Source organism: Burkholderia sp. GW821-FHT14F03, assembly GCF_058803765.1.
The window spans coordinates 1-55,978 of sequence record NZ_JBXAPG010000003.1 but is presented as its reverse complement, the minus strand read 5'-3'; the positions used below and the strand labels follow the sequence as shown (position 1 = coordinate 55,978).

Sequence of the window (55,978 nt, the reverse complement as noted above, 5' to 3'; positions counted from 1 at the left end):
GTCTCGTCGATGAAGCGGGCGATCGACGAGATCGGTACCGCGATGTCGTGCTTGATGTTGAGCCCCTCGTCGGCCTGCGCGAGCGGGATGTGCTCGCGCAGGTCCCAGAACGCGCGCGATTGCGCGAGGTTCTCGGCGACCACCGCGTCGACCACCTGGCCGGCCTCGAAGGCCTCTTCCATCAACGTCTCGAACAGCGCGCGCGCATGCGCCTCGCTTTCGTTGTCGGACAGTTCGAGCAGCACGGTCTGCGGATGCGCGTGCTCGAACGGATAGCGCAGCTGCGGATAGTGCTTGCCGACCAGCTTCATGCAGAAATCGGACATCAGCTCGAAGCCCGTCAGCAGCGGGCCTGCCGCGCGTTGCGCGAGCGCGAGGAAATCGAGGGCCGCATGCGGCGAGTCGAGCGCGGCGAGCGCCGTCACCTGGGCGGCGGGGCGCGGGTGCAGCTTCATCACGGCCGCGGTGATGATGCCGAGCGTGCCTTCCGCGCCGATGAACAGATCGCGCAGGTCGTAGCCGGTGTTGTCCTTGCGCAAGCCGCGCAGGCCGTCCCAGATCTCGCCCTGCGGCGTCACCACCTCGAGCCCGAGGCACAGCTCGCGCGCGTTGCCGTAGCGCAGCACCGCGGTGCCGCCGGCGTTGGTCGCGAGATTGCCGCCGATCGTGCAGCTGCCTTCCGCCGCGAGGCTCAGCGCGAACAGGCGTTCCGCCTCGCGGGCGCGCGCCTGGACCTCGGCGAGGATCACGCCCGCCTCGACGGTGATCGTGTTGTTGTGCGGATCGAGCGCGCGCACGCGGTTCAGCCGCGCGACGCTCAGCACCGCCTGCGCGCCGCTCGCATCGGGCGTGGCGCCGCCCGCGAGCCCGGTGTTGCCGCCTTGCGGCACGAGCGCGACGCGGTGCGCGACGGCGAGCTTCACGAGCGCCGCCACTTCCTCGGTCGTGGCGGGCCGCAGCACCGCGCACGCCGCGCCCTGGTAGCGGCGGCGCCAATCGGTGAGGAACGGCGCGGTGTCGTGCGGGTCGGTCAGCACGTGGTCGGCGCCGATGGCCTGGCGGCAGGCGTCGAGGAAGGCGGAGGCGGTCATGACGGTCAGGAGCGGGAGGGTCGGGAACGATCGCGCGCGCGTTGCTTGGCCGCGCGCTTGAACGGCGCGACGTAGGCGAGCGCGGCGGCGAAAAAGCCGAGGGCGAGCGCGGTTTCGAGCCAGCCGAGCGTCGCGGACAGGCCCGTATCGGTCATGCCGCGCACGATCCCTTCGGCAAGATAGACCAGAATCAGCATCGACGCCCACTGCAGGGTATACACGCTGCGGCGCCAGACGCCGGGCAGCGCGAGCGCGAGCGGCACCGCCTTCAGCATCAGCGCGGAGCCGCCCGGGCGCAGCGGCGCGAGCCAGATCTCCCAGGCGACTGACAGCGCGATCAGCGCGGCGAGCAGGGCCGCCGCGGCGAGGGCGAGACCGGGACGCGCGGCGGCGGGTGGGGGCGCGGCGCTCACGACGCGGCGCTCAACTGCAGCGCGGCGCGCGCGAGTCGCGCGCCGAGCGCGGCGGCGAGGGTCTTTTCGTCGGCCGAGATGCCCGACTGATGCGCGCGCGAAAAGTGCGACGCGCCATACGGGGTGCCGCCCGTCTGGGTCGTGGCGAGCGTGCTTTCGGTGTACGGGATGCCGACGATCAGCATGCCGTGATGGAGCAGGGGCAGCATCATCGACAGCAGGGTCGATTCCTGGCCGCCATGCAGGCTGCCGGTCGAGGTGAACACGCAGCCGGGCTTGCCGGCGAGCGCGCCGGACAGCCACTGCGGCGTGGTGCCGTCGAGGAAGTACTTGAGGGACGCGGCCATGTTGCCGAAGCGCGTCGGCGAGCCGAGCGCGAGGCCCGCGCATTCCTCGAGGTCGCGCAGCTCCGCGTAGGGCGGGCCGTCGGACGGGATGTCGGGCTGCGTCGCCTCGCACACGGCGGAGACGGCCGGAACGGTGCGAATGCGCGCCTGGGCGCCGGGCACGCTGTCGATGCCGCCCGCGATCGCAAGCGCCAGCTCGCGGGTCGCGCCGTGGCGGCTGTAGTAGAGCACGAGGATGTCTTTCATAGGCCACTGGAGTGAGCGGCTATTATAGGGGCTGAAGCCGCCGCCGCGCGCGGCGGCCCGTGCCGCATCAAGCAGAAGGAGAAAGCCGTTGCCGAAGTTGAGCGTGGACCTCGACACCATCCGGCGCCTCGCGCGCTTCGCCGCGCGGCGCAGCGCCGAGGATCGCATCCCGCAGGTCGCGGGCAGCCTGACATTCACGACGATGCTCGCGCTCGTGCCGCTCGTCACGGTGGCGTTCGCGCTGTTCACCGCATTCCCGATCTTCGCGTCGTTCCAGAATTCGCTGCAGGGTTTCCTCGCCGATCACCTGATGCCCGCGCAGTTCAACAACCAGATCTTCAAGTATCTGAACCAGTTCGCCTCGAAGGCGAAAGGGCTGACGACGGCGGGGATCATCGTGCTCGTGGTGACCGCGGTGATGACGATGATGACGGTCGAGTCGGCGTTCAACGTGATCTGGCGCGTGCGCAAGCCGCGCCCGTTCGCGCAGCGGGTGCTCGCCTACTGGGCGCTGATCACGCTCGGGCCGCTGCTGTTCGGCGTGAGCCTGTCGATCTCGTCCTATCTGTTCACGAAATCGCTCGCGTTCGCGGGCACCTCGACCACGCCGCCCGTCTTCGAATGGATGCTGACGGCCGCGTCGCTGCCCTTGACGGTGCTCGCGTTCACGCTGCTCTACGTGTACCTGCCGAACTGCGCGGTCGCGTGGCGCGACGCGGTGGTGGGCGGGATCTGCGCGGCGCTGGCGTTCGAACTGGCGAAGCGCGGCTTCGGCTACTACGTGCGGCGCATCCCGACCTATACCGCCGTGTACGGCGCGTTCGCGGCGGTGCCGATGTTCCTGCTGTGGATGTACCTGAGCTGGTTCATCGCGCTGGGCGGCGCGATGATCGCGTCGGCGCTGCCGGCGATCCGGATCGGGCAGTTCCACCGGATCCGCTATCCGGGCAGCGACCTGCTCGACTCGCTCGAACTGCTGGCGCGCCTGTCCGATGCGCGCGACGCGGGGCGCGCCGGCCACACGGCCGCGCGGCTCGCGCTGATGGTGCGCTGCGACATGGAAACCGCGCAACGGCTGCTGGCGACGATGGAGGAGCGGGAATGGGTCGCGCGCCTGCAGAACGAGCGGGACGCCGCGCCGCGCTACGTGTTGCTGGTGAACCCGGCGGAATTGAGCGTGGCGGACCTGTTCGACGTGATGGTGGTCGATCGGGGCGAGCTGGTGTATCAGTTGCAGCGCAGCAAAACACCGTTTGACCAGGCGCTGCTGCTGGATGCGCTCGCGAGCGACCGGCTGGCGGTGCCGCTCGCGACCTTGCTGGCGAGCCGTCGGGCGGCCGCGGCGACGGACGCCGAGGGCGCGGCCGGGGCGGATCCCGCCGTGCGGCCGGATCCGGCGGCCTGAGGCGGTGGGCGAGGGGGCTAGATCGCGATCTTGCCGGTGCAGATGTCCTTGAACATCACCCAGTCGCCCATCAGGCTGTAGAAAGGATGGCGGAAGGTGGCGGGGCGGTTCTTCTCGAAGAAGAAGTGACCGATCCACGCGAACCCGTAGCCGCAGACGACCGCGGCGGGCAGCCACAGCCAGTTGTCCATCGCGAGCGCCATCGCGACGCAGCCGATCACGCCGAGCGAGCCGATGAAATGCAGCCGGCGGCAGGTGACGTTGCGATGCTCGCCCAGGTAGAACGGGTAGAACTCCGAGAAACTCGCGAACCGCTCGGTGGGGGCGGGGTGGGCCATGGCGATCTCCTTGGGCGCGATGCGTCGCAAATGGTACGCGCGTGCTTTCCCATTGTGCGGCGGCGAGGCGGCATCCGCAACCGGCCGTCCGCAACCGGCCGTCCGCAACCGGCCGTCCGACACCGGCCCCCCGCAACCGGCCCTCCGCAACCGGCCATCTTCCGCACGGCCATGCGCTTTCCTTTTAACAGGCTTTCCGCTAGGATCGGAAGCCAGTTATGCATGAATGCACTAGGGGACAACGATGCGCGTCAGCGACATTCTCAAAGTCAAGGGCAATACGCTGTTTACCGTGACGCCCGATACGCCGTTGCGCGATGCGGTCGACACGATGGCGGAGCACGATATCGGCTCGCTCGTGGTGATGGAGTACGGCGATCTCGTCGGCATGCTCACGTTTCGCGAGATCATCCTGCGCCTGAAGGACAACGGCGGCGCGATCGGCGACGCCCAGGTCCGCAAGCTCATGGACGAGCCGCTCACCTGTACGCCGGAAACCGACGTCAACGAAGTGCGGCGGATGATGCTGGAGCGCCACGCGCGCTACATGCCGGTGCTCGACAAGCGGGTGCTGATGGGCGTGATCTCGTTCTACGACGTCGCGAAGACGGTGGTGGAGGCGCAGAGCTTCGAGAACCGCATGTTGAAGGCGTATATCCGCGATTGGCCGGAGCCCGAGGACGAGGTCCACAAGCCGCTTCCCACCTGAAGCCCGCGGGCCCGCCCGCCCATCCCTGAAACAGACCAACGTGCGCGATCGCATGGCAGCGGGCCGCGGCGTTCTTGCGCATGAGTGATCACACTTCCGTTTCCGCCGCGCGTCGCGATGCGCGGCGGCCGCACGCGTCGCAGTTCGATCTGCTGCGCGAGCGTCGCTTCGCGCCGTTTTTCCTGACGCAGTTCTTCGGCGCGCTCAACGACAATGTCTTCAAGATCGGCTTCACGTCGCTCGTCACCTACCATACGGCCCGCTTCAGCGGCGTCGATGCGAAGACCGCCGCGTTCCTGATCTCCGCGATCTTCATCCTGCCGTTCGTGCTGTTCTCGGCGACCTCCGGCCAGATCGCCGACAAATACGACAAGGCGCGCCTCACGCGCTTCGTCAAGAGCTTCGAGATCGCGTTGATGCTGGTCGGCGCGGCGGGGTTCGTCACGCATGCCGCGCCGCTGCTCTATCTGTGCACGTTCATGATGGGCATGCATTCGACGCTGTTCGGGCCGGTCAAGTACTCGTACCTGCCGCAGCACCTCGACGACCGCGAGCTGGTGGGCGGCAACGGCCTCGTCGAGATGGGCACCTTCGTCGCGATCCTGATCGGCACGCTCATCGGCGGCGCGGCGGCCGGGATCGACGGGCGCGGCGAGGTGCTGCTCGCCGCGAGCTGCGTCGTGATTGCGGTCATCGGCCGGCTGGTCGCGTCGCGCGTACCGCCGACGCCGGCGCCGCAGCCCGACCTCGTGATCAACTGGAATCCCGTGTCCGAGACCTGGCGCAACCTGCGGCTCGCGGCCGGCAACCGCACGGTGTTCCTGAGCCTGCTCGGCATCTCGTGGCTGTGGTTCGTCGGCGCGACCTTCCTGACCTCGTTCTTCAATTTCGCGAAGGACGTGCTGTCCGCGAATCCGGACGTCGTCACGGTGCTGCTCGCCACCTTTTCGCTCGGCATCGGCATCGGTTCGCTGCTGTGCGAGAAGCTGTCGCGCCGGCGCGTCGAGATCGGGCTCGTGCCGCTCGGCTCGCTCGGCATCAGCGCGTTCGCGATCGAGCTGTACTTCGCGAGCCACGCGCTGCCCGTGCGCGATCACCTGCTGGGCGTCGGCGAATTCCTCGCGGATCTCGCCCACTGGCGGATCCTCGTCGACCTGTTCCTGCTCGCGATGTTCGGCGGCTTCTACAGCGTGCCGCTCTACGCGTTGATCCAGAGCCGCAGTGCCCCGACCCATCGCGCGCGGATCATCGCCGCGAACAACATCCTCAACGCGCTGTTCATGATCGTCTCGGCGTTGCTCGCGATGCTGCTCACCAAGGCGGGCGTCGGCATTCCGGGGCTGTTCCTCGTGACCGGGCTGCTCAACGTCGTGGTCGCGTCGTACATCTATCTGCTCGTGCCGGAATTCCTGCTGCGCTTCCTCGCGTGGGTGCTCGTGCACACGTTCTACCGGGTGCGCACCGTCCACGCGGAGCGGATTCCGGAAACCGGCGCGGCGCTGCTCGTGTGCAACCACGTCAGCTACGTCGACGCGCTCGTGATCGCGGCGGCGAGCCCGCGGCCGATCCGCTTCGTGATGGATCACCGGATCTTCTCGACGCCGTTCGCGAGCTGGGTGTTCCGCCATGCGAAGGCGATCCCGATCGCGCCGCGCCACGAGGATCCGGCGTTGCTCGAGCGCGCCTATGATGCGTGCGCGGCGGCGCTGGCCGAGGGCGAGCTCGTCTGCATCTTCCCGGAAGGCAAGCTGACCCGCACGGGCGACATCAACCCGTTCCACCGCGGCGTGACCGAGATCCTGCGGCGCGCGAGCGTGCCCGTCGTGCCGATGGCGCTGCGCGGGCTGTGGGGCAGCGTGTTCTCGCGCGATCAGGGCGCGGAGCTGCCGCGCCCGATCGCGCGCGGCGTGATGAGCCGGCTGACGCTGGCCGTCGGCGAGCCGTTGAGCGCCGCTGCGGCGACGCCGGAGGCGTTGCAGGCGGCGGTGACCGAGCTGCGCGGCGTGCGCAAGTAGCGCGGGCCGCCCGCCCAGCCCCGCCCACCGCGGTTTCCCGCACCGGGCGGGGCCGCTGGCATAATGGCGGTTTCCCCGTATTTCTTTTTTGGACGGCTCCCATGTCCGGCAATACCCTCGGTACGCTTTTCACTGTCACGACCTTCGGCGAATCGCACGGTCCCGCGATCGGCTGCGTGATCGACGGCTGTCCGCCGGGACTCGCGCTGACCGAGGCGGACGTGCAGTTCGAACTCGATCGCCGCAAGCCGGGCACCTCGCGCCATGTCACGCAGCGCCAGGAACCCGACCACGTCGAGATCCTGTCCGGCGTGTTCGAGGGCGTGACGACCGGCGCGCCGATCGCGCTGCTGATCCGCAACACCGACCAGCGCAGCAAGGACTACGGCAACATCGCCGAGTCGTTCCGCCCCGGTCACGCCGACTACACGTACTGGCAGAAATACGGTATCCGCGATTACCGCGGCGGCGGCCGTTCGTCGGCGCGCCTGACGGCGCCCGTCGTCGGCGCAGGCGCGATCGCGAAGAAGTGGCTGCGCGAGCGCTTCGGCGTCGAGGTGCGCGGCTACATGAGCGCGCTGGGCGAGATCGACGTGCCATTCGTAGACTGGGCACACGTGCGCGAGAACCCGTTCTTCGCGCCGAACGCCGAGATCGTGCCGGCGCTCGAGGACTACATGGACGCCCTGCGCAAGGACGGCGACTCGATCGGCGCGCGGATCAACGTGGTCGCGTCGGGCGTGCCCGTCGGCTGGGGCGAGCCGCTGTTCGACCGGCTCGACGCCGACATCGCGCATGCGATGATGGGCATCAACGCCGTGAAGGGCGTCGAGATCGGCGCGGGCTTCGCGAGCGTCGCGCAGCGCGGCTCCGAGCATGGCGACGAACTCACCCCGGACGGCTTCGTCACCAATCACGCGGGCGGGGTGCTGGGCGGGATTTCGAGCGGCCAGGACGTCACAGTGTCGATCGCGATCAAGCCGACGTCGAGCATCCGCACGCCGCGCCGCTCGATCACGAAGGCGGGCGAGCCTGCCGTCGTCGAGACCTTCGGGCGGCATGATCCGTGCGTCGGGATCCGCGCGACGCCGATCGCGGAGGCGATGCTCGCGCTGGTGCTGATCGACCATGCGCTGCGCCACCGCGGGCAATGCGGCGACGTGTCGACCACGACGCCGAAGATCGCCGCCCGCGCGGGCTGACGGCCGGCGAGGCGCGGGATGCCGGGCGCGCCGGACGATCCGCTTGCCGCGCTGCGCGCGCGCACGGCGTGCGCCGATGCCGGCGCGCAGGACTGGCTCGCGCTCGGTCGCGCACTGCTGAGCACGCCGGGCGACCGCTGGCAGGCGGCGCTCGATGCGTTGCTGGCCGCGTACCGCCTTGATCCGGCGCTGGATTCTCCCCATCTGCTGACGGCGATCGCGCAGCTTGGCTTCAAGCTGCGCGCGTGGCCGCTCGTCGACGACGCGACGTCGCGCCTGCTGGCCGACGATCCGCGCGACGGGAATGCGCTCGTGTGGCGCGCGGCGTCATGCGAGGCGCGTGGTGACCTCGACGCGGCCGAACGCTTGCTGCGAGAGGCGGCGGCGAACGTGCCCGACAACACCGTGGTGATGCACAAGCTGGCGCTGTGCGTGAAGGAACAGGCGCGTTTCGACGAGGCGCATGCCTGGTTCGCGCGCGCCCGCGCGCTGGACGGCGCGAATCCCTACCTGCGTTTCGACCATGCCGAACTGGCGCTGCGCGCCGGCGACTTCGCGCGCGGCTGGTGCGATTACGAGGCGCGCTTGGCGTTGCCGGGCGAGGCGCCGCCCGCCCGCGCGGCGCTGGCCGCCGTCAGCGCATACTGGCGCGGCGAGCCGCTCGCGGGCCGGACGCTCGTGGTGTTCGCCGAGCAGGGGCATGGCGATTGCCTGTGGGCCGCGCGTTTCCTGCCGCGGCTGGCGGAACGCGTGCGCGGCGAGGGCGGCCGGCTGATCGTCGGCTATGACGGGCCGTTGCGCGGTCTGCTGTCGCGCGCGCTGCCGGTGGAGGTCGTGCTGGAAACCGCCATGCTCACCCGGCCCGATTTCCACTGCGGCTTGATGAGCCTGCCGCTGCGGCTCGGCATCGATGATCCGTCGGCATGGGGCCGCCCTTATCTGCGCGCGGAGGCCGGCGCGGTTGCCGGCTGGCGCGCCTGGGTCGACGCGCGAGCGGCGGGCCGGCGGCGGGTCGGCATCGTGTGGAACGGCGACCCGCGCCATGTCCGCGATGCGCGTCGCTCGATCCCCGCCGAGCAATTCGCCACGCTGCTGACGGTGCCGGGCATCGCGTATTTCGCGCTGTCGCCGGGACGGGGCGACACGCTGGCCGCCTGGCGCGCGCACGGTATCGCGATCGAGGATCCGATGCAAGGATTCGCGGCGGATTTCGATGCTGTCGCGGCGTTGGCGATGAATCTCGACCTGGTGGTGACGGTCGACAGTGGTCCTGCGCATCTGGCGGGCGCGCTCGGCGTGCCGACCTGCCTGATGATCGATCGCGTATCCGCGTGGTTCTGGCAGGACGCGCGCGAGGCCGCGCCGTGGTATGACGCGATCCGGCTGTATCGGCAGGAGCGGGTGGGTGCGTGGGCGCCGGTACTCGCGCAGGTGCGCGAACGGCTCGTGAATTTGACGGGCGGCTGAAGGCGGGCCGCCGCGAAGGGGGATGGCCCGCTCGGGAGCGGACCAGCGGCTGCATTACATGTTCGGATAATTCGGTCCGCCGCCGCCCTCGGGGGTGACCCAGACGATGTTCTGGGTCGGGTCCTTGATGTCGCAGGTCTTGCAGTGCACGCAGTTCTGCGCGTTGATCACGAGGCGCTCCGCGCCGTCGTCGGCCTTCACGAACTCGTACACCGCCGCCGGGCAGAAACGCGCCTCCGGGCCCGCGTACACGTGCAGGTTCACGTCCACCGGCACCTTCGGATCCTTGAGCGTCAGGTGCGCCGGCTGGTTCTCCTCGTGGTTCGTGTTCGAGATGAACACCGACGACAGCCGGTCGAACGTCAGCTTGCCGTCCGGCTTCGGATACTGGATCGGCTCGCATTGCGACGCCGGCTTCAGCATCTCGTGATCCGCGTGCTGGTGATGCAGCGTCCACGGCACGTTGCCGCCCAGCACCTTCTGTTCGAGTCCGACCATCGCCGTGCCCAGGTACAACCCCTTGCTCATCCACTGCTTGAAGTTGCGCGCGCGGTGCAGCTCCGTGTGCAGCCACGACTGCTTGAAGGCATCCGGATACGCATTCAGCTCGTCGCCCTGGCGGCCCGCCTGCGCCGCGTCGAACGCCGCGTCGGCCGCCAGCATCCCGGTCTTGATCGCCGCATGGCTGCCCTTGATCCGCGCCGCGTTCAGGAAGCCCGCGTCGTCGCCCACCAGCGCGCCGCCCGGGAACACCGTCTTCGGCAGCGACAGCAGCCCGCCCGCCGTGATCGCGCGCGCGCCGTACGACACCCGCTTGCCGCCTTCGAGGAACTGGCGGATCGCCGGATGGGTCTTGTAGCGCTGGAATTCCTCGAACGGCGACAGGTACGGGTTCGTGTAGCCGAGCCCGACGATGAAGCCGACCACCACCTGATTGTTGTCCATGTGGTACAGGAACGAGCCGCCGTAGGTGTCGCGCTTGAGCGGCCAGCCCGCCGTGTGCATCACGAGGCCCGGCTTGTGCTTCGCGGGATCGATTTCCCACAGTTCCTTGATGCCGATCCCGTACGACTGCGGCTCGCTGTTCGCATTGAGCTTGAAGCGCTCCATCAGCTGACGGCCCAGGTGCCCGCGCGCGCCTTCGCAAAACAGCGTGTACTTCGCGTGCAGCTCCATGCCGAGCTGGAAGTTCTCGGTCGGTTCGCCGTCCTTGCCGACGCCGAGGTTGCCGGTCGCGACGCCCTTGACCGAACCGTCCTCGTTGTAGAGGATTTCCGCGGCCGGGAAGCCCGGGAAGATCTCCACGCCCAACGCTTCCGCCTGCTGGCCGAGCCAGCGCGTGACGTTGCCGAGGCTGATCACGTAGTTGCCTTCGTTCTTGAAGTTGTCCGGCAGCGCCCAGTGCGGCACCGACTTCACGCCGGTTTCGGTCAGGAACAGGAAGCGGTCTTCCGTGACCGGCACGTTGAGCGGCGCGCCCTGCGCCTGCCAGTCGGGGAACAGTTCGGTCAGCGCGCGCGGATCCATCACCGCGCCCGACAGGATGTGCGCGCCGATCTCCGACCCCTTCTCCAGCACGCACACCCCGATCTCCGCGCCTTTCTCGGCGGCGCGCTGCTTGAGCCGGATCGCCGCCGACAGCCCGGCGGGGCCGCCGCCAACGATCACGACGTCATATTCCATCGATTCGCGCGGACCATATTGCTCGATGAGGCTTGCGGGGGTCATGGAGATTCCTCTAACCGTTAGAATGCTTTTATTCGGGAGCGTATTGTCCGCGAAATAAAACGCTTGCCGCAACCGGACGCGGCTAGATTAGCACGATCGTTCTATTTGTGTGATAAGGTGGCCGCGCGCGGGCGCTCGGCCTGGCGTCGTCAAGGAAAGGAACTGGCTATGGGTCGTTCGATCAATCTGGAAGGCAAGGTGGCGATGGTGACGGGCGCGTCGAGCGGGCTCGGCCAGCGCTTCGCGCAGGTGCTGTCGCAGGCGGGCGCGAAGGTCGTGCTGGCGAGCCGGCGCGTCGAGCGGCTCAAGGAATTGCGCGCGCAGATCGAGGCCGAGGGCGGCGCCGCGCACGTGGTGTCGCTCGACGTGACCGATTGCCAGAGCATCAAGGCGGCCGTCGCGCATGCGGAAACCGAGGCCGGCATGATCGATATCCTGGTCAACAATTCCGGCGTCTCGAAGCGGCAGAAGCTGGTCGACGTGACCCCCGCCGATTTCGAATCCGTGTTCGACACCAACACCCGCGGCGCTTTCTTCGTCGCGCAGGAAGTGGCGAAGCGCATGATGATGCGCGGCAAGGGCAACGGCAAGCCGGGCTGCCGGATCATCAACATCGCGTCGGTGGCGGGGCTGCGCCCGTTGTCGCAGATCGGCCTGTACGCGATGAGCAAGGCCGCGGTCGTGCACATGACCCGCGTGATGGCGCTCGAATGGGGACGCCACGGGATCAACGTCAATGCGATCTGTCCCGGCTATATCGATACCGAACTCAATCACGACCTGTGGGAAACCGAGCAGGGCCAGAAGCTGCAGTCGATGCTGCCGCGCAAGCGCCTCGGCAAGCCACAGGATCTCGACGGCCTGCTGTTGCTGCTGGCGGCCGACGAGTCCCAGTTCATCAACGGCTCGATCATCTCGGCCGACGATGGCTTCGGGCTCGCGTAAGGCAGCGTGACACCCGCAAGAAGATTCCAATGAGCGATTACACCCACGTTTTTGAAATGTCGATGCCGATCCGCTGGGGCGACATGGACGCCTTCGGCCATGTGAACAACACGGTCTATTTCCGTTACATGGAGCAGGTCCGGATCTCGTGGTTCGAGCAGCTCGGCGTGGCGGGCGGCAACGGCGAAGGGCAGGGGCCCGTGATCGTCAATGCGTCGATGGAGTTCCTGAAGCAATTGCACTATCCGGGCGACATCATCGCGAAGATGTCGGTCGCGAAGCCCGGCCGCAGCAGTTTCGATACCGGCTTCGAGCTGACCCGCGCGGACGATCCCGAGCACCTGTACGCGCGCGGCAACGCGCGCTGCGTCTGGGTCGACTACGCGCTCGGCAAGTCGGTGCCGATTCCGGACCTGTTGCGCGCGACGATCGAGTCCGCGCTGCAGGTGAAGACCGCCTGAGTCCCCGCCCTGCATGTCTGCGCGTCGGCGTTCGCCGGCGCGTTTTCTTTTCTTGTGGCGCCGCGGTCGGGCGGCTGTTCCGCCAGCGTGCCCGGCGCGCGCGGCTCAGTGCCCGAGCAGGCGCTGCAGCAGCTCGGCGGTGTTGTTCGTGCCGTACTTGCGGATCAGGCGCGCGCGATAGATGTCGACGGTTCGCGAGCTGATGTCGAGCACCCGGCCGATCTGCTTGCTGGTCTTGCCGGTCGCGAGCTGCGCGGCGATCTCGCGTTCGCGCGGCGTCAGTTCCACCGCGACCCGGCGCGTCGCGCTCAGATCCTCGAAGGTCCATACGCCCGCCGCGAGCGGCGCAGTGCGGTCGAGCGCGCGGCCCGTCACGTGGCACCAGAACAGCTCGCCGCTCGCGCGCTTCATGATCCGGTCGTCGGCGTAGCTGCCCTGCGCGATCATCACGGGCGGGATCCGTTCGCCGATCCGCGCGAACTCGTCGGGCGACGGGTACAACACCTGGAACGACTGGCCGATCAGGTCGGCGCGCGCGCAGCGGAAGATCGCGGCCAGTTCTTCGTTGCAGTCTTCGATGACCCGATCGCGCGACAGGACGAGGCCGATCGGCGCGAGGTGGAAGGCGGTCTGGTAATCGAGGGCGGGCATGGGATCGACGGATGCGGACGGATGGGCGCCGCCCGTGGCGGCAAACGCTTATGTACTTTTGCGTATTGTGCCGCATCCGGTCGGCATCGTACCCTTTCAGGCGGATCATGACGTCGCGGCGGGTTTCGCCGGGCGTGCTTAGAATGATGCGGCGGGTTCGTCCGGCACGCATCGCGCGAACCGGTTTGGCTGGTTTCCATAGAGGAAGGGACATACTGATGAACAAAGTCTATCCAAGCGCGGCCGTCGCGCTCGAAGGCGTGGTCCGTGACGGGCAGACCTTCGCGGTCGGCGGTTTCGGCCTGTGCGGCATTCCCGAGGCGTTGATCGCCGCGCTGCGCGACACCGGCGTGAAGGGCATCACCTGCATCAGCAACAATGCGGGCGTCGACGGGTTCGGCCTCGGGCTGCTGCTCGAAACGCGCCAGGTCAAGAAGATGATTTCGTCGTACGTGGGCGAAAACAAGGAATTCGAACGTCAATATCTGGCGGGCGAGCTCGAACTCGAGTTCACGCCGCAAGGCACGCTCGCGGAGAAGCTGCGCGCGGGCGGCGCGGGGATCCCGGCCTTCTTCACGGGCACGGGCTACGGCACGGTGATCGCGGAGGGCAAGGAAACCCGCCAGTTCGGCGATCGCCACTACGTGCTGGAGCCGTCGCTCACGGCCGACGTCGCGCTCGTGAAGGCCTGGAAGGCGGACAAGGCGGGCAACCTGATCTACCGCCGCACGGCGCGCAACTTCAACCCGGTATGCGCGATGGCGGGCAGGATCACGGTCGCGGAGGTCGAGGAGATCGTCGAGACCGGCACCTTCGATCCGGACGAGGTCCATACGCCCGGCATCTTCGTGCAACGGGTGGTGCTCAACACCACGCCGGAAAAACGTATCGAACAACGCACCGTCCGCGCGAAAGGAGAATGACATGGCTTGGAATCGTGACCAGATGGCCGCGCGCGCGGCGCGGGAGCTGCAGGACGGCTTTTATGTGAACCTCGGCATCGGCCTGCCGACGCTCGTGGCCAACCACGTCCCGTCGGACGTCGAGGTGTGGCTGCAGTCGGAGAACGGGCTGCTCGGCATCGGGCCGTTCCCGGCCGACGACGAGGTCGACGCCGACCTGATCAATGCCGGCAAGCAGACGATCACGACGCTGCCGGGTTCGTCGACGTTCTCGTCGGCGGATTCGTTCGCGATGATCCGCGGCGGTCACATCAATCTTGCGATCCTCGGCGCGATGCAGGTCAGCAGGACGGGCGATCTCGCGAACTGGATGATCCCGGGCAAGATGATCAAGGGCATGGGCGGCGCGATGGACCTGGTGGCGGGCGTGAAGCGCGTGATCGTGCTGATGGAGCACGTCGCGAAGGGCGACCAGCACAAGATCCTCGACGCATGCACGCTGCCGCTGACGGGCGTGGGCGTCGTGGACCTGATCATCACCGACCTCGGCGTGATCGAGGTGACGCCGGCGGGGCTGAAGGTGGTCGAGTTGGCCGACGGCGTGAGCGTCGACGAAATCAAGACCAAGACGGGCGCGCCGCTCGACGTGAGCGCCGTGTCTTAACCGCGTCTCGGGCCGCGCCCGGCGCGGCCGCCGAGAAGCGGCGCAACGCCCCGCATGCCTGGAATGCGGGGCGTTTTCATTGATGCGCGGCGTCGGTTGGAGGCTGGCGCATCTCACCTCCCGCCTGTCGATGCTGCGCGCCGACGATCTGCAGCGTGCGCAGCAGCAGGCCGAGGCCGCGGCGGGTATCGGCGTCGCGAACCAGCGACCAGAGCGCCCGCGCCGACGGCGCGTCGGTCCGCCGGCCGGCTTCGGCGCTGGCGATGCGCAGCGCGCCGCCCGCCGTCGAGCCGGCCGCGACGAGTTCCTCGAAGGTTCCCGCGAGCCGGCCGACGAGCGCGGGATCGGCGAAGTCGAGCAGGTCGGCGACGAGCGCGAACAGATCGACGAGCGTATCGAGACGCGGCCCGTCGACGAGCGGCTGCAGCCGGGCGAGGAGCGCATCGGCCGGCGCGTCGGCGTGGGCCGGATCGGCGGTGGCAAGGGACATGGTGACGTTCTCCGGAAACGTTGCGCGCCGGCGGTTCGCCGAGCGAGGGCGGGATTCAGGCGAGGCCGCGCGCGACCGCCCAGTAAAGGCCGCGGTTGAAGCCGTGGCGGAGCAGGCCGCCGAGGCGGGTCGGCGGCGTTGGCTGCACATCGCGGCGATAGTCGTACCAGAGCGGCATGCCCGCATCGAGACCCATTTGCGCCACCGCCTGCACCTTGCCGTCGTAGCGCGTGACCGGCGCATCGCCGAGCCGGATCTGCGCGGCGAGGTTCTCGGCGATCACGGGCGCCTGGTTGTGGCAGGCGCCGCCTGCCTTGCTGACAGGCAGGTCCACCGTATCGCCGAGCACATGCACGTTGTCGAGCCCGTGCACCTGCATCGTTTCGTGATCGGTGGGCAGCCAGCCTTCGTCGTCGGCCGCCTCCGAAATGCCGCTCGCGCGCACGACGTCGACCGCGCGAATCGGCGGCGTCGCCATCAGGATGTCGAACGGCTGCTCGGCGCCTTCCTCCGAATACGCGACACGGCGCGCGGGATCGACGCGCGCGAGGGTGAAGCCGCGCTGGTAGCGGATGCCGCGCCGTTCGAACAGCGCGGGCAAGATGTCGCAGGTGGGGCGCTGCAGGAACAGGCAATTGCGCAGCAACTGCGCGACGGTCGGATAGGTGTAGATGATCTCCACCTGATCGCGCACGCCGCGCCGGCGCAGGTAGTCGTCGAGCATCAGCGTCGTCTCGATCGGCGCGATCCCGCACTGATGCGGCACGTTGTGCGATTTCGGAAAGCTCACGGTCACGAATATCCGGCCGCGCTCGATCGCCGCGAGTCGCCGCGCGAGCTGTCGCGCGGGCGCGTACTGGTAGAAATGATCGCCGGCTTCCGCGAGCCCCTCGATGCGCTCGGGCGCGGGGACGCAGCCCGTCGCGATCACGAGATGGTCGTATGCGTGGCGTGCGCCGCCGCGCGTATGCACGCGCCGGGCGGCAAAGTCGAAATGCACGGCCGCATCGATGACGAAGTCGATTTCGGGGCGCAGCAGCGCGCGTTCGGGGCGCACGAGATCCTCGCGTAAGCAGGCGCCGAACGCGACATACATGAATGACGGCTTGTAGTAGTGGTCGGGCGAGTCGGACAGCACGGTGATCCGCACCGTGCCGTCGATGAGTTCGCGGAACAGGCGGGCGGCGAGCTGATTGGCGAGCATCGTGCCGCCGAGGCCGCCGCCGACGATCAGGATCTGTTGGGTAGTCATGGTGAGCCGCTCCTTCGAAGCATGAACCGTCGGCCGCTTCATTCCCGCCGCTGCGCGACGATGAACAGGCGCTTGAACGGGAACAGCGTCTGGCCGTCCGTCCTGCGCGGGTAGAGACCGCGCAGCCGCGGCAGGTATTGCGCGACGAAGCGCGCGTGCTCGGCTTCCCCGAGATGGTCGGTGACCGTCCGCAACCCGGAGGCGCGGATCCATTCGAACACGGGGTCGTCGCCGTCGACGACCTGCAGGTAGTCGGTTTCCCAGATGTCGATGTGGTGTGCGTGCGGGGCCAGCAAGGTGTAGTAGAACGGCGCGCTCTCGACGGGATTGCGCGCGAGCGCCATGCGCAGTTCGGGCGTGCCGAGCGCCTGTCCGGCCGGGCCGCCGGTCGCGAGCACCTCGTGCATCAGCCGATACCACGGCGTGGACCACCAGTCCGGCATGTGCAGGGCCAGGCAGCCGCCGGGCCGCACGTGATGCAGCAGACGCGGCAGCAGCGTGTCGTGATCGCCGAGGAAGTGCAGCACGGCGCTCGCGAAGATCAGGTCGGTTGTGCGCGCGGGCGCCCAACTGGCGATGTCCGCCTGCCGCCAGTCGAGTTCCGGCGCCCGGGCGCGCGCGGTGTCGAGCATGTCGAGGGAATGGTCGACGCCGCACAGGTGTGCGTCGGGCCAGCGTTCGCGTAGTGCGAGCGTCGTGTCGCCGGGGCCGCAGCCGAGATCATGGATCGAGTCGGGTGCGGCGAGCGGTATGCGCCGCAGCAGCTCGAGCGCGGGGCGCAGGCGCAGGTCCGCGTACTTCAGGTAGAGCGTCGGATCCCAATGACGGTGGCCGGGCCGGGCAAGCGTGTCGTCCCACATTGCTGGCACTCCGATGACGGGCGTGACGTACCTGTGCCGGCGGAATTCCCGTCAGCGCCGGGGCGACGCGCTAAGCATGAAATGGAATTAACTTATGAGTCAATCCCGTGAAAATCAAACCGTAGGCTGGAGGTTTTTCGCATGCCGAGGGCGGATCGGTGCAGGGGGCGGCGGGCGGAACCGGTTGATGCAATACGGCTTTGCTCAACGATGGGCGGGATGAGCGATATTGTTGGCGATCACAGTGCTTTCCTGATTGGTTCAATTCTTTGCATTGTTTCGATTTGGGTGGAATGAAAGGCGATGGCGGGGCTGCGCCGCGGCGGGTTGGCGCGCGCGACGCGCGTGCAATCAGGAGGGCGGCGGGATGTGTTTAAATCGGATCGTTGCCGTCGGCGGGCCGACCAGCAGGCGATGTCGCCCGGCCGTCTTCCCCTTCTCCTTTCCTGGGGTGTCACGATGCCTTCGTCCATTTCCCATTCCGTTTCCCCCCGCGAGCGCCGCGTCCAGTGCGCGAGCCCGGCCGGCCTGCACCGGATCGCCTATACGGAGTGGGGTGACCCGGCGAATCCGCGCGTGCTGGTCTGCGTGCATGGGCTCACGCGTTCCGGCCGCGATTTCGACCGGCTCGCGGCCGCGTTGTCGGATGCCTACCGGGTGATCTGTCCGGACGTGGCCGGTCGCGGCCGCTCGGACTGGCTCGCGGATCCGCTGCTGTATGGCGTGCCCCAGTACGCGGCCGACATGGTGACGCTGATCGCACGGCTCGACGTCGAGTCCGTCGACTGGTTCGGCACCTCGATGGGCGGCCTGATCGGCTTCGCGCTCGCCGGGCTGCCGGGCACGCCGATCGCGCGCATGATCGTCAACGATATCGGGCCGCGCATCGAGCCCGCCGCGCTCGGGCGGATCGGCGAATACGTGGGTGTCGAGCAGGCCTTCGCGACCGAACAGGAGGGGGTCGACTACCTGGCATCGCTCGCGTTGCCGTTCGGTCCGCTCACGGCCGACGACTGGCGCGAGCTGAACCGGCCGCTGCTGCGGCGGCGCGACGACGGCGCATGGGTCGCGCGCTACGATCCGCGTATCGGCGTCGCGATCCGCGCGGCGACGCCCGAGCAGACCGCGCTGGGCGAAGCGCTGCTGTGGCGTTCGCTCGAGTCGTTCGCGGGACCGCTGTTGGTGGTGCGCGGGGCGGAGTCGGACCTGCTGTCGGCGGCGACCGTCGACGAGATGGTCGCACGCGGCCGCGCGGTGACGCGGGTCGAGATCGCGGATGCAGGCCATGCGCCGGCCTTCATCAGCGCCGGGCAGATCGCGATCGCGCGCCGTTTTTTCGTCGATGACGCGGGACTCGCGTCATAATATGCAGTTCGGCGCCGCGCGGCCGGAGGCCCGCCGCGCCGTCCTTCGATCCATTATTTCTATCCGGGAATTCTCATGGCAGTTACTCGTCACCACGTCGGCCCCCGCCTGTCCGAAATCGCGATCCACAACGGCACGGTATACCTCGCCGGCCAGATCGCGGAAGACACGGCGCAGGACATCACGGGCCAGACGCGCGAAGTGCTGGGCCACGTCGACCGGCTGCTCGCGGAAGCGAACAGCGACAAGTCGCACCTGCTGTCGGTCCAGATCTTCATCTCGGACATGGTGCATTTCGCGGGCATGAACGCGGTGTGGGACGCATGGGTCGCGCAAGGCGCCACGCCGCCGCGCGCCACGGTCGAGGCGAAGCTCGCGAATCCCGCGTGCCTGGTCGAGATCGTCGTGGTCGCGGCGCAACGGAGCTGAGAGCGGTTCGCGATGACAGCATTCCGGTTGGCGGTGCGATGATCACCGATCAGACGCCTGCGACGGCCGCCGCACCTTCGTTCGACGACGTGCTGGCGTTCGTGCGCGAGCATGCGGGCGACGCGTGCCTGTCGTCGGGCGAGCGGCTCGCCGACCACGCGAGCGGCACCGCGGCGATCATGCGCACGCTGAACGTCGATCCGGAGGCGGTGCGGGCCGCGGCGCTGTTCGCGCTGACGCCGCACCTGGACGATCCGGAAAACGTGATCGCGAGCCGTTTCGGCGACGAGGTGGCGCGTCTCGTCGCCGACGTGCGCAAGCTGCTGCGGCTCGGCACCGTGAGCATGCGGGCCGCGCAGAATCTGCTGCCGGAGGCGGGCCGCGACGCGCAGGCCGCGCGCCGCGCGCAGATCGAGGCGCTGCGCAAGATGCTGCTCGCGTTCGCGCAGGACATTCGCGTGGTGCTGATCCGGCTCGCGTCGCGCCTGCAGTCGCTGCGCTACTACGCGGCCGCGAAGCTGGCGCCGCCGCCGGATGTCGCGCGCGAGACGCTCGACATCTATGCGCCGCTCGCGAACCGGCTCGGCATCTGGCAGCTGAAGTGGGAGCTGGAGGACCTCGCGTTTCGCTTCGAGGATCCGCAGACCTACAAGCGCATCGCGAAGTTGCTCGACGAGAAGCGCATCGAGCGCGAGGCCTACGTCGCGGAGGCGATCGAGCGCCTGCAGCGCGAGCTGGCGGCCGCGCAGATCCCGGCCGACGTGAGCGGCCGCCCGAAGCACATCTACAGCATCTGGCGCAAGATGCGCGGCAAGGAGCTGGATTTCTCCGAGCTGTACGACGTGCGCGCGTTCCGCGTGATCGTGCCGGACATCAAGGATTGCTACACGGTGCTCGGCATCGTCCATCACCTGTGGCAGCCGGTGCCGAAGGAGTTCGACGACTACATCTCGCGGCCGAAGCCGAACGGCTACAAGTCCCTGCATACGGTCGTGATCGGTGACGACGGGCGGGCCTTCGAGGTGCAGATCCGCACGCAGGAGATGCATCGCTTCGCCGAGTATGGCGTCGCCGCGCACTGGCGCTACAAGGAGGCCGGCACGCGCGGCTACGGCGGCCAGTTCGCCGCGAACGACAAGTACGATGAGAAGATCGCGTGGCTGCGCCAGCTGCTCGCCTGGAAGGACGATGTCGAGGAAGGCGGCTCGCCCGGCGCGATGGACGGTCGCGAGGCCTGGGCGCAGCTGCGCGAGACCTCGCTCGACGACGACCACATCTACGTGCTGACGCCGCAGGCGCGCGTGATCGCACTGCCGCAGGGCGCGACGCCCGTCGATTTCGCCTACCACCTGCACAGCGAGCTGGGCCACCGTTGCCGGGGCGCGCGCGTCGACGGCGCGATGGTGCCGCTCAATACGACACTGCAGAACGGCCAGACGGTCGAGATCGTGTCGGTGAAGGAGGGCGGACCGTCGCGCGACTGGCTCAATCCGCAGCTCGGCTATCTGCACAGCTCGCGCGCGCGGCAGAAGGTGCGTGCGTGGTTCAACCTGGTGGAGCATCAGGAGAACATCACGCGCGGCCGCGCGCTGGTCGAGAAGACCTTGCAGCGCGAGGGCAAGACCTCGGTGAATCTCGATCACCTGGCGGCGAAGCTGGGCTTCAAGGCGCCGGACGAGCTGTTCTCGGTGGTCGGCAAGGAAGAGTTCAGCCTGCGCCATGTCGAGCAGGCACTGTCCGATGCGCCGCCGCCGGAACCCGAGCCGGAGGCGCCCGAGCACTTCGAGAAGCGCAGCAGTGGTTCGAGCGTCGCGCACGGCGCGTCGACCGGCGTGCTGGTGGTCGGCGTCGATGCGCTGCTCACGCAGCTCGCGCGCTGCTGCCGCCCCGCGCCGCCCGATCCGATCAGCGGCTTCGTCACGCGCGGCAAGGGCATGTCGATCCACCGCAGCGATTGCGCGACCTTCCAGCGCATGGCCGAGCGCGCGCCCGAGCGGGTGCTGCAGACCACCTGGTCGGCCGAGGTGCTGGGCGGGCGGGGCGCGTCGGTGTATCCGGTGGATCTGATGATCGAGGCGAGCGACCGGCAGGGGCTGTTGCGCGATATTTCCGAAGTGTTCGCGCGCGAGAAGATGAATGTGGTCGGCGTGAAGACCCAGAGCCGGCGCAACGCGGCGTTCATGCAGTTCACGGTCGAGGTGTCGAATTCGGCGCAGGTGCAGCGCGCGTGCACGCTGCTCGGCGAGGTGGGCGGCGTCGTGCGGGCCACGCGCAAGACCTGAGCGGGCCGGGCCCGGCGCGTGCCTGGCGGGTGTTTTGAGAATTTGCATCAAACCACTTGCCAGGAATGAAAGAGGTCCATATAATCTCGTTTCTCGACAGGCTCGTAGCTCAGTTGGTTAGAGCACCACCTTGACATGGTGGGGGTCGTTGGTTCGAATCCAATCGAGCCTACCAACGACATCGGTTCCAGGCCGGATTTCCGGGCTGGGGCGGCAGTAGAAAATTCTACGCAAAAGGCGAATACGGTTATGACACCGCGAACGTTGACCGAAACGATTTCGGAGCGACGCTAGTCGAGGAACCGTTTCGCCTTGCAGTAAGTGAAGTATCGAAATGCGGCCCCTCGAAAGCGGGGCCGCATTTTTTTTATCGCTATTTTCTTAATGTGTTGTTTGCCTGCCGCTCACTGTCGGCATCACGGAGATTGCTATGGTTTCGATACGCCTGCCTGACGGCTCAGTTCGACAATACGAGCATCCGGTGACCGTCGCCGAAGTGGCGGCCTCGATTGGTCCCGGTCTCGCGAAGGCCGCGCTCGGCGGCAAGCTGGACGGCGAGCTGGTCGATACGTCGGCCTTGATCGACCACGACGCATCGCTCGCGATCGTGACGGAGAAGGATGCGGACGGCCTCGACATCATTCGTCACTCGGCGGCGCATTTGCTCGCGTATGCGGTGAAGGAGCTGTATCCGGAGGCGCAGGTGACGATCGGGCCGGTGATCGACAACGGCTTCTACTACGACTTCGCCTATCACCGTCCGTTCACGCCGGAGGATCTCGAGAAGATCGAGAAGCGCATGCAGGAGCTGGCGAAGAAGGACGAGCCGGTCACGCGTCGCGTGGTGTCGCGCGACGAGGCGGCTGCGTACTTCCGCGACATCGGCGAGAAGTACAAGGCCGAGATCATCGAGTCGATCCCGTCGGCTGACGAGATCAAGCTGTATTCGCACGGCGGCTTCACCGATCTGTGCCGCGGCCCGCACGTGCCGTCGACGGGCAAGCTGAAGGTCTTCAAGCTGATGAAGGTGGCGGGCGCCTACTGGCGCGGCGACTCGAAGAACGAGCAGTTGCAGCGGATCTACGGCACGGCCTGGACCCGCAAGGAAGACCAGGACCAGTACCTGCACATGCTGGAAGAGGCGGAAAAGCGCGACCACCGCAAGCTCGGCAAGCAGCTCGACCTGTTCCACATGCAGGACGAATCGCCGGGCATGGTGTTCTGGCATCCGAAGGGCTGGGCGCTGTGGCAGCAGGTCGAGCAGTACATGCGCCGCCGCGTGAACGATGCCGGCTACCTCGAGATCAAGACGCCGATGATCATGGATCGCTCGCTGTGGGAGGCGTCCGGCCACTGGCAGAACTACCGCGAGAACATGTTCACGACGGAATCGGAAAAGCGCGACTACGCGATCAAGCCGATGAACTGTCCGGGGCACGTGCAGGTGTTCAACCACGGCCTGCGCTCGTACCGCGACCTGCCGCTGCGCTACGCGGAGTTCGGTTCGTGCCACCGCAACGAATCGTCGGGTGCGCTGCACGGCCTGATGCGCGTGCGCGGCTTCGTGCAGGACGACGCCCACATCTTCTGTACCGAAGATCAGTTCATCGCGGAATCGATCGCGTTCAACACGCTCGCGATGAGCGTCTACAAGGATTTCGGTTTCGAGCACATCGACATCAAGCTGTCGCTGCGCCCGGACCAGCGCGCCGGCACGGACGAGACCTGGGATCGCGCCGAGCAGGGCCTGCGCGACGCATTGACGGCATGCGGCCTCAGCTGGGAAGAGCTGCCGGGCGAGGGCGCGTTCTATGGTCCGAAGATTGAGTACCATATCAAGGATGCGCTCGGCCGTTCGTGGCAGTGCGGCACGCTGCAGCTCGACATGGTGCTGCCCGAGCGCCTCGGCGCCGAGTACGTGGCGGAGGACAACAGCCGCCGCCGGCCGGTCATGCTGCACCGGGCCATCGTCGGATCGATGGAGCGTTTCCTCGGCATTTTGATCGAGCACCATGCTGGTGCAATGCCGAGCTGGCTCGCGCCGATCCAGGCTGTCGTCCTCAATATCGCGGAGAGTCAGGTCGACTATGCGCAATCCCTTGCTCAATCGTTGCAAAAACAAGGGGTTAGAGTGACGGCGGATTTGCGTAACGAGAAGATTAGCTATAAAATACGCGAGCACACGCTTGAAAAAGTGCCGTATCTGCTCGTCGTGGGCGATAAGGAGCGTGATGCACAAACGGTAGCCGTGCGTGCCCGTGGCGGCGTCGACCTTGGTGTAATGCCCGTCGATGCCTTCGTTGAGCGCCTGCATGAGGATCTGCGGACGTTCAAGTAACCGCCCTGGCAGCGCGGCTCGTTTTTTTAATTTTTAGAGGAAACGTAACATCGCTACTGATAAGTCGTCGCATCGCATCAACGGTGAAATTTCTGCGCCTGAGGTGCGTCTGGTCGGGGTCGAGGGTGAGCCCATCGGGATCGTAAAACTCGCTGAGGCCTTCCGGAAATCGGAAGAGCTGGACGTTGACCTGGTGGAAATCGCGCCTCAGGCGGTTCCGCCGGTGTGCCGTTTGATGGACTACGGCAAGTTCAAGTACCAGGAAGCCAAGAAGCAGCACGAGGCGAAGCTGAAGCAGAAGGTCATCCAGGTGAAGGAAGTGAAATTCCGCCCGGGTACCGATGACGGCGATTACAACGTCAAGCTTCGCAATCTGGTGCGCTTCCTCGAAGAAGGCGACAAGACGAAGATCACGTTGCGTTTCCGCGGCCGCGAAATGGCTCACCAGGAAATCGGCATGCGGATGCTCGAGCGTCTGCGCTCGGATCTCGACGAAGTCGGCCAGGTCGAGCAGATGCCGAAGATGGAAGGGCGCCAGATGATCATGGTGCTGTCGCCGAAGAAGAAGAAGTAACGAACCGGCGCGCTGCGCGCGCCGGTTCGTCGAGTGGTTCGGCGCGTTGCCCGGTCAGGGCGGCGCGCCCGATACGACAGCGGCCGCGCAAGCGGTGCGCTGTACACAAGTGGGCCTGGGTTTCGAAGGGCGGGTCAAGGGCGCAAGCCAACCGCACACCCATGTCCATCTAATAAACTGGAGTTGTTCGTCATGCCTAAGATGAAGACCAAGAAGAGCGCTGCAAAGCGCTTCGTGGTGCGTCCGGGCGGTACCGTCAAGCGCGGTCAAGCCTTCAAGCGCCACATCCTGACCAAGAAAACCACGAAGAACAAGCGTCACCTGCGCGGCGCCACGGCAGTTCATGATTCCGATCTGAACTCCGTCCGCGCGATGCTCCCGTTCGCTTAACCCTCAACCGATACTCATAGGAGAGAAACATGCCTCGAGTCAAACGTGGGGTAACCGCACGGGCCCGCCACAAGAAGATCATCAACCTGGCCAAGGGTTATCGCGGCCGTCGCAACAACGTCTACCGCATCGCCAAGCAGGCGGTGATGCGCGCAGGCCAGTATGCGTACCGCGATCGCCGCAACAAGAAGCGTGTGTTCCGCGCACTGTGGATCACGCGTATCAATGCGGCCGTGCGTCAGCACGACATGACCTACAGCGTGTTCATCAACGGCCTGAAGAAGGCGTCGATCGAACTCGACCGCAAGGTGTTGGCTGATATGGCGGTGTTCGACAAGGCTGCTTTTGCTGCGATCGTGAAGCAGGTGAAAGCCGCCGTTGCAGCCTAATTGCGAAATTAGTACTGCGTGGTCAGTTGCAGCGATGATCCGGTAGTTACGGCCGCTGCAGCGAAAACGGGGCTCTTCCGAGCCCCTTTTTTGTTTGGTCGAGCCCGTCCGCTCGCCGTGAACACTTGACGTTGGAAAATGGGATCAATGGATCTGGACCAGATTGTCGCCGATGCGCAGCAGTCCTTTGAGCAGGCTGCCGATATCACCACGCTCGAAAACGAGAAAGCCCGCTTTCTCGGCAAGTCGGGTGCGCTGACCGAATTGCTCAAGGGCCTCGGCAAGCTCGATCCCGACACCCGCAAGACGGAAGGCGCGCGCATCAATGTCGTGAAGCAGCAGGTGGAAGCCGCGCTGACGGCGCGCCGCCAGGCGCTTGCCGATGCGCTGCTGAACCAGCGTCTCACCGCGGAGGCGATCGACGTCACGCTGCCCGGCCGCGGCGCGGGCGCGGGCAGCCTGCACCCCGTGATGCGCACCTGGGAACGCGTCGAACAGATTTTCCGCTCGATCGGCTTCGATGTCGCGGATGGCCCCGAGATCGAGACCGATTGGTACAACTTCACTGCATTGAACAGCCCGGAGAACCATCCGGCGCGCTCGATGCAGGACACCTTCTACGTCGACGGCCAGGACGCCGACGGCCGCCCGCTGCTGCTGCGGACCCACACGAGCCCGATGCAGGTGCGTTACGCGCGCATGAACCGGCCGCCGATCAAGGTGATCGCGCCGGGCCGCACATACCGCGTCGACAGCGACGCCACGCATTCGCCGATGTTCAACCAGGTCGAGGGCCTGTGGATCGAGGAGAACGTGAGCTTCGCGGACCTGAAGGGCGTCTATACCGATTTCCTGAAGAAATTCTTCGAACGCGACGACATTCTCGTGCGTTTCCGCCCGTCGTATTTCCCGTTCACGGAACCGTCGGCCGAGATCGACATGATGTTCGAGCACGGCAAGAACGCCGGCAAGTGGCTCGAGATCTCGGGCTCCGGGCAGGTGCACCCGACGGTGATCCGCAACATGGGCCTCGACCCGGAGCGTTATATCGGCTTCGCGTTCGGCAGCGGCCTCGAACGGCTCACGATGCTGCGTTACGGCGTGCAGGACCTGCGCCTGTTCTTCGAGAACGACCTGCGTTTCCTGCGCCAGTTCGCATAACGCCGCGCCCGTCCGCATGCTCCGGGCCCGCGTCGCGCCGTGCGCGCCGGGCATCGATCTAACCTGTTTCGAACGTAGACATCCATGCAATTCCCTGAATCCTGGTTGAGAACCTTTGTCGATCCTCAGCTGAGTACCGATCAGCTGTCGCACACGCTGACGATGGCAGGACTCGAAGTCGAATCGCTGCGGCCGGTCGCGCCGCCGACCACGAAGATCGTCGTCGGCCAGGTGCGCGAGGTCGTCAAGCATCCGGATGCCGACAAGCTCAACGTCTGCCAGGTCGACGCCGGCATGGGCGCGCTCCTGAACATCGTGTGCGGCGCGCCGAACGTCGCGCCCGGCATCAAGGTGCCGGTCGCGCTCGTCGGCGCGGAGCTGCCGCCCGCCGAGGAAGGCGGCAAGCCGTTCGCGATCAAGCTGTCCAAGCTGCGCGGCGTCGAGAGCCAGGGCATGCTGTGCTCGGCGCGCGAACTGAAGCTGTCCGAGGATCACAGCGGCCTCTTGATCCTGCCGGACGACACGCCGATCGGCCAGGACATCCGGGCGACGCTGAATCTCGACGACACGATCTTCGAAATCAAGCTCACGCCGAACAAGGCCGATTGCCTGTCGGTGTTCGGCATCGCGCGCGAAACCGCGGCGATCACGGGCGCGCCGCTCAAGCCGCTCGAGATCCATCCCGCGCCCGTCGCGCTGACCGAGACGCTGCCAGTGCGGATCGCCGCGCCGGACCTGTGCGGCCGGTTCTCCGGCCGGGTGATCCGCGGCGTGAACGCGCGCGCGCAGACGCCGCAATGGATGGTCGAACGTCTCGAACGCGCGGGGCAGCGCAGCGTGTCGGCGCTCGTCGACATCTCGAACTACGTGATGTTCGAGCTGGGCCGTCCGTCGCACGTGTTCGACCTCGACAAGATCCACGGCGGCATCGTCGTGCGCTGGGCCGAGCGCGGCGAATCGCTGAAGCTGTTGAACGGCAACACGGTTGAACTCGACGAGACGGTCGGCGTGATCGCCGACGATCATCAGGTCGAGAGCCTGGCCGGTATCATGGGCGGCGACAGCACGGCCGTGACGCTCGACACGACCAACATCTACCTCGAGGCGGCGTTCTGGTGGCCGGACAGCATCCGTGGCCGCGCGCGCCGCTACAATTTCTCGACCGATGCGGCGCACCGTTTCGAACGCGGCGTCGATTACGCCACCACGGTGGCGCACATCGAACGCATCACGCAGCTGATCCTCGAGATCTGCGGCGGCGAGGCGGGCCCGGTCGACGATCAGGCGGTCAACCTGCCGCAGCGTGCGCCGGTGGCGATGCGCGTGTCGCGCGCGAACCGCATCATCGGCGTGGCGATCTCGGCGGATGAGATCGCCGCCATCTTCACGCGACTCGGTCTGTCGTTCGAGCACACGGGCGACGTGTTCTCGGTCGCGCCGCCGCCGCACCGCTTCGACATCGAGATCGAGGAAGACCTGATCGAGGAAGTCGCGCGGATCTACGGTTTCGAGAAGATCCCGGCGCGCCCGCCCGTCGCGGCCAGCGAAATGCGCGGCACGGACGAGACCCGGCGCTCGATTCATGCGATCCGTCACGCGCTCGCCGCGCGCGACTACGCGGAAACGGTCAACTTCAGCTTCGTCGATGCGGAGTGGGAGCAGGACTTCGCCGGCAATGCCCGGCCGGTGCGCCTGCTGAATCCGATCGCGAGCCAGCTGTCGGTGATGCGCACGACGTTGTTCGGCAGCCTCGTCAACGTGTTGCGCCACAACCTGAACCGCCGCGCGGATCGCGTGCGCGTGTTCGAGACGGGCCGCGTGTTCCTGGCGGATGCGTCGATCGCGGCGGGCGAACTCGCGGTCGCGGGGTATGCGCAGCCGAAGCGGGTCGGCGCGCTCGCGTACGGCCCGGTGATCGACGAGCAGTGGGGCGCCGCGACGCGCGCGGTCGACTACTTCGACGTGAAGGGCGACCTCGAGGCGTTGTTCGCGCCCGCCGTCGCGCGTTTCGTGAAGGCGGAGCATCCGGCGCTGCACCCGGGCCGCAGCGCACGGATCGAGCTCGACGGCCGCGCGGTCGGCTGGATCGGCGAACTGCACCCGCGCCTGATGCAGAAGTACGAGCTGCCGCATGCGCCGGTGCTGTGCGAAGTCGACGCGGACGCGCTCGTCGCGCGCGCGCTGCCGGCGCCGACGGAGGTGTCGAAGTTCCCGCCGGTGCGGCGCGACATCGCCGTGGTGGTCGATCAGAAGGTGGAAGTCCAGGCGCTCTTCGACGAAATGAAGAAGGCGCTGGCCGAGGATGCCTGCAAGTTCGTTCAGAAGGTTGTACTCTTTGACGAATTTCGTGCAAAATCAAATACTTCCAGTAGGTTGTCCGCCCACGAGAAAAGCCTTGCGTTCCGGGTTACCCTGCAAGATACTGCCGGGACTCTGCAGGATGAGGTGGTCGATCAGGCCATTCATACCCTGGTGGATCGCATGGCTCGAGTCTATGGCGCGCGTTTGCGCGGATGACGCGCGAAAGCAACCGTTCCGGTTGCTTTCCGCATGTTTTTATTCCGGTTTTACGCGCTAGTTTTGCAGATATGAACGACATGAACTCGAGTGAATTCGAAGCCCTCCTGACCGCGCAACGCAGCGCCATGGCGCGCGACGTTCCTGCGGCCACGCCCTCCGAGGCGCCCACGCTGACCAAGGCCGAACTGGCCGAATTGCTGTTCGACAGCGTCGGGCTCAACAAGCGCGAAGCGAAGGACATGGTCGAGGCGTTCTTCGAGGTGATCCGCGACGCGCTCGAAAGCGGCGAAAGCGTGAAGCTGTCCGGCTTCGGCAACTTCCAGTTGCGCGACAAGCCGCAGCGGCCCGGTCGCAATCCGAAGACGGGCGAGGCGATTCCGATCGCCGCGCGCCGTGTCGTGACGTTCCACGCCAGCCAGAAGCTGAAGGCGCTGGTCGAGAGCGGCGCCGAGACCGATTTCGCGCGCTGATCCCCCGGGTTGACGCCCTTGCGCGGTTGCCGCGCGTGTTACCGACGGTTGACTGACGATGACATCGACGGTTGAGAAAGTCGTGTTGCCTCCGATCCCGGCGAAGCGCTACTTCACGATCGGTGAAGTCAGCGAGCTGTGCGGCGTGAAGCCGCATGTGCTGCGCTATTGGGAGCAGGAGTTTACGCAGTTGCGGCCGGTCAAGCGCCGCGGCAATCGCCGTTATTACCAGCACCACGAGGTGCTGTTGATCCGGCGCATCCGGGACCTGTTGTACGAACAGGGCTTCACGATCAACGGCGCGCGCAATCGCCTCGATTCGCATGGCAGCGGACGCATCGTCGGCGGCGATGAGCGGGAGCAGGAGCAGGCGCCGGAAGGCGCGGCCGTCTCGGCGACGGCCCAAGAAGATGCGGGCGGCGCGGTGGATGTCGCGCAACTGCGCCAGGCGTTGCAGGCCGTCATCGACGGATTGAAATCGCGCTAGGCGGGCGCGTCCGCGTTTCGGCCTGCTCCCACACGAAACCCGCCCGATCGCAGGATCGCGCGGGTTTTTGCATGTCTGGGCTCAGCGGCCGAGCGGATCCGGCTTGCCGAGATCGACCAGCAGCGCGCCGTCCGGCGCCATCCGCACCGAGCCCTTCGAAACCTGATCGCGGTAGCCGTACAGGTCGAAGCGCATCGGGCCGCGCTGCGACGAGTCGCGGATCAGTGCGCGCACGTTCAGTTCGAGCACGTTGAACATCTTCATGTCGCCACCTTCCATCCAGATGTAGCTGCGGGCATCGGTGTCGGGGCGCGTCGCGGGCGGCGCGGCCGGGGCGGGTGCGCGTTGGAACGACAGCCTCAGGCCGGCCGGCTCGATGCGCGCGTCGGCGAGATGGCCGGCGAGCGCCGGCGGCGGGAAGACCGTGTACTGGTCGAGCACCAGCGTGTCGCCGCGCAGTTCCGCGCCGCGCCGCCGGAGCGGCGTGAGCGTTGCAAGCTCGATGCCGAGCGCGCGCAGCAGCGCGGCTTGCGGCACGCCCAGCACCGAGACGCGGGACGGCGTGAAGGCAAGGTGGCGATCGTCGAGCACGCGCAGCGCGCCCTGCATGTCGGTCGGCAGCCAGACGCCGGGCACGTGGTTCCACAGCTTGATGCCGCCCTGCACGCGCAAGTCGGCGCCGTCCGCGCTCAGCTGCAGGTCGTTGAGCGAGCGGGGCGAGTAGTCGAGCAGGTATTGGTTGAAGAGCGCCGACATCGCGGCCCAGGGTGCGACGACCGAGCCGCCGAGAATCCGGATGTCGTACTGGTTGGGATCGTCGAGATCGACCGGCTCGCCGGCGCGCTTCGACACGAGTTGCGCATCGAGTTCGTCGACGTGGAAGCCGATCTCGCCGCTCAGGTAGAAATCGACGTTGCGCAGGTGGAGCGTCGGCATGCGATTCGAGACGTGACGCTCGTTGAAGGCCGCCCCGGCGTCCCGGCGCATCGCGATCTTGCGGAAACCGGGCTGCGACATGTCATCGGCGGGGACGACGCTCGCGGCTTCCCAGCGTGCGCGCGCCTCGCGCAAGTCGGCCTGCTGCGAGGCGAACCAGCGATCGTTGAGGCGCGCTGCGGGCGAGCCGAACGCCGTGGCGGCGGCGGGCGCGGCGTACGATGGCATCCGGATCGACATCGCGCCCGATGCGTTGAAGTTGAAGTAGCCGGCCGTGACCTGTTCGCGATAGTGGTACAGGTCGAACACGAAGCGCTCGCCGGCGCGCGGCGCGCGCGCCGGGCTGATCAGGATGTCTGCGTTCATCGGCATCGAGCGCATGAACTTCACGTCTCCGCCACGGATATACATTGCCTGATGCGGCGCGCCGTCCGGCATCGCGAAGCCGGCCTGCGTGCCGTCGTCGAGCGCGAGATCGAGGCCCGCTGGCGTGATGCGCAATGCGACGATCGTCAGCTTTTGGCGTGGCGGCGGCATCAGCCGGTCGACCGCCATCACGAGATCGTCGCCCGCGAGCCGTGCGACCGGCGTGTCGATCTTCAGCAGATCCGACATCCTGACGTTCGCCGCGCGCATGACCGGATTCGCGTCGATGCCCGAGACGTTGATCGCGGTCGGATGGAACACGAGTTGAGTGGCGTCGCGGATCGTCAGCTTGCCGGTCAGCGAGAACGGCACCCAACTGTCGCGTCGCATTTCGCCCTGCAGATGAATCACGCCGTCGCCGGCCGATACGCGCAGCTTGCGCAGCGGCGCGTCGCGATAGCCGAAGATGTAGGAGCCGAACAGGGCGGTCAGCTTGGCGTCGTCGAGCGTGACAATGCCGCGATGCACGTCGATCTCGAAACTGGACGGATCGTCGAACACGACCGGCGCGCCCGGGTGGGTCGGGGTCAGTGTCGCCGACAGTTCGTGCACGTAGAAGCCGAGGTCGCCGACGATCCGGAAATCGATGTCGCGCAGGAAGGTGAGCGCGCCGTTCTGTCCGGAGTCGCGCAGGGTCGTCGGGCGCGGTTGCGCGAGCTTGATCGAGGCGAGGGACGGCACCGTGCGCGCCAGTTGCTGTTCGTGTGCGAGGCGCTCGGCCTTCGCGCGTTCGAGCGCGGGCGGCGTGGGCGACGCGGCGGGGTTCGACGCCGACTCGGCGCAGCCCGCGGCGAGCATCGCGAGCGCGAGCGTCGTGGTCGCGAGCGCATGCAGCAGCCGGCCCGGAACTGAAGCGGCATCGCGCGCCGCGCGCCATGAACGCGCTGCGCGTGACGGGAGTGCGCGATCGGCGCGCGGGGCCGGTGTCCGCATCGTCTGTCTCCATGTGTTGGAATGCACGCCCGTCGGGGCGGCGCGCCGGTTGACGCCGGTTTCGCGCAGTGTCGCATGGCGTCGGTAGAGCGTCGGCACCAAACACCGGCGTGCGGTGGTGCAGGGCAGCAGGGTCCGACGGCGCGTGCGGTCCGCGCGGATCGGCATCTCGGATCAAACGGCACAGGTCGTCGGGGGCGAGTCTGCGTTGTCGGCGGGCCGCGATACAACTGGTTACGCAACTCACAAATGGCGGGTCGGCAGGGGCGTGGCCTATCGCGTTGAGATAGGCAGGCGGCATCGAGCCGCCGACTACCGTACCGGGAGACGATCATGCGCTTGTCCATCCATATGTTTGCCGCCGTGGCGGCCCTTTCCGCCGCCTCGATCGGGACGGCCTCCGCCGAGACCCAATGGGATGCGAATCATCCGCGTCGCGCGGAAGTCAATCACAGGCTGCAGAACCAGGACCGGCGGATCCATGCATCGGTGCGCGATGGCAAGATGTCGCCCGCGGAAGCGGCGAAGCTGCATCGCGACGACCACCAGGTCCGCCAGGAAGAGCGCGACATGGCGCATCAGGACAACGGGCACATCACGCGGCAGGAAGATCGCACGCTGAATCAGCAGGAGAATCAGGTCAGCAAGCAGATCGGGCAGTGACGGCGCTGCATTCGCCGGATCGCGGCGGCGCGCGTGTCATGCGCGCCGCCGCGACATCGCTTGCGAAATGCGGCGCAGGCTGATGAGCGACTTCGCGCATTCGCCGTTATCGATGGGTCGCCGTGATCAGGAGATACGCGAAGTAGGCGACGCCGTTGAAGAGCAGGGCCCAGAGCGCGAGGCCGCGGCGACGCGCATTGAGACGCAGCCATGCGGCCGCCAGCAAGGTGACGACAACGCCGGTGAGCACTTCGGGGCGCGGCTCCCAGGGGGTGAGCAGGATGCCGATCGCGGGCAGCAGGGTGCCCTGGAACACCATGGCGCCCGTGATGTTGCCGAAGGCGAGCGTGTCCTTGCCGCGCCGGATCCAAAGCACGCTGTTCACCTTCTCGGGCAATTCCGTGGCGATGGGAATGATGATGAGCGACAGCAGCAGCGGGGAGACCCCAAGCAGATGCGAGACGCCCTCGACGCCGTGGATGAATCCCTTTGCGCCCGCCACGAGCAGCGCCACGCCGATGGCCAACTGGGCGGCGATAGTGCCGAGATGGATCGGCAGGCCGAGGCGCGAGAGCAGCATGGTCGCGGGCGCCTCCGTTCCGTGGCCGCCCGCGACGAGCTTGTCCGAGGCGCGGAATGTCGTGACGACATAGGCGATGTAGAGCCCGACGAGCGTGAGGCTCAGCAGGCCGCGTGCGTACCATTCGCGATGCGGGACGAACATGGCGATCGTGGCCAGCGTGAATGCGGCGAGGAAGTAGTTCAGGTCGCGCGTGAACCCGGTGCGCTCGGGCGTGAGGAAGCCGCCGAGGCCGCGCGAGCGGACCACGGCCAAGGTCATCAGGAAGGTTGTCAGGGTGGCCAGCATCAGCGGTGCGCCGAGAATCGCGCCTACGCCGATTTCCTGGTTCAGCGTCGGGTTGGCGGTTCCGCCTGCCAGGGCCAGCAGCGGGACCATGGTTTCCGGCAGGGCCGTGCCGACTGCCGCGAACAGCGACCCCGTGACGCCTTCCGAAATCTTGAGGCGCTCGCCGAGATGTTCGAGTGCATTGGTAAAGATCTCCGCGGCCACCAGGATGATCGCGAGCATGAGCAGCAGTTCGAGAAACATGGCGATCATGCGGCACCTCGACGCGAGGCGGGGCGGATGTGGCGCGGGGGCGTGACGTGGGGCGAAGGACTGAGCAGACGCATCAGGGGACTCCAAGGTCGGACGTGGATGGACCATGGCGCAGGCTTCCCGTCCGACCCAAGACGAAGCGATGCGCCAATGGTCTCGCCAAACCTTGTCGGTCGAACGCGCCACGGCCGAGGCCAAGTATGTTGACGCGTTCTCCTCCGGGCGGAGGAAGGCTACTCCCCAATGATGGGGCGATTGTAGGGGCGACGGGCTCGCAGGTAAAGTGTTTGGAAGACGATGCGCCTCGTGCGCTGTCGGGCGGCGGTTGAATGTTGGGGTATGCCGCGTCGTTCGCGCGAGGCCGTGTTGCTGCGGCGAGCGAGCGGGCGGCCTGTGTCGCGCGCGCTTTCGGTCTCGTGGAGAAATTGCGATCGGATGGTTTTATTCGCTCAAACTGTCTGATATACTTTCCCTCTTTCGGGGCGTAGCGCAGCCTGGTAGCGTACCTGCATGGGGTGCAGGTGGTCGGAGGTTCAAATCCTCTCGCCCCGACCAGGAATCAAGGCCTGGAAGGCTGGCCAGTCAAGGTTCTCCTTGACTGGTTCGGTCTTCCAGGCCTTTCCGTTTATGGGGTGTCGGTCGCGTGCCTCAATGCCGCACGCGAACACGCATAGCGATAACGGCAGCGGCAACGCTTTCGCTGTCGACGCCCGTCCACAGCCACTCATCGCTGTTTCCCCACCGCATCCGCGCACGGGATCGGCCCGCCCGATCCGTCCATCCTCAGCGTATTTCAACAGCAGCTAGAACGCGTAATACGGTCCCGCGCCCGCGGGCGTCTGCATGCCTTCGATCGCCGTGTAGACGGTCCGTCCGAAGAAGAACGGCAAGCCCAGGTCGACCACGTTGCCGAGCGGTCCCGCGAGATCGTTGAATGCATTGTTGCCGGTCGCGAACAGCGATTGCGCATTGGCTACCGAGAACGAGGTCGTCGCCGTCGCCGAGCCGCCCGCACTGGTCAGGTTGATCCCGAAGGTCTGTGTCGTGGGCGGACAGAACCAGCCGCTGCACTGGGACAGGGACGTGTCCTGGAAGAACAGCCCGTTCGAACCGCTGTCGATGAAGGTGCTGTTGTTGGTCTTGCCGTTGAGCGTACTCGTCACATAGCCCGCCGAAGCCGTCGCGGCGAGCACGGTCGCGGCGCCCAGTGCGTTGTTCGACTGCGTGCCGATGCCGAAGATCAGCGAGCCGGTGACGCTTGGCGACCCCGTGGGGGGGATCGCCGGCAGCGTGATGACCACGCCGTTGTTGTCGGTCGCGAACGCGCTGACGGGATTGGCGATCTGCTGTGCGATCGGCTGCGCGCTGTTCGTGCAACTGCCGCTCGACGTGCAGGTGTAGTACCAGCTCGGCAGCGCGCTGGTCGCGCAAGCACTGCCGCAGTCGGTCTGGAACAGGCCGATGCCGAGGATGCCGTTGGCGCGCAGCGTGCTCTGCGTTTGCATCGACGAGCCGGCTTGCGAGCAGTCGGACGGCGTGTTCGGCGTGCTGGCGTCGGCGATGACCTGGATCGGCTGGTTCGACGCGAGTTCGCCCGCGAGCTTGATGTCGGCGCTGCGCACCGCGCCCCAGGTATAGCCGGTGCCGAATACGCCGCACGCGGCGGTGATCGCGCCGCTCGCCGAGGTGACGGCGGGCAGCGACAGCCCCTGGATGGTCGATGCGAGCAATCGCAAGCCTTGCGAGCCGGTGTCGACCTGCACGTTGTCGATGGTCGTGCATTGACTGGTGCCGGGCGTGCAGATCGTCACGCTGGTGAGCAGGATGTTGTTGACATTGGCGACGCCGGCCGTGACCGACACGGCCTGCGAATTCTGCGTGTTCGACGAGGGCGGGTTCGAATTGCCGGAACCGCCGCCGCCGCCGCCGCTGCTGCCGCTGCCGCCACCACCACCGCCGCCGCCGCCGCCGCATGCGCCCAGCACGACGGCGAAGAGGGCGGCGAGTGCGCGTTTCGCGATCATGTCAGTCTCCTCAGTGCAGATCGTCGATCGACACGCCGGCGGGCAGCGCGTCCGGCAGCCACGCGCGTCCCGTGTAACCGCGCATCCTGCCGCCCGCTTCGACGACGAAACCCGATTGCGCGACCCGTCCCGCATGCAGTCCGGCTTGCCCGCGCGCGAGCGCCGCGCCGTTCTGGTAGTCGGAGAAATGCGCGCCGAGCAATTGGCGCAGATCGGGCGAGGTCGGCCCGCTCCACGTGTAGGCGAAGATCTGGCCGGCGCTCGTCGCGTATTCGTTGATGGTCGTGCCGCCCGCATCAACCCAACTGCGCGTGACGACGGCGCCGTTCGGCATGACGCCCGGCGCGGAGGCGGCGAAGGCGCGCGCCGCGGCGGCCGGCATCGTGCCGCCGAGTTGCGCGCCGGCCGGCGACGCGAGGAAGGCGAGCGCTGCGACGGACAGCGCGGCGGCGTATCTCATGATCCGATTCTCCTGCTGGCCGATGCTATTTAAAGATAGCGGGCCGATCGGGAAACGGGGCCCGGAATCGGCGCGAACCCCACTGATCGTTATCCCTGACCCGGCGCGCAGGCTGGCGGAGCTTGCCCCGCGCGGATCGTAAAGTTTTGTGAACGGAGGGCGGGCATACTCGCGGAGCCGCGTCCGTGGAGCGTTCGGTGCGAATTCATCAGCTTATTGGACGGCTTTTTTTGCCGCGTCGACGCGATATGCGAATCTCGACGGCGCGCTTTTTGCACAGGCCGTCGCCGGGCCGGTAAAATGCAAGGTTGATCCACGGAAAAGTCGCCGTGCCTAAGTGGAAGGATTCCCAGAACATGACTGATCTTCGTCTTACCCAGCGGTTCGCAGCACTGCTCGCAACCGGCGCGTTCCTGGCCGGGTGCAGTTCGCCGTCGCCTACGAAAGTCGACTACAAGAGCGATTCCCGTTCGAAGGAGGTGTCGCTTGCGGTTCCGCCCAACATGCTCGACGAGACGGCCGATCAGCGTTCGCTGCCGCCGCTGGGCGGCGCGACATCCCTCTCCACGCTGCAGCAGGTGCGCCAGGAGGCGCCGCCGAGCGATACCGTGGCGCCCGCCGTTACGGGCATGCACATCCAGCGCGAGGGCACCGAGAGCTGGCTCGTGATCGACAACAAGACCCCCGCGCAGATCTGGCCGCAGGTGCGCCGTTTCTGGCAGGAGCAGGGTTTTCTGCTGGTGGTCGACCAGCGTGATCGCGGCGTGATGGAGACCGACTGGAACGAAACCCATCCGCAGGTCAACGACGGCCTGATCCGCGGCGTGATTTCGAAGGCGATGGGCAATTCCTACGTCACCGCCGAGCGCAACAAGTACCGGACGCGCCTCGATACCGCGCCGAACGGCGGCACCTACGTGTTCGTGAGTCAGAAGGGGATGCGCGAGGCGCTGGTCGGTCCGAACAACGATTCGAGCAAGTGGGAGCCGAAGCCGAACGATCCGGGCCTCGAGACCGAGTACCTGAAGCGCCTGATGGCAGTGCTTGCGCAGAACGACGCGCGCGTGCAGGCGGGCGGTACGCCGATCGCGGGCGATGACCAGCTGCCGGCCAGCGGTGCGAAGGCGGCGTCGGGCGGGAAGGGCAAGGATGCGGCGGCGGCGATTGCTGCGCAGAATGTCGCGCGTTCGTCGGCGTCGTCGGCGCAGGGGCCGAACGATTCGGCGGGCGTGGTGCCGGATGCGCCGCCCGAGCTCACGCTCAGCGAGCCGTATGATCGTTCGTGGCTGCGCGTGGGCCTCGCGCTCGATCGCGCCAACTTCACGGTCGATGACCGCGATCGCACCAAGGGGCTGTACTACGTTCGCTACGTTGATCCCAAGGATCTGAGCGCGGAGGAGCAGGGCTTCTGGAGCCAGCTGTTCCACGGCAAGAAGGAAAAGAAGGCGCAGCAATACCAGATCAACGTGAAGGCGCTGACCCAGGACCAGACCCGGATTGCGATCGTCGACGACAAGGGCGCGGTCGATACCTCGCCGCCTGCTCGCCAGATCATGTCGCTGCTCGTGAATCAGATGCGTTGAACATCGCACGACGCGTCGAGCCGCGAACATCGCGGCCGGACTGCGCCAAGCCCGCCATCCGGCGGGCTTTTTTATTGCCTGTCGTGTGGCGCGCGCCCAGTCGAATATGGGCGCAGGTCGTACGTACCCTGTCCGGCGGTGTTACGTAACGTCTGCGCGTTACGGATCGGCCGGGGGCATGGGGCAGTGTTTTTGAAAGAAGAATAATCTATAAAAATCAAATGCTTATGATTGATTTTTGATTGGCATGGAAACTGCTAATACTTCATGTCAAGAGTTATCAGGGAGGAGCCGGACGATACCTCGGGGCCGTGTCCCGGGGGCGTATCGAGACCGGTATCCAGATTCGGGCGCCGCCGTGTGCCGGCTGCCCACACCGATGATGGTCCGCGCCTTGGCGGACCTTGGTGGCCCCGTCGCCTATCCTCGTAGGGCGACGGTTTCGCCCGCGCTTCCCGTGAAGCGCGGGCTATTTTTTTGTCGGTTGCTTTACGTCGGTTGTCCGAGGCGGCGTGGCTCAATACCGGTGCCGGCGGATTCGCGTATGCTGGGGGCTCCATTCTTGAGGCAGGAGTCAGATATGGCCGAGGTTGTCGTGGTGGCGTTGATTGTCGCGAAGTCGGGCGCGGAAGCGCGGCTGCAGGCGCAGCTGGAAGGCATCGTCGAGCCGACCCGGCAGGAGCCGGGTGCGCTGCAGTACGACCTGCACCGCGACCTCGGCGATCCGCGTCGTTTCGTGTTTATCGAACGATGGGAAAGCGAGTCCGCGCTGACTGCCCATCGGACGTCGGCGCATATCCAGGCCTACAAGCAGGCCGCCGAGGACTGGATCGAGCAGGCGGATATTCATGTGACCACGAAGCTCGCCTGATGCGGGTGGGTGCCGCGGAGGCGCAAGCGTCCGCGGCGCGCGAGGTCAGTGCGAGGTGTCGGGGACGTCGAGGATCAGGATGATGGTCCAGTCGGCGTCGCCGTCGTGGTGATACTGCCGTTCCGCGACGATGAACGGTTGCTGCTTGCCCTGCGGGCCGAGGAACAGGACGTCGCCCTCCATCGGCAGGCATTCGATCGGCGGCAGCGCGAGGAATGCGTCTTCGGAGGCGCGCGGCATCACTTGCTTGATCTTGCGCGTTGCGGCCTCGGTCCATTCGATATCGAGTTGGATGTTGCTCATTCTGTCCTCCGCACCGGGGTGCGCACGGGTTGGAAAAGTTGGGTGCGCGACTTTAGCACACTGCGCGGCGAAGCCGCCCCATCAACGAAAAAGCCGAACCCGGCGACCCGGATTCGGCTTTTTCGCCGGTGAGCGAAGCGGCTTACTGGCTGGCTGCGTCGGCCTTCGCCTTGGTCTTCTTGGCGGGCTTGTGCCCCTTCTTCATGTGATGCTCGTGCATCGGCTTGGCTTCGGCAGCAGCGCGCTCGGCTTCCTGCTGCTGTTGGATGGCCTGTGCGCGTTGCTCGATTTCGGCGATCTTGGCGGGATCGGTGATCGTCGTGATCGTCGTGCTTTCTTGAGCATAGGCCGCGCCAGCCAGAGCCGACATCGAAACCAGGATAGCCAGGGACATTTTCTTCATTGCTCTACCTCCGCTAAGTGGTGATGGACCCGAGTGTTGCCGATTTGTCTGGCGACTGCAATCGAGTGAGCCGAGTTTAGCAAAAGTGACGGATCAATGCATTCGATTGGCGGTGCCCGGGCGTCTGCGTTGAACGGGCGCAACAGTGCGCGAGCATTCATTGCGGCGCCATGTGCGCGGTTGGTTGCGCGTCGTCAAAGCTTGGGAGTGCGGACGATGGGCAAGGGGGGATGCATTCAGAACCAGCCGAGCGTGCGGTAGAGATGAAATTGCGCGATGCCGAGCAGTTCGTGCAGCGCGAGTTCGGCATCGACCAAGTTGCCCGGGCGCGGCAGCCAGCCTGTCCGCGCGACGCGGCGGTTGGCGTAGACCGGTTGGGGCGTGATGCCGAAATGCGCGAAGTCGAGCAGCGCGCGACGCATCTGATAGGCCGATGTGACGAGAACCACGGCATCGTCATGCCGGGAGCGTAGTATAGAAGTCGTGAACTTGGCGTTTTCGTAGGTGGTGCGGCTTTGGTCCTCGAGCAGTACGTCGGCCGGATCGACACCGCGCGCGAGCAGATCGCGCGCATAGGTGGCGGCTTCGGTGGCACCATGATGCTGTGGATCGCCGCCGGACAGAATCACCGTGCAGCGATTCGCGCGCTTTTTGCAGGACGCGTACAGCTCGGCGATCCTGACGATGCGGGCGAGCCCGTCCGGTGGCGTCGTGGCGATGCCGTGATGCCGCCGGGTGCCGCCGCCGATTAGGATCAGGGCGGTATCGCCTGTCATGATGGGCTGCTCGACCGGGCGTACGCCGGCTTCCGTCCATTCGAGCAGGGGCGTGGTGAGCCATCCCGACGCGAGCAGCCAGAGCAGCATGAGGCTTGCGGCGGCGATTGCCGTGCGATGTTTGCGCCACAGCACGCATGCAACGAAGAGAAGCGTAAATGAATTGAACAGAATCAATTTGATTGGGGTAAGGTATCTTTTTAGAGACAATCCGTGATCTGTCCCTTGTTGTGCAAGGCGCGGCCTGGGCTGAGAGACGGATGAAGGGTGAGCAGAGGGGATTATAAGGACCCCTTTTTAGCTGCGGTGCGGCGTCGGCGGGCGGAAATCCTGGCTGGCGAGGCTGCGCCGCTAGGTCGCTGCACTTTAAGAAAGAATCGAGATGGCCACGTATTCCAACGAAGCGGTGCTCGACGCGCTCCGGCGAGTGCAGTACCGTCAGGTGCCATGGGCACGGCGCCCGGGTGTGTTTGAATATCTGCGCACGCTGGGACTGATGGATACGGTCCGGCAGAAAACCGTCGCGCCTGCGCCTGGTTTTCACGCGCCGGTCGATATCGCGGTACTCACGGATAACGGCCGTGCGGAGTTCGCCCGCTTGGAGCGGGATGAGAAAGGATCGGATTGGGTGGATCGCCGGATGAACGACTATGTACTGAGCGACGCAAGCGCGGTCTCGATTCTCGAGAGCCGCCTCTAGGTTCAGGCGCGTATCACGCGCGCGCAAAAAAAGCCCGTATCGCAAGGATACGGGCGGTACCGGGTACATTGCTGCTGCCACGCTGTGCTCATGGCAAGGATGTGACCTGGCACGCGCCTGGCAGTTCCCGGGCGCGCTCCGATTTTCAGCAAATCTCAGGGCTTGGGTGGGCGATTCCCGCTGGGTGCGCGGGGCGGGTCGCCGTGCGTGCGTGCGTTGCTGGCGATGTCGCCGCGCAAGTCGCCGCGCGGTACGCCGGTCTTGCCCGGAGCCGATTGGGCGCCAGGCGCCTGGGCGGAGGCTTCGTGCGCGGGGTGGGTCGGCTTCGAGCGATGCGGTTCGCCCTGGACGGATGACGCAAGCGCAGCGAACACGACAATGCCGCATAGCACGCGCCATGACATGGATTTCATCGCCGGGCTCCCTTCAGACCATCGACGCAGCCTGTCTGCATATACCGGTTAAGGTAGATGCGCGCACGGTCCGGCGCTGTAAGCAATGGTAAAGAGATGTATCGCCCGGCGACGGGCGAGGCGTGTACGGCCCGGAAATGAAACTGGGCGGCTGTGATGCCGCCCAGTCGGGAGTCAGGCCATCTTGACGGGGGCGCGCCAGGATTCCGGATTGGTCCAGAACGCGCCGCGCAGCCGGTCGCGGCTCGGCGGCGCGGGTGGCTTGACCGCGCTTGCGCCGATGCGCCCGCGCAGCGAGATCTGTCGCCCGCCCGTTCCGAGGCGCTTGACGACCTCGGCGAGCGTGCCGTCGGCCTGCCATTCGTCGAAGCGTCGACGGCAGGTCGGCGGCGACGGATAGCGGCCGGGCAGCTTCGACCAGCCTTCGCCCGTCGACAGCACCCACAGAACGGCGTTCACCACCGAGCGTGCTTCCACGCGCGGACGGCCACGACGCTCATTGCGTGCAGGCTCCGAGCAGAACAGTCCCTCGACCAGCGCCCATTCGTTATCTCTCAAATCGTCGAACAGCATCATGTCCTCACCTCAGCGAAGCTAACTCCGGTGCGCTGCCCTGCGCCGCGCACTCTTCAAGCACCCGGGATGGCGGGTGCCGGGTGGGGGTGCCGAGCGCGTCGCGCAGCGATTGCCGCACGATGCCCGCGACCCTGTACGCCAGCTAATGCACGAAGCGTGCCACGTCTGTGACCACTACCTCAAAAGCCGCTTGGCAGCGGGCCGACTGCTATGTCAGCTAGGGGCGTATAAGACGCCAAAATGACCATCGCGCAAATAAGGAGAATCACCAATCTTGTGCAATAGGGCCCGAGCTGCGTGCGTGGCGGGACCTGCTGCACCGCAGCGAGACATGCGTGCAGGATGGCGGCGGGACGCAATAGAATTGCGCATGGATGAATCGGATTGATGAGGTTAGCCAATGAATATCACCCTTCGGCAGTTGCGGGTGTTCATCGCCGTGGCGCGGCTCAGGAGCTTCAGCCGGGCGGGGGACGAGATCGGTCTGACCCAGTCCGCGGTCAGCCGCTGCGTGCGCGAACTCGAGGGAGAGATCGGGCTCAAGCTGATCGACCGGACGACGCGCGACGTGCAGTTGACCGACGTCGGCTCGAATCTGATCGCGAGCGTGTCGCGCCTGCTCGTGGATCTCGACGACGCGCTGCGGGAGATCCGGGAGATCGGCGAGCAGCGTCGTGGCCGGGTGATCGTCGCCGCGAGCCCGACGATCGCGTGCCGCCTGATGCCGCGGGTCGTGGCCGCATGCGAGCGGCAGTTTCCGTTCGTCACGCTCGGGTTGCGTGATGATGTGCAGAGCGACGTGCTCCGCAAAGTGAAGTCGGGGGAGGTGGATTTCGGCGTGGTGATCGGGCCGCTCGCCGTCGGCGAGGTGGTGTGCGAGCCGTTGATGACCGATTCGTTTTGCCTGGTCGCGCGCGCCGACCATCCGCTCGCGGCCCGCGACAGCGTGCCCTGGACCGCGCTCGACGGAGAGCGGCTGGTGCTGCTCGATTACGCATCCGGAAGCCGGCCGCTGATCGACGCGGCGCTCGCGGCCCACCGGGTGGCCGCGCCGGTGGTACAGGAATTGGGGCATTCCGCGACGGTGTTCGGACTGGTCGAGGCGGGGGTCGGCGTCAGCGTGCTGCCGTGGCTTTCGCTGCCGCTGCCGGCCGGTTCGTCGCTCGTCGCGCGGCCGCTCACGCCGCGCGCGGAGCGCACGGTCGAGCTGGTGCGGCGGCGCGACCGCTCGTTGTCGCCCGCGGCCGAGGCGATCTGGGGGCTGGTGAAGGACATGCCGCCGCGTTCGGAGGAGCTCGACTGATGCGGCATCGCGCGGGGCGCGGGCGGCGGCCGGGCGCGGCCCGCCCGCCGCGCCGACGTTCCGGCCTGTCTTTTGACCTATGCACATGATCTTTACGCACTGCGCGATTTTGCGTAAGATGGCGTTCAGTCACGCGATTCCATCATGGCTTCGCGCTGTTCCGTCCGGTTTGGGTCAGGCTTGAAGGTCGTCGTTTCGCCACCCCCGGTTCGTGCTCCCATCAATATGACCGATCAGAATCGGGCGAGCGCGTCTTCTGTTCCTATTCGTCTGTTTTTATTGATCCGGTTCGTTTGACCACAGGGTCTGGCCTAGCTGCATGAATACCCAAGAGGCGAAGATCGTCCTCGAGACTGCTTTGATCTGCGCACAGGAGCCGCTGAAGCTCGGCGATCTGCGCAAGCTCTTTGCCGACAGCGTGTCGGCCGACACAGTCCGAACATTGATCGAAGATCTAAAACAGGAATGGTCCGGGCGGGGCGTCGAGCTTGTCGGCCTCGCATCGGGGTGGCGCTTTCAGAGCAAGCCCGCGATGCGCACGTATCTCGACCGCCTGCATCCTGAAAAACCGCCGAAGTATTCGCGCGCGGTGCTGGAGACGCTTGCGATCATCGCGTACCGGCAGCCGGTGACGCGCGGCGATATCGAGGAAATTCGCGGCGTGACCGTGAATACGCAGGTCGTGAAGCAACTCGAGGATCGCGGCTGGATCGAGGTGATCGGTCATCGCGACGTACCGGGGCGCCCGGCGCTGTACGCGACCACCAAGCAGTTTCTCGACGATCTCGGGCTGAAGGCGCTGGACGAACTGCCTGCGCTCGAGGAACCCGCGGCGCATCTCGAGGCCAGCTTGCTCGCGCAGCAGTCGATCGATTTCGCGGATGGAGCGCCGTCCGATGCGGTCGAGCCCGCGCCGGACGGCGAACCGGCGGCCGACGTGCCGAGCGCCGCAAGCGGATTGCCGGAAGGCGGGCCCGACGCGGAGGCGCCGGCCGGATCGGAGGCGATGTCGGAAGCCGTCGCCGATGCGAGCGAGGAAGAACACCCCGGTGTCCCGGTCGATCCAGACCGGCAGGCGCCGGAAGCAGCAAACCGCGCACCGGATGTCGCCGAAGCGGCGTCCGGACAGGCGGCGGAGGAAGACCGCGGCGCGATCGGTGGCATCCCGCATGACGCCGGTCCGGACCGGGCGCAGCCGGAGACGTTGGAGGATACCCCCGACAGTCTCGCCGATGCTGTGCGCAGCGCAAGCGAAGCGACCCCCGCGAGCGAGCCGCCGGACGAAGCAGAACCCGCGCAGCGCCGCGCCTGAGGCGGCGAACCCATGCCGCGCCCGCGACGGGCGCGAGACCTGACACTTTGAGGTTGTTTTGACAGATACCCACGACACTGATGCGTCTGAATCCGCGCATGCCGTTCAGGCGGCGCGGGCCGACGGAGCGCCCGAGCAGCAGGCTCAGGACGCCGGCGGCGACGAGCAACGCCCGCGCCGCGGCCTGCGGCGCGGTCCGCGGAGCCTGATCGCACGCCGCCGGGCGGCGGCCAAATCGAAGACCGGCGACGGCGCGGAAGGCGCGGTCGACGCGCCGGAAGCCGGCGACGAGGCGCAGCCGCCCGCACGGGCGCCGCGCAAGGAAGGCGCGGCCAAGGCGCCGCGCAAGCCGGCGGCCGGCAAGCGAGAAGGGGCTGCGCGCCAGGGGCAGGCTGCTCCCAAGGGCAAGCGGGGCGCCGCCGCGGCTGCCGAGGGCGCCGCGGGCGAGGCCGGCCAGGACGATGTGTTCGCCTACGTGACGTCGCCGGCATTCGATGCCGACAACGAGGCGGAAGGCGGCGCGCACGCGCCGATGCTGCGCCGCGGTCGTCAGGCCAGCAAGCGTGTGCTGGCGCCGGACGATGACGCGCCGAAGCTGCACAAGGTGCTGGCGGAGGCCGGCATGGGTTCGCGCCGCGAGATGGAAGAGCTGATCGTGGCCGGCCGGGTGTCGGTGAACGGCGAGCCGGCTCACATCGGCCAGCGCATCATGCCGACCGACCAGGTGCGGATCAACGGCAAGCCGGTCAGGCGCAAGCTGCCGAACAAGCCGCCGCGCGTGCTGATCTATCACAAGCCGACGGGCGAGATCGTGAGCCACGCCGATCCGGAAGGGCGCGCGTCGGTGTTCGACCGCCTGCCGCCGATGAAGACGGCGAAATGGCTGGCGGTCGGCCGGCTCGACTTCAACACCGAAGGTCTGCTCATGCTGACGACCTCCGGCGATCTCGCGAACCGCTTCATGCACCCGCGTTACAGCGTCGAGCGCGAGTATGCGGTGCGGGTGGTCGGCGAGTTGTCGGAAGGAATGCGCCAGAAGCTGCTGCACGGCGTCGAGCTGGAGGACGGTCCTGCGAACTTCCTGCGCATCCGTGACGGCGGCGGCGAGGGCACCAATCACTGGTACCACGTGGCGCTGGCGGAAGGGCGCAACCGCGAGGTGCGACGCATGTTCGAGGCGGCCGGGCTGATGGTGAGCCGCCTGATTCGTACGCGCCACGGTCCGATCGGGTTGCCGCGCGGGCTGAAGCGCGGCCGCTGGGAGGAGCTGGAGGAGGCGGAAGTCCGTCGTCTGATGGCCTCGGTCGGCCTGAAGGCGCCGAGCGAGGACAAGGCGAAGCGGGGCGGTGGCGCCGATCAGGCCGAGCGTCGTCAGCCGGACCCGATGCAAACCTCGATGGGCTTCCTCAACCGCGAGCCGGTGCTGACGACGCATGGCCAGCTCGACCAGCCGCGACGCGGCGGCGGCCGGCGTGGCGCGGCGGGCAGCGCGTTCGGCGTGGGCGCCAGCTATGGCGGCCTGCCGAGCGGCGCCGGCTACGGCAATCGCCCGGGCAATGGCGGCAGCGGCGGCTACGGCAACCGTTCGGGTAATGGTGGCGGCAACGGCGGCGGCTTCGGCAACCGGGCGGGCAACGGCAACGGTGGCGGCAACGCTAACGGCAACCGCGCGGGCGGCCGCGACGTCGACGGCAATCGCATGTCGTACGGCGGTGCGAACGGCAACAAGCGCGGCGCTGCCGGCAAGGGCGGCGGCCGCAACGCAAACGGCAACGGCAACCGCGCCGAGGGCAATGCGGCGGGCGGCGGGCGCGGCGGTCAGCGCGCGCAGCAGCCGCGCAACCGCTCGCGCGGGCGCTGAACCCGTTGCGGGTTCCGGTGTTGCCGAAAGCCCGTCCACGGCCCGCAAAATCGCCGCGCAAGGCGGGTTTTGCGGGCTCCCGCTTTGCGTTCGGGCCAAAAAACGCTATAATCGCGAAGTCGCTGGGCGTGCGGGTTTTTTGATGTGCGGCTCAGGTGCGACCAACGGTAAGAAGATGGGCGTTCCGCCCATTTTTTTTTGCTGAAACGGTTAGGCATCTCGGGTAGCGCTTCCGCGCCAGCTAAGGCGCGCGTCTGCGGGTGAATCGCGAACGGCGGGCGCGAACACCTGAGAGGACACTGTGCAACTGACGGAACTGATAGAAACCACGGTCACCGGGCTCGGTTACGAGCTGGTCGATCTCGAGCGCACCGGGCGCGGCATGCTGTGCGTCTACATCGATCAGCCCGCCGGCATCGCGATCGAGGATTGCGAGAAGGTCACGCGTCAGCTCCAGCACGTATTGACGGTCGAAAACATCGATTACGAACGGCTCGAAGTCTCGTCCCCGGGACTCGACCGCCCGTTGAAGAAGCTGACTGATTTCGAACGATTCGCGGGCAGCGAAATCGTCATCACCCTGAAGAAACCGCTGGATGGCCGCAAGACCTACCGGGGCATCCTGCATGCGCCGAATGGCGAAACGATCGGTTTGGAATTTGAGAGGAAGAAGGGCGAGGCGGCCATGCTGGATTTCACGCTGGCCGATATCGACAAAGCCCGCCTGATTCCGCACGTTGATTTTAGGAGCCGCAAACAATGAGTCGCGAAGTGTTGATGCTGGTGGATGCGCTGGCGCGCGAGAAGAACGTCGACAAGGATGTGGTGCTGGGCGCCCTCGAGGCGGCGCTCGCATCCGCATCCAAGAAGCTGTTCGACGAAGGCGCCGAAATCCGCGTCCAGATCGATCGTGAGAGCGGCGAACACGAAACCTTCCGGCGTTGGCTCGTCGTACCCGATGAGGCCGGCCTGCAAGAGCCGGACCGCGAGATCCTGCTGTTCGAGGCGCGTGAAGACCACCCCGACGTCGAAGTCGGCGAGTACATCGAGCAACCGGTGCCCTCGATCGAATTCGGCCGGATCGGCGCGCAGGCCGCCAAGCAGGTGATCCTGCAGAAGGTGCGCGACGCGGAGCGCGAGCAGATCCTGAACGACTACCTCGAGCGCGGCGAGAAGATCATGACCGGCACGGTCAAGCGGCTCGACAAGGGCAATTTCATCGTCGAATCGGGCCGCGTCGAGGCGCTGCTGCGCCGCGACCAGCTGATTCCGAAGGAAAACCTGCGGGTCGGCGATCGCGTGCGCGCCTATATCGCGAAGGTCGATCGCACCGCACGCGGTCCGCAGATCGAGCTGTCGCGCACCGCGCCCGAATTCCTGATGAAGCTGTTCGAGATGGAAGTGCCCGAGATCGAGCAGGGGCTGCTGGAGATCAAGGCGGCCGCGCGTGATTCGGGCGTGCGCGCGAAGATCGGCGTGGTCGCCTACGACAAGCGCATCGATCCGATCGGCACCTGCGTCGGCATCCGCGGTTCGCGTGTGCAGGCCGTGCGCAATGAGCTTGGTGGCGAAAACATCGACATCGTGCTATGGTCGGAGGATCCTGCCCAGTTCGTGATCGGCGCGCTCGCGCCGGCAGCGGTCCAGTCGATCGTCGTCGATGAAGAAAAGCACTCGATGGATGTCGTCGTCGACGAAAACGAACAGGCCATCGCGATCGGCCGCAGCGGTCAGAACGTGCGCCTCGCGAGCGAACTGACCGGCTGGCAGATCAACATCATGACGCCGGACGAATCCGCGCTGAAGCAGAACGAGGAGCGCGACACGCTGCGCGGCCTGTTCATGGCGCGCCTCGACGTCGACGAGGAAGTCGCGGACATCCTGATCGACGAAGGCTTCACGAGCCTCGAAGAGATCGCCTACGTGCCGTTGAACGAAATGCTCGAAATCGAGGCTTTCGACGAAGACACCGTCCACGAGCTGCGCAACCGCGCGCGCGATGCGCTGCTGACGATGGCGATCGCAAACGAAGAGAAAGTCGAAAACGCCGCGCTCGATCTGAAAAGTCTCGATGGCCTCACGCCGGAACTGCTCACGAAGCTGGCCGAGCAGGGCGTGCAGACGCGTGACGATCTCGCCGAGCTGGCTGTCGACGAACTGGTCGAGATGACCGGGATGGAAGAAGAAGCTGCAAAGGCGCTGATCATGAAGGCGCGCGAACACTGGTTTCAGTGAGATATGAACATGGCGCATTGATTTGCTGGCGGCCGGAAGGCCTGACCCGATGCTAACCGCAAGGAATCGGTCCTTGCACTAAGAGGAATGAATGGCGAGTAACAACGTAGCCCAATTTGCCGCGGAACTGAAAATGCCTGCTGGTGTGCTGCTCGAACAGCTGCAGGCAGCGGGCGTCCAGAAAGCGAGTGAAGACGATGCGCTGTCCGAGACGGACAAGGCGCGTCTGCTCGATCATTTGCGTAAATCGCACGGCGCGACCGATGGCGACAAGCGCAAGATCACGCTGACCCGCCGGCATACGTCGGAGATCAAGCAGGCCGACGCGACGGGCAAGGCTCGCACCATTCAGGTCGAGGTGCGCAAGAAGCGCACGTTCGTCAAGCGTGACGACGTGAGCGAGACCGGTGCCGAGCACGATCAGCAGGCTCAGGATGCGGAAACCGATGCGGATCTGAAGCGTCGCGAAGAAGAGGCGCGTCGCGAGGCGGCACTGCTCGAGAAGCAGGCGCAGGAACTGCGCGAGCGCCAGGAACGCCTGGAACGCGAGGAAGCCGAGCGTCGGGCCAAGGAAGAGGCGGCCGAGGCCGAGCGTCGCCGCGCCGAGGAAGACGCAGCCGCGAAGCGTGCTGCGGAAGCCGCTCAGGTGGCGCAGGTGGCGCAGCAGGTTGCTGCCGCCAAGGAAGAAGAGCAGGCGAAGGAAGCACAAGTGCAGACGCAGGAAGACGAGCGCGCCGCCGCGGATCGCGCGGCGCAGCGCGAAGCGGCGAAGAAGGCCGAAGACGCAGCCCGCGAGGCGGCGGACAAGGCACGCGCCGAACAAGAAGAAATTCGCAAGCGTCGCGAGGCCGCCGAGGCGGAAGCGCGCGCGATTCGCGAGATGATGAATACGCCGCGCAAGGCCCAGGTGAAGGCGCCCGAGCCGCCGAAGCCGGCCGAGCCGCCGAAGGCCGCCGAGGCCAAGGGCACGCTGCACAAGCCGGCCAAGCCGGCTGGCGAGACGGCGCGTCCGGCTGCTGCGAAGAAGCCGGCCGGCGCGGCCGCGCCGGCGACCACCACCACGGCGCCCGCGGGCGACCGCAAGAAGCCGGGTGGCAAGGGCGGCTGGCAGGACGACGCGGCGAAGCGCCGCGGCATCAAGACGCGCGGCGATTCGAGCGGCGGCGTCGACCGCGGCTGGCGCGGCGGCCCGAAGGGGCGCGGCAAGCACCAGGACAACGGGTCGTCGTTCCAGGCGCCGACCGAGCCGATCGTGCGTGAAGTGCACGTGCCGGAAACCATCTCGGTCGCCGACCTGGCGCACAAGATGTCGGTGAAGGCGTCGGAAGTCATCAAGATCATGATGAAGCTCGGCCAGATGGTCACGATCAACCAGGTGCTGGACCAGGAAACGGCGATGATCATCGTCGAGGAACTGGGGCACCGGGCGGTCGCGGCGAAGCTGGACGATCCGGAAGCGCTGCTGGTCGAAGGCGAAACGGGCAGCGACGCGGAGCAACTGCCGCGTCCGCCGGTCGTCACGGTCATGGGCCACGTCGACCACGGCAAGACCTCGCTGCTCGACTACATCCGTCGCGCGAAGGTGGCGGCCGGTGAAGCGGGCGGGATCACGCAGCACATCGGCGCTTACCACGTCGAGACGCCGCGCGGCGTCGTCACGTTCCTCGACACGCCGGGTCACGAGGCCTTCACGGCCATGCGTGCCCGCGGTGCGAAGGCAACCGACATCGTGGTCCTGGTGGTCGCGGCCGACGACGGCGTGATGCCGCAGACGAAGGAAGCCATTGCCCACGCAAAGGCGGGTGGCGTGCCGATCGTCGTGGCGATCAACAAGATCGACAAGCCGGAAGCGAATCCGGACCGCGTGAAGCAGGAACTGGTCGCGGAAGGCGTCGTGCCGGAAGAATACGGTGGCGATTCGCCGTTCGTGCCGGTGTCCGCCAAGGCGGGCACGGGTATCGACGACCTGCTCGAGAACGTGTTGCTGCAGGCCGAAGTGCTCGAACTGAAGGCGCCGGTCGAGGCGCCGGCGAAGGGCATCGTGATCGAAGCCAAGCTCGACAAGGGCAAGGGGCCGGTCGCGACGATCCTCGTGCAGTCCGGTACGCTGAACCGCGGCGACGTCGTGCTTGCGGGCACCGCTTACGGCCGGGTCCGTGCGATGCTCGATGAGAACGGCAAGCCGACCAAGGAAGCCGGCCCGTCGATTCCGGTCGAGATCCAGGGTCTGTCGGAAGTGCCGGGCGCAGGCGAGGAAGTCATCGTGCTGCCGGACGAGCGCAAGGCGCGCGAAATCGCGCTGTTCCGCCAGGGCAAGTTCCGCGACGTCAAGCTCGCGAAGCAGCAGGCCGCGAAGCTCGAAAGCATGCTCGAGCAGATGGGCGAGGGCGAGGTGCAGAACCTGCCCCTCATCATCAAGGCTGACGTGCAGGGCTCGCAGGAAGCGCTCGTGCAGTCGCTCGTCAAGCTGTCGACGAGCGAAGTGCGCGTGCAGATCGTCCACAGCGCGGTCGGTGGCATCAGCGAAAGCGACGTCAACCTCGCGACGGCATCGAAGGCGGTCATCATCGGCTTCAACACGCGCGCCGATGCACAGGCGCGGCGTCTCGCCGAGTCGAACGGCATCGACATCCGCTACTACAACATCATCTACGACGCCGTGGATGAGGTGAAGGCGGCGATGTCGGGCATGCTGGCGCCGGAAAAGCGCGAGACGGTCACGGGCATGGTCGAGGTGCGCCAGGTGTTCAAGGTGCCGAAGATCGGCGCGGTGGCCGGCTGTATGGTCACGGACGGCCTGGTCAAGCGCTCGTCGTCGGTGCGCGTGCTGCGCAACAACGTCGTCATCTTCACGGGCGAGCTCGATTCGCTCAAGCGCTTCAAGGACGATGTGAAGGAAGTGAAGCAGGGCTTCGAATGCGGTATGTCGATCAAGAATTTCAACGACATCGTTGAAGGCGATCAATTCGAAGTCTTCGAGGTCACGGAAGTCGCGCGTACCTTGTAATCACGGCGCGCAGGCTCATGGGCGGGGCAGGCTTGGGCCTGTCCCGCCCATTTTTCATGGCGGCGGCGCATCGAGCGTCGCCGGCCCGCTGCCCGCAGAACGGAATGTCGGATTGATCATGTCGAAGAAACGTACTTCTCCCAATCGCAACGTGCAGATCGCGGACCAGATCCAGCGCGACCTGTCCGAACTCATCATGCGCGAGGTCAAGGACCCGCGGATCGGCATCGTGACGATCCAGAGCGTCGAGCTGACGCCGGATTACGCGCATGCGAAGGTCTATTTCACGGTGCTGACCGGCGATCCCGCCGCGACCCAGGAGGCGTTGAACCACGCCGCGGGCCACTTGCACAACCTGCTGTTCAAGCGCCTGCACATCCATACCGTGCCGACGCTGCACTTCCATTACGACAAGACGACCGAGAAGGCGCACGAGATGTCGCGCCTGATCGACGAGGCGAATGCGACGCGGGCGAAGGACGACTGAACGAGCGCCGCATGACCATGACGACTGCACCACAACGTCCGCGCGTGCCGCGCCGCATGCTCGACGGCGTGCTGTTGCTCGACAAGCCCATCGGGCTGTCCAGCAATGATGCGCTGATCCGCGCGAAGCGCCTCTATCTCGCCAAGAAGGCCGGCCATACCGGCACGCTCGATCCGCTGGCGTCCGGCCTGCTGCCGCTGTGCTTCGGCGAGGCCACCAAGTTTTCCCAGGATCTGCTCGAGGCCGACAAGACCTACGAGGCGACGATGCGTCTCGGCATCCGCACGACCACGGGCGACGCCGAAGGCGAGGCGATCGACACGCGCGAGGTGCGCTGCGACGTCGCGGCCGTCGACGCGGCGCTTGCGCGCTTCCGCGGCGAGATCGTGCAGGTGCCGCCGATGTACTCGGCGCTCAAGCGCGACGGCAAGCCATTGTACGAATACGCGCGCGCCGGACAGACGGTCGAGCGCGAAGGCCGCCAGGTCACGATCCACGCGCTGGAGCGGATCGCGTGCGCGCTGCCTGACGTGAGCTTCCGCGTGACCTGCAGCAAGGGCACCTACGTCCGCACGCTTGCCGAGGACATCGGCGAGATGCTCGGTTGCGGCGCGCACCTGGTCGCGCTGCGGCGCACGGGCGTCGGCGCGCTGACGCTCGAGCACGCGGTGACGCTCGATGCGTTGTCCGATGCGGCGGAGGGCGAGCGCGATGCGTGGCTGCGGCCCGTCGATGCGCTGCTGTCGACGTTTCCGAGCATGACGCTCGCGGCTGACGGCGCGCGGCGCCTGTTGCAGGGGCAGCGCATCCGGCTCGAGGATCTCGGCATGGCGCAGACGTTCGCCGACGGCGAAACGGTGCGCGTCTACGATGAGGGCGGGCGCCTGCTCGGCGTGGGCGTGATCAACAGCGGCGTGCTGGCCCCGAAGCGGCTGCTGGCCGGCGGCGGCGATGCCGCTTGATGCGCCGGCCGGGCGCGGGACGCCGCGGCCGGCATCCTGATGCGTCGCGGGGCGCGCGCCGGCAAGGCGTCCGCGCGAGAAAACGGCCCGTTGGTTCGATGAAACCAACGGGCCGTTCGTCATTTTCCCGCGCAGCTCAGTGCGCGGCCGATGCCGCCGCGCTCGAATCGCCGCCGCCCGAGCGTTCGGGCTTGGTGATCCAGATGAGGCCGATCAGCAGCACGAAGATCGCCGCCGAGATGTAGAACAGGTCGTTCACCCCCAATTGCGCGGCCTGCTGGGTCGCGAGATTGTTGATGAGGCCGTGGGCCTGCTGGTCGGTCAGGCCGAGGCTGCCCATCTGCGTGACGGCCTGGTTGAAGGTCGGGTTGTAGACGTTCGCCTGCTCGACCAGCTGCGCATGGTGGAAGTTGTTGCGATGATCCCACGCGGTCTGGAACACTGACGTACCGATCCCGCCGAACATGATCCGCACGAAGTTCGACAGCCCCGACGCGGCCGGGATCCGATGCCCGGGCAGGCCGGACAGCGTGATCGAGACGAGCGGGATGAAGAAGCCCGCCATCGCGATTCCCTGCACCAGCGTGGGCAGCGTCAGCGACCATTCGTCGACGCCCGTGGTGTAGCGCGAGCGCATCCAGAAGCACAGCGCGAAGGTCAGGAACGACGCGGTCGCGATGTAGCGCGGGTCGGTGCGCGGCAGGATCTTGCCTGTGAGCGGCGACAGCAGGATCGCGAACAGCCCGACGGGCGCCATCACGAGGCCGGCGTCGGTCGCGGTATAGCCGATCTGGGTCTGCAGCCACAGCGGCAGCAGCACGAGATTGCCGAAATACAGCCCGTAGCCGACCGACAGCGCGATCGTGCCGCCCGAGAAGTTGCGCGTCCGGAACAGCGACAGGTCGACGACCGGATGCTCCGCGGTCAGCTCCCATACGACGAAGAAGGCGAACGCGATGACTGCGGTCAGCGCGAGCACGACGATCGTCGTCGAGGCGAACCAGTCGAGATCCTTGCCCTTGTCGAGCATGATCTGCAGCGAACCGACCCAGACCACCAGCAGCGCGAGCCCGACGCCGTCGATCGGCGCCTTGCGGACCGTCGATTCGCGGTTGCGATAGATCATCCAGGTCACTGCCGCGGCGGCGATGCCGACCGGGATGTTGACGTAGAAGATCCACGGCCACGAATAGTTGTCGGAGATCCAGCCGCCGAGGATCGGGCCGGCGACCGGCGCGATCAGCGTGGTCATCGCCCACAGCGCGAGCGCCATCGGCGCCTTCGCGCGTGGGTAGCTCGACAGCAGCAGCGCCTGCGACAGCGGGATCATCGGCCCCGCCACCGCGCCCTGCAGCACGCGCGAGGCGAGCAGGAACGGCAGCGTGGGCGCGAGACCGCACAGCCACGACGAGATCACGAACAGGATGATCGAGGCGAGGAACAGGCGCACCTGGCCGATGCGGTCAGTGAGCCAGCCCGTCAACGGGACCGAGATCGCGTTCGCGACCGCGAACGAGGTGATGACCCAGGTCCCCTGGTCGGACGATACGCCGAGGTCGCCCGAGATGGTCGGGATTGCGACGTTGGCGATCGAGGTGTCGAGCACGTTCATGAAAACGGCGAGCGACACCGCGATCGTGCCGAGCACGAGCTGTCCGCCTTGCAGCGGAGGGTAGGAGGCTTGTGGCTGTGCCATGGTGTCCTTTGGAACGTGCGCCGCTTACATCAGCTTCGACACGTTGCCCGTGACCTTGGCCGGCGCGCTTGCCGCGGCCGGCGCGCCGTTGCCGGCGTTCGCGCGGATGATGCGGGCGATCTCGGCATCGGCCTCGTCGCCGTACTTCGCGAACACATCGGTCTGGTAGATCGTGTTCTGCACGTTGCCGAGCTGATTGCCGCTTTCATCCTTGATGGAGACCTCGACCTGCATCGACAGGCCGATGCGCAGCGGATGCTTCGCCAGTTCCTGCGGATCGAGTTCGATCCGCACGGGCAGGCGCTGCACGACCTTGATCCAGTTGCCGGTCGCGTTCTGCGCGGGCAGCAGCGAGAACGCGGAGCCCGTCCCCGCCGAGAAGCCGACGACCTTGCCGTGATACGTGACCGACGAGCCGTAGATGTCGGCCGTCAGTTCGACCGGCTGACCGATCCGCATATGGTTGAGCTGCACTTCCTTGAAGTTCGCATCGACCCACACCGCGTTGAGCGGCACCACCGACATCAGCGGCGCACCCGGCGACACGCGCTGGCCGACCTGCACCGAGCGTTTCGCGACGTAGCCCGTGACCGGCGCGGGCAGCGTGTTGCGCGCATTGTTCAGGTAGGCGTCGCGCACCTTGGCGGCGGAGGCGAGGACGTTCGGGTGATCGGCGATCGTCGTGTTGGCGGTCAGTGCGCGATTCGACGCGAGCTGCTGCTGCGCGGCGTCGAGCGAGGCCTGCGCGCCCTTGACCGCGTCGCGCGCGTGGGAGATCTCTTCCTGCGACACCGCGCCCGTCTGCGCCACCGCGAGGCGGCGGCGCAGGTCGTCCTGCGCGCGCGACAGGTCGGACTGGCGCAGCGCGACCTGCGCGCGGTACTGGTCGTCGTTGACATACAGGCCGCGCACCTGGCGCACGGTCTGCGCGAGATTCGCCTCGGCCTGCTGCAGCGCGACCTGGGAGTCCGCCGGGTCGAGCACCACGAGCGGGTCGCCGGCCTTCACGGTCTGCGTGTCGTCCGCGTTCACCGCGATCACGGTGCCCGTCACCTGAGGCGTGATCTGCACGACGTTGCCGTTCACGTAGGCATCGTCGGTCGACTCGTGGAAGCGCGCGACGAGGAAGTAGTAGAGGCCGTAGGCAATCGCGGCGATCACGATCACCAGGATCAGCAGCGTCATCATCCGCTTGCGCTTGCCGTTGGATTGCGGCTGCGCGCTGGCGGCGTTTTGTTGAGGGTCGCTCATGGCGAGTTTCTCCGTCTTATCTCGAGTAGTACGTGTGTGTATGAATTGGAATCGGTTCGGGCGGCGGGCGGCTCAATCCGCCTCAG

General features: G+C 66.7%; 51 protein-coding genes, 2 tRNA genes and 1 riboswitch (1 of these 54 cut by a window edge). Of the genes, 34 read left to right on the top strand and 19 right to left on the bottom strand.

Going from position 1 to position 55,978, the window contains the following annotated elements; all coding sequences use genetic code 11:
- The 3 genes in view from AC1RQF_RS02955 to wrbA are tightly spaced (at most 5 nt apart) and all read right to left on the bottom strand, a layout consistent with a single transcriptional unit that may run on beyond the window.
- A protein-coding gene (locus AC1RQF_RS02955) for an FAD-binding oxidoreductase (RefSeq protein WP_274003652.1) crosses the window boundary here: on the bottom strand, positions 1 to 1,091 show its 5' portion. 328 nt of this gene lie to the left of the window's left edge; 1,091 of the gene's 1,419 nt are visible here — the first part of the coding sequence; it begins with the start codon at positions 1,089 to 1,091; its stop codon lies off the left edge, out of view.
- A gap of 5 nt (positions 1,092 to 1,096) precedes the next feature.
- Complete coding sequence (locus tag AC1RQF_RS02950; protein WP_274003650.1) at positions 1,097 to 1,504, bottom strand: DUF2069 domain-containing protein; 408 nt, start codon at positions 1,502 to 1,504, stop codon at positions 1,097 to 1,099.
- Complete coding sequence (gene wrbA / locus AC1RQF_RS02945) at positions 1,501 to 2,097, bottom strand: NAD(P)H:quinone oxidoreductase (RefSeq protein ID WP_274003648.1); 597 nt, start codon at positions 2,095 to 2,097, stop codon at positions 1,501 to 1,503. Before wrbA ends, AC1RQF_RS02950 begins: the two co-directional genes overlap by 4 nt.
- 88 nt (positions 2,098 to 2,185) lie before the next feature.
- On the opposite strand from wrbA, the gene AC1RQF_RS02940 reads away from it, so the two are divergent.
- Positions 2,186 to 3,502, top strand: a complete 1,317-nt coding sequence (locus tag AC1RQF_RS02940) for a YihY family inner membrane protein (RefSeq protein WP_274003647.1) — start codon at positions 2,186 to 2,188, stop codon at positions 3,500 to 3,502.
- A 17-nt stretch (positions 3,503 to 3,519) separates the two neighbouring features.
- On the opposite strand, the gene AC1RQF_RS02935 is transcribed toward AC1RQF_RS02940, so the two are convergent.
- Positions 3,520 to 3,840 carry an Mpo1-like protein gene (locus tag AC1RQF_RS02935; RefSeq protein WP_274003645.1) on the bottom strand — a complete coding sequence of 107 codons (321 nt, stop codon included), beginning with the start codon at positions 3,838 to 3,840 and terminating at the stop codon, positions 3,520 to 3,522.
- A gap of 244 nt (positions 3,841 to 4,084) precedes the next feature.
- Between AC1RQF_RS02935 and AC1RQF_RS02930 the strand changes: the two genes are divergently transcribed.
- The 4 genes from AC1RQF_RS02930 to AC1RQF_RS02915 all read left to right on the top strand — a co-directional run bounded on the left by AC1RQF_RS02930 (position 4,085) and on the right by AC1RQF_RS02915 (position 9,233).
- Positions 4,085 to 4,549, top strand: coding sequence for a CBS domain-containing protein (locus AC1RQF_RS02930; RefSeq protein WP_274003644.1), 465 nt, complete (start codon positions 4,085 to 4,087; stop codon positions 4,547 to 4,549).
- A gap of 80 nt (positions 4,550 to 4,629) precedes the next feature.
- Positions 4,630 to 6,564 (top strand): MFS transporter, encoded by a 1,935-nt coding sequence (locus AC1RQF_RS02925; RefSeq protein WP_492871287.1) that lies wholly within the window; start codon positions 4,630 to 4,632, stop codon positions 6,562 to 6,564.
- Between the two features lie 101 nt (positions 6,565 to 6,665).
- Positions 6,666 to 7,766 carry a chorismate synthase gene (gene aroC / locus AC1RQF_RS02920; RefSeq protein WP_274003641.1) on the top strand — a complete coding sequence of 367 codons (1,101 nt, stop codon included), beginning with the start codon at positions 6,666 to 6,668 and terminating at the stop codon, positions 7,764 to 7,766.
- 18 nt (positions 7,767 to 7,784) lie between these two features.
- The gene (locus AC1RQF_RS02915; protein ID WP_274003639.1) at positions 7,785 to 9,233 is read left to right on the top strand and encodes a tetratricopeptide repeat protein; all 1,449 of its coding nucleotides are present in this window, start codon (positions 7,785 to 7,787) and stop codon (positions 9,231 to 9,233) included.
- 54 nt (positions 9,234 to 9,287) lie between these two features.
- Here AC1RQF_RS02915 and AC1RQF_RS02910 read toward each other — a convergent pair whose 3' ends face one another.
- Positions 9,288 to 11,033, bottom strand: a complete 1,746-nt coding sequence (locus AC1RQF_RS02910) for an electron transfer flavoprotein-ubiquinone oxidoreductase (protein WP_492871285.1) — start codon at positions 11,031 to 11,033, stop codon at positions 9,288 to 9,290.
- A gap of 96 nt (positions 11,034 to 11,129) precedes the next feature.
- On the opposite strand from AC1RQF_RS02910, the gene AC1RQF_RS02905 reads away from it, so the two are divergent.
- Positions 11,130 to 11,906, top strand: a complete 777-nt coding sequence (locus AC1RQF_RS02905; protein WP_274003635.1) for an SDR family oxidoreductase — start codon at positions 11,130 to 11,132, stop codon at positions 11,904 to 11,906.
- Positions 11,907 to 11,935: 29 nt separating this feature from the next.
- The gene (locus AC1RQF_RS02900) at positions 11,936 to 12,367 is read left to right on the top strand and encodes an acyl-CoA thioesterase (protein WP_274003634.1); all 432 of its coding nucleotides are present in this window, start codon (positions 11,936 to 11,938) and stop codon (positions 12,365 to 12,367) included.
- 105 nt (positions 12,368 to 12,472) lie between these two features.
- Here the strand turns inward: AC1RQF_RS02900 and AC1RQF_RS02895 are convergent, their stop codons facing one another.
- Positions 12,473 to 13,018, bottom strand: a complete 546-nt coding sequence (locus tag AC1RQF_RS02895; protein WP_274003631.1) for a LuxR C-terminal-related transcriptional regulator — start codon at positions 13,016 to 13,018, stop codon at positions 12,473 to 12,475.
- A 218-nt stretch (positions 13,019 to 13,236) separates the two neighbouring features.
- Between AC1RQF_RS02895 and AC1RQF_RS02890 the strand changes: the two genes are divergently transcribed.
- Positions 13,237 to 13,941 (top strand): CoA transferase subunit A, encoded by a 705-nt coding sequence (locus tag AC1RQF_RS02890; protein WP_274003629.1) that lies wholly within the window; start codon positions 13,237 to 13,239, stop codon positions 13,939 to 13,941.
- 1 nt (position 13,942) lies between these two features.
- Positions 13,943 to 14,584 carry a CoA transferase subunit B gene (locus AC1RQF_RS02885; protein WP_274003628.1) on the top strand — a complete coding sequence of 214 codons (642 nt, stop codon included), beginning with the start codon at positions 13,943 to 13,945 and terminating at the stop codon, positions 14,582 to 14,584.
- Between the two features lie 76 nt (positions 14,585 to 14,660).
- Here AC1RQF_RS02885 and AC1RQF_RS02880 read toward each other — a convergent pair whose 3' ends face one another.
- From AC1RQF_RS02880 to AC1RQF_RS02870, 3 genes are read right to left on the bottom strand one after another with little or no spacing between them, the layout of a single operon-like run.
- Positions 14,661 to 15,074 (bottom strand): DUF1641 domain-containing protein, encoded by a 414-nt coding sequence (locus AC1RQF_RS02880; protein WP_492871284.1) that lies wholly within the window; start codon positions 15,072 to 15,074, stop codon positions 14,661 to 14,663.
- A gap of 55 nt (positions 15,075 to 15,129) precedes the next feature.
- Positions 15,130 to 16,326: an NAD(P)/FAD-dependent oxidoreductase gene (locus tag AC1RQF_RS02875; RefSeq protein WP_274003625.1), complete on the bottom strand. Its 1,197-nt coding sequence runs from the start codon at positions 16,324 to 16,326 to the stop codon at positions 15,130 to 15,132.
- Positions 16,327 to 16,364: 38 nt separating this feature from the next.
- Complete coding sequence (locus AC1RQF_RS02870; RefSeq protein WP_492871283.1) at positions 16,365 to 17,186, bottom strand: methyltransferase domain-containing protein; 822 nt, start codon at positions 17,184 to 17,186, stop codon at positions 16,365 to 16,367.
- Positions 17,187 to 17,645: 459 nt separating this feature from the next.
- Between AC1RQF_RS02870 and AC1RQF_RS02865 the strand changes: the two genes are divergently transcribed.
- From AC1RQF_RS02865 to AC1RQF_RS02810, 12 genes are all read left to right on the top strand, one after another.
- Positions 17,646 to 18,551 carry an alpha/beta fold hydrolase gene (locus AC1RQF_RS02865; RefSeq protein ID WP_492871281.1) on the top strand — a complete coding sequence of 302 codons (906 nt, stop codon included), beginning with the start codon at positions 17,646 to 17,648 and terminating at the stop codon, positions 18,549 to 18,551.
- A gap of 75 nt (positions 18,552 to 18,626) precedes the next feature.
- Positions 18,627 to 18,980, top strand: a complete 354-nt coding sequence (locus AC1RQF_RS02860; protein ID WP_252986188.1) for a RidA family protein — start codon at positions 18,627 to 18,629, stop codon at positions 18,978 to 18,980.
- Between the two features lie 38 nt (positions 18,981 to 19,018).
- Positions 19,019 to 21,262, top strand: a complete 2,244-nt coding sequence (locus tag AC1RQF_RS02855; protein ID WP_443111579.1) for a RelA/SpoT family protein — start codon at positions 19,019 to 19,021, stop codon at positions 21,260 to 21,262.
- Between the two features lie 98 nt (positions 21,263 to 21,360).
- Positions 21,361 to 21,437, top strand: a tRNA-Val gene (locus tag AC1RQF_RS02850).
- Between the two features lie 255 nt (positions 21,438 to 21,692).
- Positions 21,693 to 23,600 (top strand): threonine--tRNA ligase, encoded by a 1,908-nt coding sequence (gene thrS / locus AC1RQF_RS02845; protein WP_274003619.1) that lies wholly within the window; start codon positions 21,693 to 21,695, stop codon positions 23,598 to 23,600.
- A gap of 49 nt (positions 23,601 to 23,649) precedes the next feature.
- Complete coding sequence (gene infC, locus AC1RQF_RS02840) at positions 23,650 to 24,174, top strand: translation initiation factor IF-3 (protein WP_274004321.1); 525 nt, start codon at positions 23,650 to 23,652, stop codon at positions 24,172 to 24,174.
- Positions 24,175 to 24,366: 192 nt separating this feature from the next.
- Positions 24,367 to 24,564 carry a 50S ribosomal protein L35 gene (rpmI, locus tag AC1RQF_RS02835; RefSeq protein ID WP_004191477.1) on the top strand — a complete coding sequence of 66 codons (198 nt, stop codon included), beginning with the start codon at positions 24,367 to 24,369 and terminating at the stop codon, positions 24,562 to 24,564.
- 29 nt (positions 24,565 to 24,593) lie between these two features.
- The gene (gene rplT / locus AC1RQF_RS02830) at positions 24,594 to 24,953 is read left to right on the top strand and encodes a 50S ribosomal protein L20 (protein ID WP_004192938.1); all 360 of its coding nucleotides are present in this window, start codon (positions 24,594 to 24,596) and stop codon (positions 24,951 to 24,953) included.
- A gap of 147 nt (positions 24,954 to 25,100) precedes the next feature.
- The gene (gene pheS / locus AC1RQF_RS02825; protein WP_274003618.1) at positions 25,101 to 26,114 is read left to right on the top strand and encodes a phenylalanine--tRNA ligase subunit alpha; all 1,014 of its coding nucleotides are present in this window, start codon (positions 25,101 to 25,103) and stop codon (positions 26,112 to 26,114) included.
- A gap of 84 nt (positions 26,115 to 26,198) precedes the next feature.
- Positions 26,199 to 28,631, top strand: coding sequence for a phenylalanine--tRNA ligase subunit beta (gene pheT, locus AC1RQF_RS02820; RefSeq protein ID WP_492871275.1), 2,433 nt, complete (start codon positions 26,199 to 26,201; stop codon positions 28,629 to 28,631).
- 71 nt (positions 28,632 to 28,702) lie between these two features.
- Positions 28,703 to 29,104, top strand: a complete 402-nt coding sequence (locus AC1RQF_RS02815) for an integration host factor subunit alpha (RefSeq protein ID WP_274003615.1) — start codon at positions 28,703 to 28,705, stop codon at positions 29,102 to 29,104.
- Positions 29,105 to 29,162: 58 nt separating this feature from the next.
- Entirely contained in the window at positions 29,163 to 29,591 is a 429-nt protein-coding gene (locus AC1RQF_RS02810; protein WP_274003613.1) for a MerR family transcriptional regulator, read from the top strand.
- 81 nt (positions 29,592 to 29,672) lie between these two features.
- Here AC1RQF_RS02810 and AC1RQF_RS02805 read toward each other — a convergent pair whose 3' ends face one another.
- A complete protein-coding gene (locus AC1RQF_RS02805; protein ID WP_492871274.1) occupies positions 29,673 to 31,886 on the bottom strand; it encodes a hypothetical protein in 2,214 nt (737 codons plus the stop codon).
- A 333-nt stretch (positions 31,887 to 32,219) separates the two neighbouring features.
- On the opposite strand from AC1RQF_RS02805, the gene AC1RQF_RS02800 reads away from it, so the two are divergent.
- The gene (locus AC1RQF_RS02800) at positions 32,220 to 32,549 is read left to right on the top strand and encodes a hypothetical protein (RefSeq protein ID WP_492871273.1); all 330 of its coding nucleotides are present in this window, start codon (positions 32,220 to 32,222) and stop codon (positions 32,547 to 32,549) included.
- Between the two features lie 106 nt (positions 32,550 to 32,655).
- Here the strand turns inward: AC1RQF_RS02800 and AC1RQF_RS02795 are convergent, their stop codons facing one another.
- Positions 32,656 to 33,669 (bottom strand): sodium:calcium antiporter, encoded by a 1,014-nt coding sequence (locus AC1RQF_RS02795; protein WP_492871272.1) that lies wholly within the window; start codon positions 33,667 to 33,669, stop codon positions 32,656 to 32,658.
- 122 nt (positions 33,670 to 33,791) lie between these two features.
- A riboswitch (yybP-ykoY riboswitch) is annotated at positions 33,792 to 33,923 on the bottom strand.
- A 224-nt stretch (positions 33,924 to 34,147) separates the two neighbouring features.
- On the opposite strand from AC1RQF_RS02795, the gene AC1RQF_RS02790 reads away from it, so the two are divergent.
- Positions 34,148 to 34,224, top strand: a tRNA-Pro gene (locus AC1RQF_RS02790).
- A 248-nt stretch (positions 34,225 to 34,472) separates the two neighbouring features.
- Here AC1RQF_RS02790 and AC1RQF_RS02785 read toward each other — a convergent pair.
- The gene (locus AC1RQF_RS02785) at positions 34,473 to 35,693 is read right to left on the bottom strand and encodes a DUF3443 domain-containing protein (RefSeq protein WP_274003607.1); all 1,221 of its coding nucleotides are present in this window, start codon (positions 35,691 to 35,693) and stop codon (positions 34,473 to 34,475) included.
- A 10-nt stretch (positions 35,694 to 35,703) separates the two neighbouring features.
- Positions 35,704 to 36,153 (bottom strand): DUF2844 domain-containing protein, encoded by a 450-nt coding sequence (locus AC1RQF_RS02780; protein WP_274003606.1) that lies wholly within the window; start codon positions 36,151 to 36,153, stop codon positions 35,704 to 35,706.
- A 356-nt stretch (positions 36,154 to 36,509) separates the two neighbouring features.
- Here AC1RQF_RS02780 and bamC point away from each other — a divergent pair, with 356 nt between their 5' ends.
- Positions 36,510 to 37,736: an NlpB/DapX family lipoprotein gene (gene bamC, locus AC1RQF_RS02775; protein WP_274003604.1), complete on the top strand. Its 1,227-nt coding sequence runs from the start codon at positions 36,510 to 36,512 to the stop codon at positions 37,734 to 37,736.
- Between the two features lie 580 nt (positions 37,737 to 38,316).
- The gene (locus AC1RQF_RS02770; RefSeq protein WP_492871271.1) at positions 38,317 to 38,607 is read left to right on the top strand and encodes a putative quinol monooxygenase; all 291 of its coding nucleotides are present in this window, start codon (positions 38,317 to 38,319) and stop codon (positions 38,605 to 38,607) included.
- 45 nt (positions 38,608 to 38,652) lie between these two features.
- Here AC1RQF_RS02770 and AC1RQF_RS02765 read toward each other — a convergent pair whose 3' ends face one another.
- The 3 genes from AC1RQF_RS02765 to AC1RQF_RS02755 all read right to left on the bottom strand — a co-directional run bounded on the left by AC1RQF_RS02765 (position 38,653) and on the right by AC1RQF_RS02755 (position 40,266).
- Positions 38,653 to 38,910 carry a DNA-binding protein gene (locus AC1RQF_RS02765; RefSeq protein ID WP_274003601.1) on the bottom strand — a complete coding sequence of 86 codons (258 nt, stop codon included), beginning with the start codon at positions 38,908 to 38,910 and terminating at the stop codon, positions 38,653 to 38,655.
- 142 nt (positions 38,911 to 39,052) lie between these two features.
- Positions 39,053 to 39,313 carry a hypothetical protein gene (locus AC1RQF_RS02760; RefSeq protein ID WP_274003598.1) on the bottom strand — a complete coding sequence of 87 codons (261 nt, stop codon included), beginning with the start codon at positions 39,311 to 39,313 and terminating at the stop codon, positions 39,053 to 39,055.
- 236 nt (positions 39,314 to 39,549) lie between these two features.
- Positions 39,550 to 40,266: a YdcF family protein gene (locus tag AC1RQF_RS02755; protein WP_274003596.1), complete on the bottom strand. Its 717-nt coding sequence runs from the start codon at positions 40,264 to 40,266 to the stop codon at positions 39,550 to 39,552.
- A gap of 205 nt (positions 40,267 to 40,471) precedes the next feature.
- Between AC1RQF_RS02755 and AC1RQF_RS02750 the strand changes: the two genes are divergently transcribed.
- On the top strand, positions 40,472 to 40,789 hold the full coding sequence (locus AC1RQF_RS02750; protein ID WP_274003594.1) for a hypothetical protein: 318 nt from the start codon (positions 40,472 to 40,474) through the stop codon (positions 40,787 to 40,789).
- Positions 40,790 to 41,376: 587 nt separating this feature from the next.
- On the opposite strand, the gene AC1RQF_RS02745 is transcribed toward AC1RQF_RS02750, so the two are convergent.
- Complete coding sequence (locus AC1RQF_RS02745; RefSeq protein WP_274003592.1) at positions 41,377 to 41,778, bottom strand: transposase; 402 nt, start codon at positions 41,776 to 41,778, stop codon at positions 41,377 to 41,379.
- 400 nt (positions 41,779 to 42,178) lie between these two features.
- Here AC1RQF_RS02745 and AC1RQF_RS02740 point away from each other — a divergent pair, with 400 nt between their 5' ends.
- The 8 genes from AC1RQF_RS02740 to truB all read left to right on the top strand — a co-directional run bounded on the left by AC1RQF_RS02740 (position 42,179) and on the right by truB (position 52,945).
- Positions 42,179 to 43,081 carry a LysR family transcriptional regulator gene (locus AC1RQF_RS02740; protein WP_492871270.1) on the top strand — a complete coding sequence of 301 codons (903 nt, stop codon included), beginning with the start codon at positions 42,179 to 42,181 and terminating at the stop codon, positions 43,079 to 43,081.
- A gap of 319 nt (positions 43,082 to 43,400) precedes the next feature.
- Complete coding sequence (gene scpB / locus AC1RQF_RS02735) at positions 43,401 to 44,393, top strand: SMC-Scp complex subunit ScpB (protein ID WP_492871269.1); 993 nt, start codon at positions 43,401 to 43,403, stop codon at positions 44,391 to 44,393.
- Positions 44,394 to 44,451: 58 nt separating this feature from the next.
- Positions 44,452 to 46,254: a 23S rRNA pseudouridine(2605) synthase RluB gene (rluB, locus tag AC1RQF_RS02730; RefSeq protein ID WP_274003587.1), complete on the top strand. Its 1,803-nt coding sequence runs from the start codon at positions 44,452 to 44,454 to the stop codon at positions 46,252 to 46,254.
- 301 nt (positions 46,255 to 46,555) lie between these two features.
- Positions 46,556 to 47,017, top strand: coding sequence for a ribosome maturation factor RimP (gene rimP, locus AC1RQF_RS02725; protein ID WP_274003586.1), 462 nt, complete (start codon positions 46,556 to 46,558; stop codon positions 47,015 to 47,017).
- A complete protein-coding gene (gene nusA / locus AC1RQF_RS02720; RefSeq protein WP_274003585.1) occupies positions 47,014 to 48,489 on the top strand; it encodes a transcription termination factor NusA in 1,476 nt (491 codons plus the stop codon). The genes rimP and nusA overlap by 4 nt, the downstream gene beginning before the upstream one ends.
- A 91-nt stretch (positions 48,490 to 48,580) precedes the next feature.
- Positions 48,581 to 51,496, top strand: coding sequence for a translation initiation factor IF-2 (gene infB, locus AC1RQF_RS02715; protein WP_492871268.1), 2,916 nt, complete (start codon positions 48,581 to 48,583; stop codon positions 51,494 to 51,496).
- A 118-nt stretch (positions 51,497 to 51,614) separates the two neighbouring features.
- Positions 51,615 to 51,983, top strand: coding sequence for a 30S ribosome-binding factor RbfA (gene rbfA, locus AC1RQF_RS02710; protein WP_274003581.1), 369 nt, complete (start codon positions 51,615 to 51,617; stop codon positions 51,981 to 51,983).
- Between the two features lie 17 nt (positions 51,984 to 52,000).
- Positions 52,001 to 52,945, top strand: a complete 945-nt coding sequence (truB, locus tag AC1RQF_RS02705; RefSeq protein ID WP_274004319.1) for a tRNA pseudouridine(55) synthase TruB — start codon at positions 52,001 to 52,003, stop codon at positions 52,943 to 52,945.
- Between the two features lie 136 nt (positions 52,946 to 53,081).
- On the opposite strand, the gene AC1RQF_RS02700 is transcribed toward truB, so the two are convergent.
- On the bottom strand, positions 53,082 to 54,641 hold the full coding sequence (locus AC1RQF_RS02700) for a DHA2 family efflux MFS transporter permease subunit (protein ID WP_274003579.1): 1,560 nt from the start codon (positions 54,639 to 54,641) through the stop codon (positions 53,082 to 53,084).
- A 24-nt stretch (positions 54,642 to 54,665) separates the two neighbouring features.
- Positions 54,666 to 55,892: an EmrA/EmrK family multidrug efflux transporter periplasmic adaptor subunit gene (locus tag AC1RQF_RS02695; RefSeq protein ID WP_492871267.1), complete on the bottom strand. Its 1,227-nt coding sequence runs from the start codon at positions 55,890 to 55,892 to the stop codon at positions 54,666 to 54,668.
- Positions 55,893 to 55,978 lie beyond the last annotated feature (86 nt).

Coding starts and splice junctions, on each gene's coding strand:
- rpmI (WP_004191477.1), top strand. CDS start 24,367: ATGCCTAAGATGAAGACCAAGAAGAGCGCTGCAAAGCGCTTCGTGGTG.
- AC1RQF_RS02805 (WP_492871274.1), bottom strand. CDS start 31,886: ATGCGGACACCGGCCCCGCGCGCCGATCGCGCACTCCCGTCACGCGCA.
- AC1RQF_RS02865 (WP_492871281.1), top strand. CDS start 17,646: ATGCCTTCGTCCATTTCCCATTCCGTTTCCCCCCGCGAGCGCCGCGTC.
- scpB (WP_492871269.1), top strand. CDS start 43,401: ATGAATACCCAAGAGGCGAAGATCGTCCTCGAGACTGCTTTGATCTGC.
- AC1RQF_RS02795 (WP_492871272.1), bottom strand. CDS start 33,669: ATGATCGCCATGTTTCTCGAACTGCTGCTCATGCTCGCGATCATCCTG.
- AC1RQF_RS02930 (WP_274003644.1), top strand. CDS start 4,085: ATGCGCGTCAGCGACATTCTCAAAGTCAAGGGCAATACGCTGTTTACC.
- AC1RQF_RS02855 (WP_443111579.1), top strand. CDS start 19,019: ATGATCACCGATCAGACGCCTGCGACGGCCGCCGCACCTTCGTTCGAC.
- AC1RQF_RS02695 (WP_492871267.1), bottom strand. CDS start 55,892: ATGAGCGACCCTCAACAAAACGCCGCCAGCGCGCAGCCGCAATCCAAC.
- wrbA (WP_274003648.1), bottom strand. CDS start 2,097: ATGAAAGACATCCTCGTGCTCTACTACAGCCGCCACGGCGCGACCCGC.
- AC1RQF_RS02885 (WP_274003628.1), top strand. CDS start 13,943: ATGGCTTGGAATCGTGACCAGATGGCCGCGCGCGCGGCGCGGGAGCTG.
- AC1RQF_RS02900 (WP_274003634.1), top strand. CDS start 11,936: ATGAGCGATTACACCCACGTTTTTGAAATGTCGATGCCGATCCGCTGG.
- AC1RQF_RS02905 (WP_274003635.1), top strand. CDS start 11,130: ATGGGTCGTTCGATCAATCTGGAAGGCAAGGTGGCGATGGTGACGGGC.
- truB (WP_274004319.1), top strand. CDS start 52,001: ATGACGACTGCACCACAACGTCCGCGCGTGCCGCGCCGCATGCTCGAC.
- AC1RQF_RS02745 (WP_274003592.1), bottom strand. CDS start 41,778: ATGATGCTGTTCGACGATTTGAGAGATAACGAATGGGCGCTGGTCGAG.
- pheS (WP_274003618.1), top strand. CDS start 25,101: ATGGATCTGGACCAGATTGTCGCCGATGCGCAGCAGTCCTTTGAGCAG.
- AC1RQF_RS02870 (WP_492871283.1), bottom strand. CDS start 17,186: ATGTGGGACGACACGCTTGCCCGGCCCGGCCACCGTCATTGGGATCCG.
- AC1RQF_RS02750 (WP_274003594.1), top strand. CDS start 40,472: ATGGCCACGTATTCCAACGAAGCGGTGCTCGACGCGCTCCGGCGAGTG.
- nusA (WP_274003585.1), top strand. CDS start 47,014: ATGAGTCGCGAAGTGTTGATGCTGGTGGATGCGCTGGCGCGCGAGAAG.
- AC1RQF_RS02765 (WP_274003601.1), bottom strand. CDS start 38,910: ATGAGCAACATCCAACTCGATATCGAATGGACCGAGGCCGCAACGCGC.
- AC1RQF_RS02860 (WP_252986188.1), top strand. CDS start 18,627: ATGGCAGTTACTCGTCACCACGTCGGCCCCCGCCTGTCCGAAATCGCG.
- bamC (WP_274003604.1), top strand. CDS start 36,510: ATGACTGATCTTCGTCTTACCCAGCGGTTCGCAGCACTGCTCGCAACC.
- AC1RQF_RS02780 (WP_274003606.1), bottom strand. CDS start 36,153: ATGAGATACGCCGCCGCGCTGTCCGTCGCAGCGCTCGCCTTCCTCGCG.
- AC1RQF_RS02785 (WP_274003607.1), bottom strand. CDS start 35,693: ATGATCGCGAAACGCGCACTCGCCGCCCTCTTCGCCGTCGTGCTGGGC.
- rplT (WP_004192938.1), top strand. CDS start 24,594: ATGCCTCGAGTCAAACGTGGGGTAACCGCACGGGCCCGCCACAAGAAG.
- thrS (WP_274003619.1), top strand. CDS start 21,693: ATGGTTTCGATACGCCTGCCTGACGGCTCAGTTCGACAATACGAGCAT.
- AC1RQF_RS02915 (WP_274003639.1), top strand. CDS start 7,785: ATGCCGGGCGCGCCGGACGATCCGCTTGCCGCGCTGCGCGCGCGCACG.
- AC1RQF_RS02935 (WP_274003645.1), bottom strand. CDS start 3,840: ATGGCCCACCCCGCCCCCACCGAGCGGTTCGCGAGTTTCTCGGAGTTC.
- infB (WP_492871268.1), top strand. CDS start 48,581: ATGGCGAGTAACAACGTAGCCCAATTTGCCGCGGAACTGAAAATGCCT.
- AC1RQF_RS02700 (WP_274003579.1), bottom strand. CDS start 54,641: ATGGCACAGCCACAAGCCTCCTACCCTCCGCTGCAAGGCGGACAGCTC.
- AC1RQF_RS02815 (WP_274003615.1), top strand. CDS start 28,703: ATGAACGACATGAACTCGAGTGAATTCGAAGCCCTCCTGACCGCGCAA.
- AC1RQF_RS02895 (WP_274003631.1), bottom strand. CDS start 13,018: ATGCCCGCCCTCGATTACCAGACCGCCTTCCACCTCGCGCCGATCGGC.
- AC1RQF_RS02800 (WP_492871273.1), top strand. CDS start 32,220: ATGCGCTTGTCCATCCATATGTTTGCCGCCGTGGCGGCCCTTTCCGCC.
- AC1RQF_RS02925 (WP_492871287.1), top strand. CDS start 4,630: ATGAGTGATCACACTTCCGTTTCCGCCGCGCGTCGCGATGCGCGGCGG.
- AC1RQF_RS02760 (WP_274003598.1), bottom strand. CDS start 39,313: ATGAAGAAAATGTCCCTGGCTATCCTGGTTTCGATGTCGGCTCTGGCT.
- AC1RQF_RS02770 (WP_492871271.1), top strand. CDS start 38,317: ATGGCCGAGGTTGTCGTGGTGGCGTTGATTGTCGCGAAGTCGGGCGCG.
- AC1RQF_RS02875 (WP_274003625.1), bottom strand. CDS start 16,326: ATGACTACCCAACAGATCCTGATCGTCGGCGGCGGCCTCGGCGGCACG.
- AC1RQF_RS02880 (WP_492871284.1), bottom strand. CDS start 15,074: ATGTCCCTTGCCACCGCCGATCCGGCCCACGCCGACGCGCCGGCCGAT.
- rbfA (WP_274003581.1), top strand. CDS start 51,615: ATGTCGAAGAAACGTACTTCTCCCAATCGCAACGTGCAGATCGCGGAC.
- AC1RQF_RS02810 (WP_274003613.1), top strand. CDS start 29,163: ATGACATCGACGGTTGAGAAAGTCGTGTTGCCTCCGATCCCGGCGAAG.
- AC1RQF_RS02740 (WP_492871270.1), top strand. CDS start 42,179: ATGAATATCACCCTTCGGCAGTTGCGGGTGTTCATCGCCGTGGCGCGG.
- aroC (WP_274003641.1), top strand. CDS start 6,666: ATGTCCGGCAATACCCTCGGTACGCTTTTCACTGTCACGACCTTCGGC.
- pheT (WP_492871275.1), top strand. CDS start 26,199: ATGCAATTCCCTGAATCCTGGTTGAGAACCTTTGTCGATCCTCAGCTG.
- AC1RQF_RS02890 (WP_274003629.1), top strand. CDS start 13,237: ATGAACAAAGTCTATCCAAGCGCGGCCGTCGCGCTCGAAGGCGTGGTC.